Here is a 43,164-nt window from a genome sequence, read left to right on the forward strand (position 1 = left end):
TGTATCTCCGGTGGAGGTTGCGGCAACCGATGAACTTCCGTATCCGAATATGGCAGCTTTCTATAATAATGAAAAGCAGACCTTGTATGTGAAGCGTAATGTGGGCGACAGCGTAGCAGTTGCTCAGTGTGTCGCTCAGGAACTTGGACACGCACAGCTTTCCATCAACAGCGAAAGTTACAGCCGCAGGGATATGGGCTTTCAGGCAGTGTGTATCGGATATATGATTTGCAAGAAGTATGGCGTAGATACACAGAATTTTGCAATTAACCGTATTCCGGAGGGACTGGCTTCCAAAGAGCCGAAAGAAATCCGTGCGGAGCTTTCCAAGACACGAAATGCAATGGCAGAAATTCACAGTCATATCTCTGATGAAATGTTCCGCAAGAAGCAGGAGCGTTCAAAGGACTATGAGAGATAACGGAGGGCAGATATGGAAAAAGAAAAACTCTACCACATTGCTTTGGACGATTATGAACACGGTGTTGTCATTCGCTCCTTAAACGATGAGAAAACAAAGTTGATGGAGGAAGGCAAGTCCGCAGACGCAGTAGACGACCTGCTTGTAAAAGTCGGAAATGCCCCATTGAAAAAGTTCAAAGTGATTGAAAGGAAACGCTCAGATGAAGCGAGATAATGACAGGCAGACTGCCATTATTTTATCCATTGTCGGTATCGTTCCGGTCATATGGCTGGCACTTCTGATTGCACCTTCCATAAGCGGAGGATTGCCGGAGATAGCAGCCAATCTTGCGACACTCTTTGATAATCCATTTTCCATAAAATTATGTGGGGACAGCCTGAAAACTGTCCTCATTTTACTTTTATGCTATGGAATGGGTATCGGGATTTATTTCTCAACAAGAAAGAATTACCGCAGACGAGAGGAACACGGTTCTGCCAAATGGGGCAATGTCAGAGCCATTGATAAAAAGTACCGACAAAAGCCGCTGTCAGAAAATAAGCTGATGACTCAGAATGTGTGCATTGGACTTAATGCCAAGAAGCACAGACGAAATCTGAATACGCTTGTGTGCGGTGGCTCCGGTGCAGGTAAGACAAGATTTTATGCAAAGCCTAATATTATGAACGCTGCAAGAAACAGCTATGTGATATTAGACCCGAAAGGGGAAATCCTGCGAGATACGGGACATCTTCTTGAGAAGAAAGGTTACGAAGTGCGTGTGCTTGATTTGATTTCAATGGAGAAAAGCCATTGTTACAATCCTTTTGTTTATTTGCAGAATGACAATGATGTGCAGAAGCTCGTAACCAATCTTTTTAAGAGTACCACTCCGAAAGGTTCACAGAGCAATGACCCATTTTGGGATACGGCAGCGTCAATGCTTCTGCTTGCACTTGTATTTTATCTGCATTATGAAGCACCGCCGGAAGAACAGAATTTTGCGATGGTAATGGAAATGCTCAGAGCCGGGGCGATTGAGGACGAGGACGACCCAAGTCCTTCTCCGCTTGATAATCTGTTTTCGGATTTGATGATAGATAATCCTGACCACATTGCTTTGAAGTATTACCACTCTTATCATTCCGGTTCTTCCAAAACATTAAAATCCATACAGATAACCCTTGCAGCAAGGCTTGAAAAGTTTAACTTGGAAAGTCTTGCTGCTCTTACCTCTGCCGATGAACTGGATTTACAGTCACTCGGAGAGAAAAAGGTGGCACTGTTTGCACTGATACCGGATAACGACTCTAGTTTCAACTTCTTGGTATCCATTCTTTACACACAGCTTTTTCAGCAGTTGTTTTATGCAGCCGACCATATCCACGGCGGTTGTCTGCCGATGCCTGTTCATTTTATGATGGACGAATTTGCCAATGTTTCACTGCCGGACGACTTCGACAAGATACTGTCGGTTATGCGTTCCCGTGGGGTATCGGTAAGTATCATCTTACAGAACTTGGCACAGCTTAAAGCCTTGTTTGAAAAACAGTGGGAGAGCATTGTGGGTAACTGCGACGAATTTCTTTACCTTGGTGGAAATGAGCAGTCAACCCATAAATATGTGTCGGAGCTGTTGGGCAAGGAAACCATTGATACCAACACGTTCGGAAAGAGTACCGGAAGAAGCGGTAATTATTCCACCAACTATCAGATTAGCGGCAGAGAGTTACTTACCCCTGATGAGGTGCGTATGCTCGATAATCAGTACGCTATTTTATTTATCCGTGGGGAAAGACCCATTATGGATTTCAAATATGACATTATGAAACACCCAAATGTGGCACTTACCACAGACGGAAAGGCAAGTCCTTATAAGCACGGAGAAGTCACAAAAGATATTGCTTCGATTGCCATTTGGGACATTGACCCTGCAACACTTCCTGAAAAGGAAATGGAAGAAACGAACTGGGAACTTCTTTCCGATGAGGAGATGGAAGCTCTGTTCATAAACAATCAAACAAATTAAATTTTGGAGGTATTCAACTATGACTATTTTTAAGAAAAAAGCAACTGACATTCAGGAAACGAAGAAACTGCCTATGACCGGAAAGGTTAAGAAAGGCTTCCGTGCTTACTGCACAATGGTCATTGTCGGTGCGTTGGCACTTGGAATGACAACGACTGCATTTGCAGCGAATGACCCGCTTACCGTAGTAAATAATCTGTCCGATTTTATCTTCGGACTTATCCGTGCCATCGGTATGATTTTGCTTGGCTTTGGTATCGTGCAGGTCGGTCTTTCACTCAAATCTCACGACCCTTCTCAGAGAGCCAATGGCTTCCTGACTCTTGCGGGTGGTGTCATTATCACTTTTGCGAAAGAAATCCTTACTCTTATCACAGGCTAAGATAAGAGTTACACAGTTATCGAGGGGTGTGCCAAGTTAAGGTACACCTCTTAATTGTAAGGAGGTGCTTTGAATGAGTGATAACTGGGTAGTTCAAAATCTTGAAAATGCCCTTGAAACTTGGAATGAAAAACTGTCGGAAATATGGACGCTCATCACAACTACACCGCAGAACTTTAAGGGCGGGAATATCTGGAAGGTTATCGTTGACATCAATGGTGCGGTTCAGGCTATCGGGCTTGCCTTACTTGTATTGTTTTTTGTGATAGGTATGGTAAAGACCTGCGGAAGTTTTACAGATGTGAAGAAACCGGAACACGCTTTAAAACTCTTTGTTCGTTTTGCATTGGCGAAAGGAGTTATCACATACGGAATGGAGCTTATGCTTGCACTATTTAATATCGTGCAAGGGACAATTTCAACCATTATGAATGCTGCCGGATTTGGAACTCCGGAACAGACGACCTTGCCCGCAGAGATGGTAACGACCATAGAAGATTGCGGATTTTTCGAGAGTATTCCCTTGTGGGCGGTAACGCTTATCGGAGGATTATTTATCACAGTGCTTTCGTTCATTCTGATAATGACAGTGTATGGACGATTTTTCAAACTTTATATGTACACAGCACTTGCACCGATACCACTTTCCACATTTGCAGGAGAACCGACACAGAATGTAGGCAAGAGTTTTATCAAGAGCTATTGTGCCGTTCTGCTTGAAGGAGCAGTCATTGTACTTGCTTGTATTATTTTCTCCGTATTTGCTTCATCGCCACCAGTAGTGAATCCTGATGCAACAGCAGTTACGCAGGTGTGGGCATATATCGGGGAATTGGTATTTAATATGCTTGTTCTTGTCGGTGCAGTAAAAATGTCTGACCGTATTATCCGAGAGATGATGGGACTTTAAGGAGAGATTTTGAGATGAACCAAAGAGATTGTAAGAAATGCGTTTACTATGGCGGTAAACGAAAAGGCAAAGTCTTTTGCCTGAATGATAAATGCGTGAGGGAGAAAGACCGAAACCGCAGGAAAGGAAACAGATATGGAAGTAAAAATTAACCGAGAAATCAGAAATTATACAGAGTCAATGTTTTTTGGACTGTCGCTCAGACAGTTCATTTTTTCTGTTCTCGCTTGTGGCGTTGCAGTAGGACTGTATTTCTTGCTCAGACCGTATGTTGGCACGGAAACCGTATCGTGGGTGTGCATTTTGGGTGCTGCTCCGTTTGCGGCACTTGGTTTTGTGAAGTACAACGGTATGACCGCAGAAAAAGCAATCTATGCGTGGATAAAGGCGGAGTTTTTAATGCCGAAGAAGCTGGTGTTCCACTCCACCAATGTGTATTACGAACTGATGAAGCCAAGCATTGAACAGAAACAGAAGGAGGTATTGAAGTCAAATGATTAAGACTCTTACGAACCTGTTTAAGCAGGATAAAGAAAAATTTGTTGTACCGAAAGGGGTGCAGGACGTGATTCCCGTAGCAGCTATCTTTGATGATGGCATTTTCAAAGTGGGAAAGGATAAATATTCAAAGACCTACCGCTTTACAGATATTAACTATGCAGTGGCGAGCCGTGAGGATAAGGAAGCGATGTTCCTTGAATATTCCGAACTTCTGAACTCTCTTGACAGTGGTGCAACGACAAAAATCACAATCAATAATCGTCGGCTCAACAGACTGGATTTTGAGCAGACAATCCTTATTCCGACAACCGGAGATAATCTGGACGAGTATCGAGAAGAATACAACAAAATGCTTCTTGATAAGGCAACGGGTGCAAACTCCATTGTTCAGGATAAGTATATTACCATTTCCATCAACAAAAAGAGTGTGGAGGACGCAAGAACTTATTTTGCCCGTGTCGGTGCAGATTTGATTGCTCACTTCGGCAGGCTTGGAAGTAAGTGTGTGGAACTGGAAACAGACGAAAGACTTCGTATTTTCCACGACTTCTATCGTGTGGGAGAAGAAAGTTCTTTTCACTTTGATATTAAGGAAACAAGAAAAAAGGGACACGATTTTAAGGATTATATCTGCCCCGACACAATGGAATTTGAAAAGGACTATTTCAAGATGGGAAACCGTTATGGAAGAGTCCTTTTTCTTCGTGAATATGCGTCCTATATCAAGGACAGTATGGTAGCGGAACTTACGGATATGAACAGAAATCTGATGATGTCTATTGATATTGTTCCTGTTCCGACTGATGAAGCAGTAAAGGAAGCAGAAAACCGTCTGCTTGGTGTGGAAACCAATATCACAAACTGGCAGCGTAGGCAGAATGCCAATAACAACTTCTCTGCAACTGTTCCGTATGATATGGAGCAGCAGAAGAAAGAAATGAAAGAGTTCCTCGATGACCTTACGACCCGTGACCAGAGAATGATGTTCGCTGTTATCACAATGGTTATTACAGCAGACAGTAAGGAACAGCTTGAGAATGATACGGAAGCGTTGCTTACCACAGCAAGAAAACATCTTTGCCAGTTTGCAACACTGAGATTTCAGCAGGTAGATGGACTCAACACGGTAATGCCGTTTGGAACAAGAAAGATTGATGCCTTCAGAACACTTACAACAGAGAGCCTTTCGGTATTTATCCCATTCAGGGTGCAGGATATTTTCCACGAGAACGGTATCTATTACGGTCAGAATGTTATCAGCAAAAATATGATTATCGCAGACCGTAAGCAACTTTTGAATGGTAACTCCTTTATTCTCGGTGTATCTGGTGGCGGTAAGTCATTTGCGGCAAAGGGAGAAATCATCAATCAGGTGCTTTCTTCAGACGCAGATATTATCATCATCGACCCTGAGCGAGAGTATTCACAGCTTGTCAATGCAATGGGCGGAGAGGTAATCAATATTTCTGCTACTTCCGACAATCACATCAATGCAATGGATATGAATAAGGATTACGGCGACGGTGCAAACCCTGTCATTTTGAAATCCGAGTTTATTATGTCCCTTTGTGAACAGCTTATCGGAGGAACAAATCTCGGAGCGAAGCAGAAGTCTATCATTGACCGTTGCACGGCAAGCGTGTATCGCAGTTATCAGCAGAATGACTATCAGGGACATATACCGACCTTGCAGGATTTCAGGGCAGAACTTTTGCAGCAGGACGAACCGGAAGCAAAGGAACTGGCACTTGCCATTGAACTTTTCACACACGGTTCTCTGAATACCTTTGCAAAGCAGACGAATGTGGATACCAATAATCGCCTTATCTGCTATGACATTCTTGATTTGGGTAAACAGCTTATGCCGATTGGTATGCTTGTTGTCCTTGACTCTATCCTGAACCGTATCACACAGAACCGTGCAAAGGGTAAGAACACCTTTATCTTCATTGATGAGATTTATCTTCTGTTCCAGCACGAATACTCTGCAAACTTCCTCTTTACCTTGTGGAAGCGTGTGAGAAAATACGGTGCATACGCAAGTGGAATCACTCAGAATGTCGATGACCTTTTGCAGAGCCACACAGCGAGAACAATGCTTGCAAACTCAGAGTTCATCATTATGCTGAATCAGGCTTCCACAGACAGGCTTGAGCTTGCAAAACTTCTGAATATTTCTGACCTCCAGATGTCCTATATCACGAATGTGGAAGCAGGACACGGACTTATCAAGGTGGGAAGTTCGCTTGTACCGTTTGCAAACAAATTCCCTAAGAACACGAAACTTTATAAACTGATGACAACCAAACCAGGCGAAGCATAAGGAGGGATTTACAATGTCTAAGATTCAATTTCGCAATGCTGCACACAGAGATTTTGTATTGGAAAATTTGGATAAGTGCAAAGTCAACGACTGCTATCACAGAGCATTTTTCTATGTGATGGGTATTTCAGAAGAAACAAGAATGAACATCGGAAAGATGTTTGATTTTAAGAGGGATTGCATCATACCGGAAGGTATGCACGGCGGTTGGCAGACAAGTGGCACAGTCAAGGTCTGCCACCTTGCCTTTAATCTCTGGAATGGATTTACGGAAGAAGGCAGGGAAAATCTCTATACACCGGAGGAACTGTTCTGTTGCGGATATGCTCCGTATTTTATGGAGGGTATCAAGTTGAGGTATCCGGAGTATTGCAGAGATTTGACTCCACCTAAGAGAAACGATATGGAAAGGTAAGAGAAAATGAGCAGAAAAATCTATATTATTATTGCGATGGTGTTTACGGTAGTGTTGTCTGTAAGCAGCTTCTTTATTATCCGTAATCACATTGACTCTGCCAAGCAGAATGAAGTCTATGATAACCTTGCGGAGATTGTGCAGGACGAGCCGCCAAAGGAAAATGAGGGCGTGACGTTTTCGGAAGATAAGGACTATCTTGCAGAATATCTTGAACTCTATCGGCAGAATGAGGATATGGTGGGTTGGATAAAGGTTGAGGATACCAATATCAACTATCCGGTCGTGCAGTCTGTAAATGAGCCGAATTTCTACCTGAAGCACAAGTTTGATAAGACCTATTCCGCTTATGGCTGCCCGTATGTGCAGGAAAATTGCGATGTGCAGAAACCTTCAGACAACATCATTATTTACGGACACCACATGAATGACGGTTCGATGTTTACGGGACTGATGAAGTACAGAAACAAGAGCTTTTGGGAAGGTCATAAGACTATTACCTTTGATACACTGACGGACAGACACCAGTATGAAGTGATTGCAGTCTTTAAGACAGTCGTTTATACAGACAGCTCCGATAGCTTTAAGTATTATGAGTTTACGGACGCAGAAAATGCGGCAGAGTTTGATGCGTATGTTGCTAAGTGCAAGGAACTTTCTTTGTATGATACCGGAGTATCGGCAGAGTATGGCGACAAGCTGATTTCTCTTTCTACTTGTGAATATTCAAGAAACAATGGCAGGCTTGTTGTTGTCGCTAAGAGAGTGGATTAAACCCCACTCTCTATTATTTTTCGAGAAAGGAGGAAACCGATGGCTGATATAAAAACAAGAGATACAAGCAAAGGTACAATCAAGACCATAAATAAGGCGGCAGTTGCCACGGAGCGAATGAAGAAAGCCTATGTGATGACGAAAGATAAGGCAGAGCATTCCACGAATGCTTCGGAAAATTCCGCAGAGAAATATGCTTCTGATAAAATCGAAGTGGCAACGGATAGGACTGTTCATGAAACAGCATACCGTGCAGATAAGGTCGGCAGATGGGGTGTGCGTGAAACAAGACAGAATTATCAGAAAGCCAAAACGGGAATTGAGAATTTCAAGACCAAGCGTGCAGAGAAACAGCTTCAGAAACAATCGGTCAATCCTGTCGGAAAACAGAGCATCCGAACTCTGGAGCGTACGGAGAAAACAATTAAACAGTCTGCAAGGTCGGCAGGAAATACGACAGTCAAGACCGTATCGAAAGGTGCAACCAATACTGTTCAGAGGTCGGTAAAGACTGCGGAACAAACGGCAAAGACTTCTATTAAGACCACAAAGGAAGCTGCCGTTATAGCACAGAAAACAGCAAAAACAACAGCCAAAGCAACACAGAAAGCGGCTCAGGCGGCAAAGAAAGCAGCAAAAGCCACAGCAGATACCGTCAAAGCCACAGCGAAAGCTACTGTTGCGACAGTCAAAGCGATTATTGCAGGGACAAAAGCACTTGTAGCAGCAATCGCAGCAGGCGGTTGGATAGCGGTGCTGATTATTATGATTGTCGTGTTGTTTGGTGCTGCCGTAGCAATGTTTGGAGGAGGAAGTGACAGTAATTCCTATACTCCGGTAAGTGCAGAGGTAGAAGCCTATGAACCCATCATACAGAAATATGCCAAAGAGTACGGCATTCCTGAGTATGTAGAACTTATCAAGGCGGTTATGATGCAGGAAAGCGGCGGCAGAGGACTTGACCCTATGCAGGCAGCAGAAGGAAGTTTCAATACGAAGTATCCGCACGAACCCAATGGAATTAAAGACCCTGAATATTCTATCCAGTGTGGAGTTCAGGAATTGAAAGCGGCTCTTACTTCGGCAGAAGTGGAAAGTCCGATAGATATGGAGCATATCAAACTTGCCTTGCAAGGCTACAACTTCGGTAATGGGTATATTTCTTGGGCAAAAACAAAGTATGGCGGTTATTCTTATGCCAATGCAGTGGAGTTTTCCACTCAGCAGGCACAAAGGCTTGGTTGGGACAGTTATGGAGATACCCAATATCCGGCTCACGTTTTGAGATACTATCCGTATGGGCGAGCCTTTACTGCCGGAGGTAATCAGGCGATTGTTGAGGTTGCCTTGACACAGCTAGGCAATCAGGGCGGACAACCTTACTGGAGCTGGTACGGCTTTAATAGTCGAGTGGAATGGTGTGCCTGCTTCGTATCTTGGTGTGCTGACCAATGCGGGTATATTGAAAGCGGACTTGTTCCGAAATTTGCAGGTTGCGTGGATGGTGCAAACTGGTTTAAGTCAAATGGAAAATGGCAAGACCGCACTTATGAACCAAAGGTAGGAGATATTATCTTCTTTGATTGGGAAGGCGACGGTACAACAGACCACGTTGGTATCGTAGAGAAGTGTGAGAATGGCACAGTTTATACCGTAGAGGGCAACTCAGGCGACGCCTGCAAGCAAAGACAGTACGCAGTCGGAAGCAGCAATATCTATGGATACGGTATTCCGGCATATTAAAAATTCCAGACGGTGTCTGGAAAATTGAAAAGATGGCTGCTCAGTTGAGTAGCCATCGGGTACATTATGAGAAATCAGTTGTTTCTCTGTTATTCAGGAAAATATGGTGTGTGTGATAAGTGAAGCTAAAAAGCATATCGGCATTTTCTTTACTGCCGTCTAAAAAGGAAATATCATCGGCAAGGATAAAAAGAATTGCTAACAGCTTCTTGATATATCCAGTGTAGCAGGCATAATCTACATAGATGTTGGCGATATATCCCTCGGCAAATTCTATCAGGTCAGCGTCAATTTCAAAGCTATTGGATAGTTCGTAAACGGTTTTGATAAATTTATCCTTGTCAGCAATTCGCTCTTTACTTGGAACACTTCTGCGGTTCTTCTGTATAAATTTAAAAAAATCATCAGCTTCCGTAAAGTCAGGAGTGATTGTGTTGCCAGTTCCCAAATCTGTTTTGTAATCCTCAAATTTCTCTTTTTCAAACCGATTACTGAATATTATCTTTTGTTCGTCCATTCCTTTTACCCCTAAGTTTATTCTATGGAGATTGTTTAACTTGGCTCTTGGGTTGTGATTTGTCTTTCGCCATTAACAATCGTGAATTACTACTTTTATAGTATAACATAAAAATAGTTGGGAATCATCACTAATAGTTGGTTTGACTTCCTTTGGGTGCGTGTGATTTGAAATCGACTTAACCTATACTATTAGTTATGGAAACACACTAAGGGAGGTGATGTGATGAAGCTCGATACAATCGGCAAGAATATAAGAAAGTTCCGACTTGCGAGGAAATTACGCCAAGAAGATTTGGCTGAGAAAACAGATTTGACAACAAATTATATTGGTATGGTTGAGCGTGGAGAGAAAATTCCGTCACTCGAAACTTTCATAAAGATAGTAAATGCTTTAGGTGTATCATCGGATATGGTTCTTACAGATGTTCTGGAAACGGGATATACAGTCAAGAACTCAATGCTGAATGAGAAGCTTGAAAAACTTGTTCCTGAAGATAGAAACAGAATTTATGAAGTCATAGATACACTTGTGAAGCAGTCAAAGCAAATACTTCCATAAAACACAGAAGTTCGTCCTAATCGACGAGCTTTCTTTTTTTCAGTATAAAAAATTTCAGCTATCGACAAATTTTTCGGGACTTCGACAGAGCAAATATGCTATAACAACAACTGTCAGTGATAGACACATACTAATAGACATAGGAGGAAGTAGAAGTGAACGACATTTTCAGACAAATAGCAAAAGAAAATGGAACAACCGAAAAAGCAGTAAAAGAGGAAATGCAGTTTGCCATTCGGGAAGCAATGAAAAGTGCTGAACCGGAAGCAATCGCTTTTTGGAAAGCAGTTGCACCGGACGGAAAAGAGCCGCCGATAGAAAAGGTCATAGCAATGATTGCGTTGAATGTTAATAATAGAATGTATAATTGAGGTGCTTCGGCATCTCTTTTTTATTATTCTTTAGAAGAGTTGCATTAGGTGTTTGCAAAAAGTGACACCTTAGTGTCTGAAAGGTTACATTTCTGTCTGAAATCTTGAAATGCCTGAAAATTTAATATATAATGTTAAATGGTTAACTGTAACGAAGAAGAATTATAAGATGAAGAGGTGTTACTGATGAAGATATGCTATAACAAACTTCAAAAACTTATGATTGACAATCAAATGAAAAGACAGGATTTAATGCGTGCAGCCGAAATTACATCATACGCTGCAACGAAGATAAATAAGAATGAGCCAGTATCTCTTGAAGTACTGATGAGGATATGTCAGGTGTTTCATTGTGATATTGGAGATATATGCGAAGTTATTTTAGACGAAGATTAAAACACGGAGGTAATTATAGATGGCAAGGGCTGCTAAACCAAAGAAAGAAATATCAATGGAAGAAGCACTTTGGAAAAGTGCTGATAAACTGAGAGGTTCTGTTGAGCCTGCGGAGTATAAGCACGTTGTTCTGAGCTTATTCTTCCTTAAATTTGCCAGTAACAAGTTTGAGGAATGCCGTAATAAGATTATTTCTACACACGGCGAAAAGTATGCGGATATGAAGCCGTTTTATACTCAGGAAAATGTATTCTATCTTCCTGAAGAAAGCCGTTGGAAGTACATTATTGAAAATGCAAAGCAGGACGATATTGCCCTGAAGATAGATACAGCACTTTATACGATTGAAAAGAACAACCCGGCACTGAAAGGTGCTTTGCCGGATAACTATTACTCCCGCTTACATATTGATACGGCAAAGTTGGCTTCTTTGCTTGATGAAATCAATCGTATCAACACTGATGATAAAGAGAACGACATTATAGGTCGTGTATATGAGTATTTTCTTAGTAAGTTCGCTCTTGCAGAAGGAAAAGGTAAAGGAGAGTTCTACACACCAAAGTGTATTGTAAACCTGATTGCCGAAATGCTTGAGCCTTACGATGGAATACTTTATGACCCTTGTTGCGGTTCGGGCGGTATGTTTGTGCAGTCCATCAAGTTCGTAGAAGCACACAGCGGTAATAAAAAGAAAGTGTCTATTTACGGTCAGGAATACACAAATACCACTTTCAAACTGGCAAAAATGAACTTAGCTATCCGTGGTATTTCTGCAAATCTTGGAGAAATGGCAGCCAATACATTTACCAATGACCAGCACAAAGACCTTAAAGCAGATTTCATTATGGCAAACCCGCCTTTCAATCAGAAGCAGTGGAGAGCCGAAAATGAGCTTGTAGATGACCCTCGTTGGAACGGCTATGAAGTTCCGCCGACAAGTAATGCAAACTATGGTTGGATACTGAATATTGTTTCCAAACTCTCTCAAAACGGTGTAGCAGGTTTCTTGCTTGCCAATGGTGCATTATCTGATGATGGTACAGAGTTAAAAATCAGACAGCAGCTTATAGAAAATCATTTGGTAGAAGCAATCATTATTCTTCCGAGAAACCTTTTCTATACCACAGACATCAGCGTTACCCTTTGGGTACTCAATAAGAATAAAAAGGCTCGTGTCGTGGAACAGAATGGAAAGCTAAAACGCTATCGTAATCGAGAAGATGAAATACTCTTTATGGATTTACGACAGATGGGCAGTCCTTATGAGAAGAAGTACATTGAATTGACAGAGGAAGATAGAGCCAAAGTTACAAGTGTATATCATAACTGGCAGCAGGAAGGCTATGAGGAAACTTATGAGAATGTGCCGGAATTTTGCTATTCTGCTTCTTTTGATGAAGTAAAGGAAAAAGGATTTACTCTTGTACCGAGCAGATATATTGAGTTTGTCAACCGTGATGAGAACATCGACTTTGATACCAAAATGAAATCATTGCAGGGAGAACTCAAAGAACTTCTTGCTCAAGAGGAAAAATCTAAATCAGATTTGCTTGCTGTATTTAAGGAGTTGGGATATGAAATCGAATTATGATATTTTAGGAAACCATATCCGACTGATTGATACTCGGAACAGAGAAAGCATAACAGACAGAGTTTTGGGAATTAACATAGACAAGTTCTTTATGCCGTCGGTTGCAAATGTCATTGGTACGGATTTGAGTAAATATAAACTGATAACAAAAGGAAAGTTTGCGTGTAATCCAATGCACGTTGGTCGTGATGAACGACTTCCGGTTGCATTGTATGATGAAGAAGAACCTGCTATTGTTTCTCCGGCATATTTTATGTTTGAGGTAATAGATAACAGCATTTTGAATGAAGATTATCTGATGATGTGGTTTCGCAGACCGGAATTTGACCGAATTTGTTGGTTACATACTGACGGGAGCGTTCGTGGTGGGATTACTTGGGATGATATATGCAGACTAGAATTGCCTATTCCGCCTATTGAAAACCAGCTTGAAATAGTGAACAGTTATAAGGCAATTACGGAGAGAATTGCTTTAAAGCAGAAGATAAATGATAATTTAGCGGCTTGACATTGTTGTAAGAATTATTTTCTGCAATTCTTGCAGTTTTTCTATTTCAGAAAGATTTTCTTCTTTGCAATAAATAAGGCTCATAACCTTTTGGGAGAAAGATTTCTGTAATTCAAGTGGTGGAATTGCTATTCCATAAGCATGAACATCGTTTCGATTTAATGTAGGAACTGCACTACCACCAACAAAGCCATCATAATTTAGATTTTTGAGCAAATAAAATACCCACAACGGTTCTGCTTCATAAATTTGTTTTACATAGAGCGATGTGTTATGTGTCCAACAGTTGCAAAGGTACAATCTTGGGTTGCCAATATTGCCGCTTCGTCCCATTACAATAACAGGAGCTTCAGCAGTAAACTCATCATGATACCCAATTGTTCCGGTTGAACCTGCAACGGGATATTTACCACCAGTCATTTCAGTTCGAGGTAAATCATGCCCCCTTTGTAGTTGCAACACATCGCCAACAGTGCCTTGTTTCCAAGAAGATTTATCTGAGTTGGACTCAAAATATTTTTGATACAATGTTTGAGCAGTATCGTCTAAATTATCATTTACAATAGAACTCCCATCAGTGGCGGGAGTTAAAACAAGGGACTGCCACTGGTAGTCGTTCTCTTAAAAAAGAAAAGGAGAATTGACTATGAAACAGAACCTAATCACTGATGTTATTCAAGGAATGTTACCTTATCTGAATAACGCACAGACAGAAAGATTGCAAGAGGTGTTGCAGTATACACTTTTTGATTATGAGGTAACAAAGATAAAAAAAGATGAGGAACTTTCAGAACAGAATTTAGTAGAATCTTTCCTATCGGCAAAGCGTATTGAAGGCTGTTCTGAGAAAACTCTGAAATACTATAATGCAACGATACAGTCAATGCTTGATGGTATTGGAAAGAGTATCAAATATATCGTAACTGACGACATTCGTTGTTATTTGACAGAGTATCAAGCAAAGAAAAAATCAAGTAAAGTTACGATAGATAATATAAGACGAATACTTTCCAGTTTTTTCTCTTGGCTTGAGGACGAGGATTATATTTTGAAAAGTCCGGTCAGGCGAATACATAAGGTTAAGACCGGAACAAACATTAAGGAAACTTATTCAGATGAAGCACTTGAATTGATGAGAGATAATTGCACAGAACTCAGGGACTTGGCGATGATTGATATGCTTGCTTCAACGGGGATGCGTGTCGGAAAAATGGTGTTGCTAAATCGTGAGGATATAGACTTTAACGAAAGAGAATGTGTGGTTTTCGGCAAAGGCGATAAGGAGCGAATAGTATATTTTGATGCAAGAACAAAAATACATTTGCAGAATTACTTAAATAGCCGAAAGGACGACAATCCAGCACTTTTTGTTTCATTACAATCTCCGTATAATCGAATGAATATCGGAGGTATTGAAGTGAGATTACGACAGCTTGGAAAACGCTTGGGATTAAATAAGGTACACCCTCATAAATTCAGGCGAACACTTGCAACAATGGCAATAGACAAAGGAATGCCAATAGAGCAGCTTCAGCAGCTCTTGGGGCATAGAAGAATAGATACGACATTGCAATATGCAATGGTCAAGCAGAGCAATGTGAAAATTGCTCATAGAAAATACATTGGTTAAGGTGGTAGGAATGGAAAAAGGATATAAGATATTAGGCAATTACATTCGACTTGTGGACGAGCGTAATAAGAATTTAGCCGTAACAAAGTTGCTTGGCGTAAGTATAAGTAAAAAATTTATTCCTTCAATCGCAAATATTGTAGGAACTGATTTATCGAATTATAAGATAGTCAGAACGGGACAGTTTGCATACGGACCCGTTACTTCACGAAATGGAGAGAAAATTTCTATTGCTTATTTAGATGAAGAAGATTGTATCATTTCAAGCTCTTATACAGTTTTTGAAGTTGAAAATAAAGAGGAACTTGACCCTGAATATCTTATGATTTGGTTCAGCCGACCAGAATTTGACCGTTATGCAAGGTATAAGTCACACGGAAGCGTAAGAGAGATTTTCGATTGGAATGAGCTTTGTATGGTGGAACTTCCAGTACCAGATATTGAAAAGCAGAGAAAAATAGTGAAAGCCTACAAGACGATAACCGATAGAATAGATTTGAAACAGAAGATAAATGATAATTTAATAAACACCACTGATACAATTTTCTTCAAGGTGTTCTTAGAAAATAAGCCGACTGCCACAATATCTTTCACGGATATTGTACAACTTATGGGTGGTGGCACTCCTAAGACAGATGAAGATAGTTTTTGGAACGGTAACATTCTTTTCTTTACTCCTAAAGATATTTCACGTTCACCATTTTGTATTAGTACCGAAAAGCATTTGACCAATGAGGGGTTAAACAACTGTTCAAGTCGATTATATCCACCATATACAACATTCGTTACCTGTCGTGGAACTGTCGGTAATTTAGCTTTAGCAGGTGTACCTATGGCTATGAATCAATCGTGTTATGCTTTGAAGGGAAAGAATGACTTTCCAGCCTTATTCGTATTCTCTTTTACCCGATATGTAATAGCAACAATGAAGAAAAAAGCATCGGGAGCTGTTTTTAGTGCATTGGTAACACGAGATTTTGAAATGGAAAAAGTATTTGAACCTAATTTTGAAGACGCAATTCTATTTGAAAAGCGTGTCGAACCTCTTTTTGCTCAAATTCTTGCAAATACCAATGAAATACAACAGCTTCTTGACTTGCAAAATGCTTTACTAACTCAGTTATCAAGCCGCTAAATTATCATTTACAAGGAGGAACCTATGTCATTAGCAGATATAATTCAGATTATAATCGGAGTATTGTCACTGGTGGCAACAATAGCAGTTTCTTTTTTGATTTATTGGTTGCAATCACGACATGAAAAGGAAATACAGAAATTGCAATGCGAAAAGGAACGTATAGCATTGCAAGAAAAAGCTCGACTTTTTCTAATTGATAATCAAGAGGAAAGAGATTATTTGCCGTGGTGTATTATAGCAGCTAATCTATATCCGCTTGAAAAGCATACAAGGAAAATTTATTCGGAATACTGCCGGTGTTCTGAAGAATTACAAAATGAGATATTAAATCAAGCCGGATATAAGATTAAACAATTTACGGGAAAGTATTGGTTACAGGGATGTATAGATAAACTTCAGCAAGATATAGAGAAATATAATTTGGGAAGGGATTATTTGTATGATGGAGCAAAATATTTTCATCGAAGTTATGATAGATACCGAGAATTAGAATGGAACGGCACTCCTAATATCTTTGAACCTATAAATAAAGAAAATCGTCTGATGATGATTTTGAATGTGGCTCAAATATCTATTGGAGAGTATATTGATGAATATTTCTATTATTTCGTAGATAAAAAAATGGATTTTGATAAGGAAACACCTATACCTCCGATTGATTATGTATGGGAATATCAAAGTCTAGCACACACAAGAGAAGAAACCGTTTGTATGTGGATGATGGAACTTGTTGAGAATATAGCAACAATTATAAATAATAAGTTTGGCGAAGATGTTGATTGTCAGTTTTTCTTAGAGTATACCGACGCACAAGCAGAAACTTATGAAGATAAATATTATGAAACAGTACAAGCACTTTATAATGCTTATTATACAAGTGTAGTTGCATCATAATTTGATGCAGAATACCAAAGGAGTGAACGCAATGGCAAATTTTAATGAACACGCATTGGAAATGTCAATAATGGAGTTGTTCAAAGACGAGGGGTACACCTATGTCAGTGGCGACCAGATACACAGAGAAAGGACGGAGGTTCTGCTTACGGACGACCTGAAGCAATACCTCTATAATCGCTATGCGAAAGATGGTATCACACCGAGTGAGGTGGATAGTGTCATTCTAATGCTGCGTAATATTTCCGGTACGATTTATGAAGCAAACAAAGCTGTATTTAAGTTGCTCTGCGATGGATTTATTCTTAATCGTGAGGATAGAACGCAGAAAGACCTCTATATTGAACTTATTGATTTCGACACTCCCGAAAACAATATTTTCAAAGTGGTTAATCAGTTTGAAATTGAAGGCGTAAATAATCAGTTGCGTATTCCTGATGGCATTGTGTTCGTAAATGGTATTCCTGTTGTTGTTCTTGAATTTAAGAGTGCGGTACAAGAGAATACGACCATAATGGACGCATATAAGCAGCTTACAATCCGTTACCGTAGAGATATTCCGGAGATTTTCAAATATAATGCGTTTGTTGTTATCAGTGACGGAGCAAATAATAAATATGGTTCTTTCTTCAGCCCGTATGATTTCTTCTATGCGTGGAGAAAGATAAACTCAGACGATAAAGAACTGGACGGTATCAATTCTCTTGTAACGATGATAAAAGGACTTTTCCGAAAAGACCGTTTGCTTGAAGTTATCAAAGATTTTATTTATTTTCCGGATAACTCAGATAAGGATTTGAAGATAGTGTGTCGTTATCCACAGTTCTTTGCGGCAAATAAATTGTATGAGAATATCAAGGCTCATCTTCGCCCCGAAGGAGATGGTAAAGGTGGTACATACTTTGGAGCGACAGGCTGCGGCAAGAGTTATACAATGCTTTTTCTTACCCGTATGCTGATGAAAAGCAAATACTTTTCTTCTCCGACTATTCTTATTATTACGGACAGAACAGACCTTGACGACCAGCTTTCCAAACAGTTTGTAGGTTCAAAGAAATATATCGGGGATGAAACTGTTGTAAGTATTGAGTCCCGTGAGAAACTTCGTGAGGAGCTTCAAGGACGAGAGAGTGGCGGTGTTTATCTGACTACCATTCAGAAATTCACAGAGGATTTGCAGCTTCTTACAGACAGAACGAACGTTATTTGTATTTCTGATGAAGCACACAGAAGCCAAATCAATCTCGACCAAAAGGTTAAGATTACAGAGTCAGGTGTTCAGAAAACCTATGGCTTTGCCAAGTATTTGCACGACTCTTTACCAAATGCAACTTATGTTGGATTTACCGGAACTCCGGTTGATGGAACAATCGAAGTCTTTGGTGGTGTTGTAGACGCATATACAATGACGGAAGCTGTTAAGGACGGTATTACAGTTAATCTTGTTTACGATGGTCGTGCAGCTAAGGTTATGCTTAATCAGGACAAGGTAAGACAGATTGAAGAATATTATGCACAGTGTGAGCTTGAGGGAGCAAATGAACATCAAGTAGAAGAAAGTCAGAAAGCAGTTGCCAAAATGGAAGTTATTATTGGCGACCCTGATAGACTTCGTGCTGTTGCAGAGGACTTTATCAAGCATTATGAAACCCGTGTGGCAGAAGGTGCAACCGTAGCAGGCAAAGCAATGTTTGTATGTTCCAACCGAAATATAGCATACGATTTCTATAAGATAGTAAAGGAACTCAGACCGAAATGGACAGAAAAGAAGATTTGTGATGATGGTGTTGTTCTGAGTGAGAAAGATAAAAAAGAGTTGAAGCCAATGGAAAAAATCAAGTTGGTTATGACTCGTAATAAAGATGATGAAAAAGACCTATTTGATATGCTTGGCACAAAAGAGGATAGGAAAGAATTTGACCGTCAGTTCAAAAATCCGAAATCAAACTTTAAGATTGCCATTGTTGTAGATATGTGGCTGACTGGTTTTGATGTGCCGGAGCTTGATACGATTTACATTGATAAGCCTATTCAGCAGCATACCCTTATTCAGACGATTTCTCGTGTAAATCGTGTATGCGAGGGCAAAGATAAAGGTTTAATTGTTGACTACATAGGTATTAAGAAAAATATGAACACTGCCCTCAAGAAATATACGAATTTTGAGAGCGAAGAATTTGAAGGTGTGGAGCAGTCTATCACGATTGTAAAAGACCAGTTAGAAGTTCTTGGTCAGATGTTCCACAACTTTAACAGTAGTGATTTCTTCAACGGTTCTCCTACTGAACAGCTTGCCTGCCTGAATCGTGCAGTTGAGTATGTGCAGTTGTCTGAAGAACTGGAAAGAAGATTTATGGCAGCAGTCAAGAGAATGAAGCAGGCATTTAATCTTTGTAGTTCAAGTGAGAAATTCTCTGATGAAGATAAGGATTATATCCATTTTTATTGTGCTGTCCGTTCTATCCTTTTCAAGTTGACAAAAGGCGATGCACCGGATATTGAGCAGATGAACGCTCGTGTCCGCAAAATGCTTGAGGGTGCAATTCAGTCTGATGGCATTGAGGAATTATTTGAAACCGGAAAGCATATATCGGTGGACATTTTCAGCGATGAGTATATGGATAAGATAAATGCTATTCAGTTGCCGAATACGAAAATCAAGATACTTCAAAGACTTCTTTCTCAGGCGATTGACGAGTTTAAGAAAGTCAATAAGATTATGGGTGTGGAATTTGCAGACAGACTCAAGAAAGTTGTTGATGAGTATAATAACCGTCGTCGTGATGAAGCGTATGCCAACGAAGTCCTTGATGATGTTGCGGAGCAGCTTGCACAGTTGTTGTCTGAACTGAAAACAGAAAAGAACTCCTTCAAGAATATGGGTATAGATTATGAAGAAAAAGCTTTCTATGATATTTTGAAAGCAGTTTCCAAGAAGTTTGAGTTTGAATATCCGGACGATAAAATGATTGAACTATCCAAGAGGATAAAGTTGATTGTTGATGATAAGTCACGCTATACCGATTGGTCTGCCCGTGATGATATTAAGGCAAACTTGCAAGTGGATTTGATATTGCTGCTTGATGAGTTCGGCTATCCGCCAGTAACCATTGATGATGTTTACAAGGAAGTTCTTGAGCAGGCAGAGAATTTCAAGAAGTATGCACAGTAAATGAGAGGTGTAAATGTAAATATGTTTTATGACGATTTAAATACAGAAGAACAAGTATCATACCTTATTAAACCAATCCTTCAAGTCCTTCAGGAAGCAGGTGGACAGTTAGAGCGTTCTGAAATTAGAGACAGAATTAGTGAGTTAGATGAGCATATTGCTGAATTTGAACAGAAACTATATACATCTAATAAAACAGGAAATCAGTACAAAAAATTTGATTTTAAGTTTAATTTTGCTATTAAAGAGCTTAGTTATGTCGGACTCATATCTTATGTGAAATTCAATCCAAAGATTACACTTACTCAAGATGGAGCAAATGTAGATTTAACAGATTTTGATGTTAAGACAGAAGTAAGGGATAAGGCTCGAAGCTATTGGGAGGAACATTCGACTAAGAACAAATCGAAAAACAAGCCAGTAGAAACACTGGAGGTTGAAGACGAGGAGAATGAATCCACAGATGACGAATTGTTAGATGATTTCAAGGTAAAACTTCAGAGTGCAATCGCTAATATGTCTCCAGCAAAGTTTGAACAATTTTCACGAGCACTTCTTACAAAGATGGGAGTGGAGTTTACCAACAAAGGCGTTCAGGTGTCAAATGATGGTGGCATTGATGGTTATGGATATCACGTAGATGCCGATGATTTTAGAACAACCAGAGTGGTTATTCAGTGTAAAAGATTTAATTCAAATCCAGTGAGTGAGCCGGATATCAATCAATTTCTTGGGGCGATGAACAAATATCAAGCCGATTATGGAGTATTTATTACTAATAGCCGATTTACCAATAAGGCAAGAGAGGCTGCGAGAGAAGGTACGCCGATAACACTGATTGACGGAAATGATTTAATCAGACTGGTTATTAAATATGAATTGTATATAACACCAGTCACAACATATGTATTGGATGGTTTTTATACCGAGGATTGACACTAACGATAGCATAATTTACTCAAAGGATTTTTAAAAGGGGGCATAGAATGATGGCAAAGCAAAAGACCTATATCGCAATCGACCTTAAATCATTCTATGCTTCTGTGGAGTGTAAAGAACGAAATCGTGACCCATTGACAACAAATCTTGTGGTTGCAGATAAGAGCAGGACAGAGAAAACCATCTGCCTTGCGGTATCTCCGTCATTAAAAAGTTATGGGATACCCGGCAGACCACGCTTGTTTGAAGTCGTGCAAAAGGTAAAAGAAGCTAATAATACCCGAAGGTGGAAAGCACTAAATCGTACATTTACTGGTTCGTCTGATGACAGTACAGAATTAAATGCGAATCCGGCATTGGAGATTGATTATATCGTTGCACCACCTCGTATGGCATACTATCTGGAATATAGTACCAAGATTTACAGTGTTTACTTGAAATACATTGCTCCGGAAGATATTTTCCCGTACTCGATTGATGAAGTATTCATAGATGCAACCAATTATCTGAATACCTATCAGATGACTGCAAGGGAACTTGCCATGACGATGATACAGGATGTTTTGAAAACAACAGGAATTACGGCAACAGCCGGAATCGGCACGAATATGTACTTGTGTAAGATTGCAATGGATATCGTGGCAAAGCATATTGAGCCGGACAAGGACGGTGTGCGAATTGCCGAATTGGATGAAATGTCTTACCGCAGACAGCTATGGAATCATAGACCGCTTACAGATTTCTGGAGAGTTGGTAAAGGCTATGCAAAGAAACTGGAAGAACATGGACTTTTTACTATGGGAGATATTGCAAGGTGTTCCATCGGAAAGTCGAATGAACTGTATAACGAAGAACTGCTCTACAAGCTGTTTGGAATCAATGCGGAATTGCTAATTGACCATGCTTGGGGATATGAACCTTGTACGATGGAGCAGGTCAAAGCCTATAAGCCGGAAACCAATAGTGTATGTTCAGGACAGGTACTTCACTGCCCGTATGATTACGAAAAGGCAAAGTTGATTGTAAAAGAAATGACCGACCAAATGGTGCTTGATTTGGTGGATAAAGGACTTGTAACTGACCAGCTTGTGTTGACAATCGGCTATGATATTGAGAATTTAAGTAATCCGAACCTAAAATATCAATACAAAGGCGAGGTTACGATTGACCGATATGGACGCAAAGTTCCAAAGCACGCACACGGAACAGCGAATCTTGAGAAAAAGACTTCCTCTACTCGATTGATTACCAACGCCGTGATGGACTTGTATGACAGGATAGTTGACGAGCATTTGCTTGTACGCAGAATAACAATCACAGCGAATAAACTTGTTGATGAAAAATCCGTCAAGCAGGAAGATGAATACCAGCAACTCGACCTCTTTACCGATTACGAAGCACAGAGGAAGAAGCAGGCGGAGGAAGAAGAAAAATTAGAACGGGAAAGGCGTATGCAAGAAGCAATGCTGAGTATCAAAAAGAAGTTTGGCAAGAATGCTGTGTTGAAGGGAATGAACCTTGAAGAAGGTGCAACCGCCAAAGACCGAAACGAGCAAATCGGCGGTCATAAGGCTTAAATAAACTGAAATTTGAGGAATAAAATATGGGCATATTAGAAATAGTTTTTAATTCAAGAAAATTTGATTTGAATGATGATGTTCTGATGGGATTTGATAATTACTTTGATAAAAAAAGTAAGGATTATAATAGTTTTTGTTTAGACGAAGAAGATATTAATCCTTTACAAAACTTTGTAGCACAGATTAAGTCTGCTGACTCAGATAGTGTAATTTATGTATCTACTTATGGCTATGAAATCACAAATAGTAAAGGAGAAAAATCAACATACGCCGATGCTCTTTGGATTGACACAGTTTTACCTATTTCCCAAATAGAGAGATATATTGAAAAAAGTGGTGTTGCTGAACCAAGTAATATTTCTTTTGTTGGAGATAGTGATGAATGTGGAAACTATAAAGTATGGATTATAGCTCAGGAAGAGAATAATCCTCATATTATAGAGCTGACTGACCGCAAGAAGATAGACCATATGATAATATTATATTGGGATTGATAAGTTATAAAATTCAAGTTTGAAAGGAGTGTTAAATATGAAATTCCCATTTTATGATGCACCAAATACAGCTACAATAACCTGTTGCCACATATTAGAGAATGGAGAACCTATTTTGTATGTATCACATGATGAAGATGATGGAATGTGGCAATTTCTATGTGGAAAAGCACATGAAACAGACGAAGCAAAGTTAGTATCCTTAAAATCAGTATTCGACTTAGATAATTCTGTTGGTATTCTAAAGGATATGCCTTGCGGTTACTATGCTGAAAGAAAAGCTCAAGATGATGAATGGAGTGTTAGAAAACGGTAACTATCAGCTCGGTCAATTCAAGTTTGGAGAATTGAGAAAATCGGAAGTTATGGAGGTACTTTATGAACGAGAGAGAAAAAATTATCCGATTATGGTTTGATATGTGGATTAAGAAAGCAGATTTAGGAATTGACAATATTTTTACAGATGATGTTGTATATACTGAGAGTTGGAGTCCTAAATATGAAAACCGCAAAACGGTAAAGCACTGGTTTGACGAATGGAATACACGCGGAAGTGTTCTTGTCTGGGAGATTAAGCAATTTTTTCATCAAGGCAATCAAACAATCGTGGAGTGGTATTTTAAAAGCAAAATGAATAATGGAAATGTTGAAGAATTTGACGGAATATCTTTAATTGTATGGACACAGGATAACAAAATAAAATCATTAAAAGAGTTTGGTTGCAATCTTCATAATTACAATCCATATCGAGATAGTGATATTCCCGTATTTCGAGAAGAAAAAGCAAATTGGTTTTGAGAGGACTATAAATTCTAGTTTGTCGAGCAAAGGAGGTGCTGTAACAGATGGATGAACATTCCTATGACGATATAATCAATCTGCCGAATCCGACATCGAAGAACCATCCTCGTATGTCACTTCACGACAGAGCAGCACAGTTTGCACCTTTTGCGGCACTTACAGGACACGATGCAGCCATTAAAGAGACTGCAAGGCTAACAGATGAACGGTTAGAGTTAAGCGATGAAGTCATTATGAAATTAAATGACCAATTAAATATGATTAGAGATAATATCGGCACAGAACAGGAAATATCAATAACTTATTTCGTGCCTGATGATAAAAAATCCGGAGGAGCATATCTCACGCATTCCGGCATAGTGAAAAAGATTGATGAATTTGAACGCAAACTGATTATGCAGGATGAAACAGTAATTCCGACTGAACAAATCAGCGTGATACAGGGAGAAATGTTCAAAGGACTATATGAGTAATAGCTTGGAAAGGGCAAACAATGGAAACAAAGCCGAGAATATTATACTTAAAGAAAATATTAGAGGAACGAACGGACGAGGAACATCCGCTTTCGACGACGCAGCTAATCAATATATTGAATGATGAATACGGAATATCTGCACATAGAACGACGGTCACAAAAGATATTGCTGCACTTCAGGAGTTTGGAATGGATATTGTTACTATCCATTCTACTCAGAGCAAATATTTTGTAGCCAGCCGTAAGTTTGAATTGCCGGAACTGAAACTGCTGATAGATGCAGTGGAGTCATCGAAGTTCATTACAAAGAAGAAAAGCGAAACTCTGATTGAGAAGATACATACGATGACCAGTCCGGGGCAGGTGGCAAAGTTGAAGCGTAATAACTATGTGGTCAATCGCATTAAGCCGGATAATGAGCAGATATATTATATCATTGACGCTATAAACGATGCCATCAATGCAGGTAAGCAGATTTCTTTTCAGTATTATGATTATACCGGATTGAAGAAAAAGGTTCTGAAGAACAAGGGCGAAGTGTATAAGCTCAGCCCGTATAAACTTCTCTGGTGTGGGGACTATTATTATGTTCTCGGATATTCAGAGAAGAAAAGCAAGGTTATCAATTTCAGGGTAGACCGTATTGCTTCCAAGCCGGAGATATTGGATAAAGATATTATTCCTATGCCGGATGATTTTGATATTGAGAATTACACAAAGGAAGTATTCTTTATGTTCTCAGGCGAGAAAGTCCTTGTAGATTTACGGTGTGATAACAGTCTGATGAAAACAATGGTTGACCGTTTCGGAGAAGATGTGACAACCCTTGCGTATGATATGACTTCTTTCAGAGTACAGACCGAAGTATCAGCCAGTCCGACTTTTTTCGGTTGGGTGTTTGGCTTTAATGGCAAGGTACAGATACTTGCACCGGAAAGCTTGAAAGAGCAATACAGACAAATGCTTACAAAAGCTACTGAAGATATGAAAGAGAATGAATAGTGCAGATTTGCATTTATGTAGATGGTCTGCATAAAGCGTAAAGTCAATATTAAAGAATGGAGAGGTGTTAGCAAATTGCGACACCTCTTTTCTTTTGCGAAAAACCTACTTGAAAAAATTTTCGTATCAGGTATAATAAAACTATCGAAAGCAAAGTGCTTCCGATAGAAAAGAAAGCGAGGTGCAGGTATGAGAAGCAAGAGTCCTGAACTTATGAGTGAGATAAAAAAGTATATCGAGGATTATTACCTGCAAAACAGACAATCCCCATCGACTACAAAGATTGCTGAAGCGGTTGGTATTGCCAGAGGTACAGCATATAAATACTTGGTAGAGATGGCTGAGAAGAATATGATTGAGTATGACGGGCAGGAGATTCGTACCAATGTGACCCGTAAGTACAGTGGCGAACAGACACAGACACCGATTGTAGGTTCTATTCCTTGTGGCAGTCCTCAGTATGAGGAAGAAAATATTGAAGAATATGTATCACTTCCTACTGCTATTTTCGGCAAAGGAGATTTCTTCATATTAAGAGCGAGTGGTCAGTCTATGATTGAAGCAGGGATTGATGACGGCGACCTTGTGGTTGTCAAAAAGCAGGTAGAAGCCAACGAGGGCGATATAGTAGTTGCCCTTGTGGATAATCAGAATACATTGAAACGCTACTTCCGAGATGATGAGAATAAGAAAATCATTCTCCACCCGGAAAATAAGAAGATGAAAGACATCATCGTAGATGAGTGCTGCATTCAGGGTGTGGCTTGTCACATCATCAAAGAACTATAACAGAGGATAGACGAATGAGAACACTTGAAGGAATTCGCTATCTAATCAATTTGGATAGTGCGGAAATACAACAGAACTTTGCCGGAGGAGTTGCACCGCCGGACAAGGTGGAGTCGGAGGTGGACACAACTTGAGTATTTATATGTCAAGAGCCGAGTTGGAAGAAATCAGCGAAGGCTTGATAACAGCTTATGCTAATAAGTTTAGCAATCGAGTGATTCAATCCATCGACATAGAACATTTCATTACAGAATTTCTTATGTTACGAATTGAATACGCTTCTTTCGCAGAAGATGATGCAGGCAGGATTGGTTTTCTGGCAGATGGAGCAACACCACTGCTGATACATCAGGACGGAAAAATTATTCCCTTTGTTTTCCCGAAAGATACCATCGTACTTGATAAATTTCTTCTTGCTGAAAAGGAGCAGGGACGTCGCAGATTTACAATGGCACACGAAGCGTCACATCATATCTTGAGTAAGATGTATGCAATGCCGAGTGAAGGACGCTTTCATGCAGAGTATGACAGTGAGCGTAGTTATTCCAAAGAGGAACTGGCTCAGATGTTTGCGTCTGTCGAGTGGCAGGCAGATACAATGGGAGCTTCGCTTCTTATGCCGAGAAGAATTATTGAAAATGCCTTGGCGAAATATAATCAGTCAAATCCGATAAGAGTTTATGGCGATAATACCATTACTTCAAAGGATAAAGCAGTTATCCGCAGAATGGCAGCTTATATCGGAGTATCTTATACAGCCTTGGTTATCAGATTGAGAGATATGGGGCTATTTGAGTATCACAATATCCTTGAGTACATTTCCAATGAGTTAAATCTGGGAGGTGTTTCGCAATGAGGTTACAGACTCAGGTAGCACCTGAAATACAAAAGAGATTGCTTCTGTCAAGAGTAGAAGCAGAAAGTCTGAAAGAGCGTGATATTCTCTGCCCGACTTGTGGGTTCAGGATACAAAGAGTATTTTCAGACGCAACCGGACATTTGAGTGTGAAGTGTCAGAAATGCAAGAATGTCCATATCTTAAATCTCGCTTACTTCCGCAGAATCCGTAGGAACGGATATAGCAGGAATTGCAGGCGATGAAGATTACAAGTAAATATCGAAACGATTTCTAATCGAGTAAGCGGAGATAAGCAATTTATTTGTTAAACTACCAAGCACCGTACGAAGCCGGATAAGTGAAGAATAGAAGTATTCTTTGCTGTCCAGATTCGACGGTGCTTTTTTTGTTGCTGTTTTATTCGATTATGCTTCGTGCAGTATTAGGTCTTTTCCCTTACTTGGGAAAGGACTTTTATGTTTTATAACGCTTGGCAGTGCCAGATAGCTGAGTACCCGTAATCTCCGAATTTTCTATATAAAAAAGCAATTTTAGAAAATTCAAAGGAGATTACGAAAATGACAAACAAACTTACATTAACAGAACAAGAAGAATTATTTGCAAAGGATTGTAAACTGATAAATCTTAAATACGAATATAACGGTTATACCGGAGATGAAAAATGGGCGATTATTACGGAATTGTCTGTAAAAGAGCTTTGGGAGAAGTATCCCCTTGTTATAGAAAGATATTCTCCGTTTGTTCATCTTTCCATTGCACAGGGAGAGGTAATTGACGATGCAAACCGAAATGAGGACAAGTATGCAAAGAGAAGCAGTCGCACACTTGACTGCTATGGATATGACGATGAAATGTCCTCACAGTTCCATAAAGAACTTGCCATTATGTTTGATGACCCGTTTGAAAGAGCAGAGGAAGAAAGGCTTGAACTGGAAAGAGAAGAATTGCGTCAGTGTGAAATCAGGAAAGCAAGGATAGCACTTTCAATGTTGCAGCCACTTCAAAGGGAACGTCTTATGAAGAATGTGTGCTGCGGTCTGAGTTCCAGAGTGATTGCAAAGCAGGAGGGCGTATATTACAGCTCCGTAGATAAGTCTATTGCAGCGGCAAAGAAAAACTTTATCAAATTTTATGAAAATCTCTGATTTTGGGTGTGCATTTCAGCACCCTTTGTCCAAATGAGTGAAGGGGTTATTTCATTCCGGATACGAATGACACTTTAAAAATTTGATTCTTGTGAGGTTATGCATATGAAAGAAAAAATGATTTGTCGTGGGGATTTATTCTACTATGACTTTGGAGATAACAGTGGTTCAGTACAAAGCGGAGAACGTCCGGTACTTGTCGTTCAGGCAGACGATTATAACCAGAATGCTCCAACGATTATTGTTGCAGCGGTTACAAGTGTAATCAAGAAAAGATATTTGCCATCGCACATTATTCTTGGCGAGAAGTTTGGACTGAAGAAACCGTCAATGGTTCTTCTGGAGCAGATACGGACAGTCAATAGAGAGGATTTGCGTGAATACATAGGTACGGTAGATGACGATAAACTTTTCAGGCAGATAAACGCAACTTTGAAAAAGACTTTTGGACTATGGGTTTACAAGCCGGAGGGGAAAGAAAATATTCGCTGTCTATGCCCGAAGTGCCTGAATGATTACATCCACAATCCGGACTATATTGTAAGGCGACTTGACCCATTTGCAAAGCGAAAAGACAGATGTGATAAGTGCGATGGGGATGGTTGGGATTATGTTGTTACCGACAGATATTCATCAAAGAAAGAAAAGAGGGGAAGCAATGACAGAAAATAAAATCATTATTCCTATCTGGAAGAAGTCCAATCTTACAGTAGAAGAAGCCGCAGCTTATTGTGGTATTGGCTCAAGAAAATTAAGAGAAATGTCCGACTCGGAGTTTTGCCCTTTTGTTCTTTGGAATGGAAGTAAGCGACTGATTAAAAGAAGAAAACTGGACGAATATCTTGATAATGCGTATTCGATATAGCTGATTTGTAAAATGTGCGATGGGTCGGTTCGCATAATAGGCTCATCGCCATTTTTTAATTATCATAAGGGTAGAAAAAAACAAGGAGGTGCTTCCGTAATGGCAGATACAGAAAAGATTATCCGAAAAAAATATGATGTGCCGATATGGCATAAGTCTAATTTGACGATTGATGAAGCAGTTGAATATTCTGGCATAGGCAGAGAAAGACTGAGAAAACTAACAAGCCAAGAAGAATGCCCATTTGTTCTTCATATAGGAAATCGTCGAATGATTAAGAGGAGGATTTTTGATGAATACATTGAAAAACTTACTTTCCTTGAATGATGATGAACGCTTACTTGCCGAAGTAAGAACATATCAGGAAAAACTCATAAGCAATGCTGAAGAACCGATATGGGAAAGAAAGTGGCTGACAATCGAAGAAGCCGCAGCATATTCCGGTATAGGAAGAACGAAGTTGCGTGAGTTGTCTAATCAAGCAGGTTGTCCCTTTGCAATATGGATAGGCAATAAAATCCATATTGTGAGGGAACGATTGGACAAATATATAGATAAGCAGTTTAGAATTTAGGAGGACACAATGGCGACAAAAAGAAAAGATAAATCAAGGGTTGTTCTGAAAACCGGAGAGGTTCAGAGAAAAGACGGTACTTATCAATTTAGCTGGCAGGACAGCCAGATGAAAAGAAGATTTGTTTACGCAAGAACTTTAGATGACCTGAGAGAAAAAGAAAAGCGTATTCAGAAAGATAAATGTGATGGTATTAAGACCGAAGCACGATACACAACCATTGATGAATTATTTGACCTTTGGGCAAATATGAAAAGAGGGCTGAAGAATAATACCTTTGAAAATTACAAATATATGTACAATACCTTTGTGCGACCAGTGATTGGAAGTAAAAGAATATCAACGCTGAAGAAATCAGATATTAAGAAATACTACAATTATCTTGTTGATGAAAGAAATTTGAAGCCTTCAACGATTGATAATATACATACGGTTCTTCATCAGGTTTTACAGATTGCTGTCGATGATGACTTTATCAGAAATAACCCGTCAGATAATGTGTTGAGAGAATTGAAAAAAGCACATTGTTTTCAGTCGGAAAAGCGTAGAGCGTTGACGAAACCGGAGCAGGAGCTATTTCTGAATTTCCTGAAAACCCACCCTGTATATGAACACTGGTATCCGGTCTTTGCAGTAATGATAGGAACTGGACTTCGTGTGGGGGAAGTAACTGGATTGAGATGGTGTGATATTGATATGGAAAGTGGAATGATTGATGTTAATCATACTCTTGTATATTATGACCACAGAACCGAGGGAAGTAAAAGTGGCTGTTATTTCAATGTAAATACAACGAAGACTCCGGCGAGTATGAGGCAGGTTCCAATGCTCGGTTTTGTGAAAGAAGCATTTGAACATGAGAAACAGAAGCAGGAAGATTTAGGACTTCATTGCGAGGTCACGATTGACGGATATACAGATTTTATTTTCATCAATCGTTTTGGTCAGGCACAGCACCAAGCCACACTCAACAAAGCAATACGAAGAATTATCCGTGATTGCAATGATGAGCAGTTTTTGCACAGTGATGAACCTGATGTATTACTTCCTCATTTTAGCTGTCACTCGCTTAGACATACATTTACAACAAGAATGTGTGAAGCTGGAGTAAATATAAAGGTCATTCAAGATGCACTCGGACATTCAGATATTTCAACTACACTGAACATCTATGCTGATGTTACAAAAGAAATGAAAGCGGCAGAGTTCAAAGGATTGGATAGCTACTTCAAAGTATAATATTGGACTTCACATACAGAAAGAGAACATACAGAGTGTTGTGTGTTCTTTTTTCTTGTTCTGAAGCAGGAAAAAAGAAGGCAGCGTTACTTTGATGTGGATTGACATTGTAAATAAGAGAAGTTATAATTTCTTGTATATGAATATGCTCTTGCATATACTACTATCGCCCTACATCATTTACATCATATTTTACATCATTTGCCCGCAAAGTGACTCAAAGTAGAGCAAAAATATGAAGTATGGGGGATAATTGGAATATGGAGAATTTAATAGTATTAACACCAGCTTGGTCGAGTATGAAAGAACCACAAAAAGGGTCCCGACAATGAAGTCACAAGGAGCTGCTAAAAATGCAGCAAACAACGAAGCACAGTCTACAGCTATCTTCACTGCTTCCGCACAGGACGCAGAAGAAGTGCCGGCAAACGACAACAACGGATTCTTCACACCAAACGACCAGATCGATTTCTCAAAAGTAGCGATCGAGCCGCTGTTTGAAGAAGAAGTAGATTTCGATACATTCAGCAAATCCGATTTCCGTGCCGTAAAAGTAAAAGCCTGCGAAGCTGTAAAAAAATCCAAAAAACTGCTTCAGTTTACACTGGATGACGGAACAGGCACAGACCGTACCATCCTCTCAGGAATCCATGCTTACTATGAGCCAGAAGAACTGGTCGGCAAGACACTGATCGCAATCACAAACCTGCCGCCAAGAAAAATGATGGGCATCGAATCCTGCGGAATGCTGCTTTCAGCAGTAAGCAACCTGAAAGATTCCGAGGAAGAAGAACTTCATCTTCTGATGGTTGATAATCATATCCCGGCAGGTGCGAAACTGTACTAAAAGATAAAATAATTTAAATGATAGAAAAGAGTCATAGCATTTATGCGGTGGCTCTTTTTTGCAAATCGCACAACAAACGTCAATGATGACAGAGAAATGGTAATTCCGAGACCATTTCGGGATTACAGCCGGGAGGAAAAGATATGCTTAACATTTATCTGGGGGAGATGAAGGAAGCGATTTATCATCCTCCGACATATTTTGATAACATGTATGAGGATGAGTGGATTACGGATCTATTATCTGTAAAAATGATAAAAGATGTGGATAAATCAGAGGTGATAGGTCCCCATCTGATAGAAAGCCCTGTTCTTGGACCAATCTCGCCGAAAGAATTGTCCGGTGGAGTGAAGACACTGATGCTTATGGCTTACGATGAAAATGACAGAGTGTTCAATGCTTCAGTCTGTGGAGATAATTGTTCAAAATGGATTTTGAAACTTGGAAAAGAAAAAGATCTGACAATCAATCTAAGGCACATTATGGATTTTGGCAAAGAAGAGTTTGAGGCTCAAATTTTAAATACAGGACAGATGGTTCATACCATGAAAGAATTTGTGGAGATTGCCGGAGAGTATGTGTAAGGTGAAGAAATATGCGTGGAAAATACAGGGTAGTCGTAAAAAATAAAAGACTACATTATGAATTTGAGATAAAAAGAAATATCACGATCATAAAAGGGGACAGTGCTACGGGAAAGACTACTCTGATTAACATGATTCGGCAGTTTGCCAATCTCGGAAATTCAAGTGGAGTAGATCTCATGTGTGATGTCCCATGCAGGACATTGGAAGGTGCTGACTGGAAGATTATTCTTAGAAACATTTCGGGAAATATTTTATTTATAGATGAAGAAAATACCTTTATCCGTTCCGAAGAATTTGCATCCGAAATCAAAGAATCGGATAATTATTTTGTAATCATTACAAGAGAAAATCTGTACAATCTTCCATATAGTGTGGAAGAGATTTATGGTTTACATTCTTCTGGAAAATATCAGAACACAAAACAGATTTACCAGCAGATGTACCGAATATATACAGATACAGCACAGATTCCTGTAGAACCACAAACTATCGTTGTTGAGGATTCAAATTCAGGATATGAGTTTTTCAAATCTATAGCAGAAGAACAAAAGATAAGCTGCAGAAGTGCAGGCGGAAAAACAAAATTATACAGTGTGCTTAAGAAATCAAATATGGATGAAGAAATCTGTGTCGTAGCGGATGGTGCTGCAATCGGGGCAGAAATGGAGAAACTTTATAAACTGTCACAGCAATATGAAAACATAAAGTTATATCTGCCGGAATCATTTGAATGGATTATCCTGAGATCAGGAATCATTACAGAAAAAGAGATTTCTAAAATTCTGGAGAGTCCGGAAGACTATATTGACAGCAGAGAATTCTTTAGCTGGGAAAGATACTTTACAAGATTGCTGGTTCAGAAGACGGAAGGCACACCTTTCAAATATCAGAAAAGCAAGTTGAATCCGGTGTATCTGCATGAGAAAAATAAAAAACAGATAGTGGAAAGTATGGAAGGCATGAAGCTGTACTTACACGTGTAAAGCAAATGCTTTCATAAAACACGGAAGTTCGTCATAAGCGACGGACTTTCTTTTTTTACTTTTGGATTGTTATTAGATGTTTGTAAAAAGTGACACCTAATCAATGACGAGTTGCGAATGAACGTCCATATCTTGAAAAAATAGATTATTTATGGTATGATGTTAATTGAGTAACTGTAACCAGAAGAAACGGAGAATACAAAGGAGAGTTACAGATGAGAATAAGCTATAATAAACTTCAAAAACTTATGATTGATAATCAGATGAAAAGACAGGATTTAATGCGTGCAGCGGAGATTTCATCATCTGTTGCGACGAAGTTGAATAAGAACGAAATAGTATCTCTTGAAGTATTGATGAAAATATGTCAGGTGTTTCATTGTGACATCGGAGATATATGTGAAGTTATATTAGACGAATAGAAGGAACATAGCTTCCGGTCAAAAATAAAATTGGATATTAAAAGGCTTAATGTCCACCAAAAAGGGTGAATTAGATGGTAGAAGAAACATATAGTGCGGGATTGATTTCCCAATCATTCTGGTTTGTTGAAATGAAGAAGGTCATCAAGCTGATTGACGAGGGAAAGTCCGAAGAAGAAATTAAAAAAATGTGTATAGACGAAAATCTTTTTGGTGCGGCAAAAGAGTATCGAGCCAAAAGGATATATGGATACATTTGGAATAGAGCAAAAAGATTGGATAAGACACTGATTGACTTGTTCTGTACTTCTGATTTGGCAACTCAAAAGGTAATCAATTTGATTGCTATTCTCAGGTCAGACCGATTGTTCTTTGAATTTATGTTTGAAGTGTATCGTGAAAAAAATATACTTGGTATTCCGGTAATCGAAGACGCAGATATAAATATTTTTTTCAAGAATAAAGAAATTCAAAGTGAAGATATTGCAGCTTGGACAGATGGTACAAAACGCAGGCTTCGCTCAATATATTTTAACTATTTGACCGATGCAAACCTTTTAACGGCTGTTGAGAAGAAGAAAACAATAACGCCACCAATTCTTGATATTGCTTTAGAGCATTATCTTGAAGTGTGTGGAGATAGTGCAATGATAAAAGCAATTACGGGGGTGGACTAAATGATGTCGCTTGACGAACGATTAGATAAAGCAGAAGAAATGATACAAAAACCCTCGTTTAGAGAGAACAAAGGGTTAGGTAATGAAGTCGGATACTATATCTTTGATTATCCGGCTGAAAAAGAATTGTATATCCGAGAGAGGATAGAATACATCAAGAAAAAAAGTGAAAACTCAGATGATGATTTCAAGGTTGTAGTGTTTGACTTGTATGACATTATGATTGATATTCTTATCAAAAAAGGATATTTAGAAAAGTGTTATCAGTTTGAAAAGACAAAAGGCTTTGAGAGAGTATCAAAATCCATCAGCAATATGTTGAGGATAACATCATCAGACAGTCTGATAGTAAATCATATCAGGGATAATACGCCGGAGAAAGCGGTTGTGTTTATTACTGGTATTGGAAAGTGCTATCCGATATTGCGTTCACATACGGTACTGAATAATTTACATCAGGTCATAGATAATGTTCCGGTAGTGCTGTTTTATCCGGGTAATTATGACGGTCAGGAACTGGTGCTGTTTGGAGAGATAAAGGACGATAACTATTACAGAGCATTCAAGCTCGTAGATTAAGAGGAGAGGGAATATGATTATCAAGAATATGTTTTCAAAGCCTATCGACAGAGATATTAAAGGCGTAATCAAAGTTGGACAAGATGATGATGCAAATATCAAGCAAGAACTTGAAGAATATGTTGTGACAAGAGAACTTCAGAAACATTTTTCTGATTTCTTTGCAAGCTACAAAAGAGGAATTACCGGAAATACGGACAAGATGGGCGTGTGGATTTCCGGCTTCTTTGGAAGTGGTAAATCTCACTTCCTGAAGATTTTATCCTATCTCCTTGAAAATAAAGAAGTTGGCGGTAAGAAAGCGGTTGACTATTTTGTAGATGATAATAAGATTTCTGATCAGATGGTACTTGCAGATATGAAACTGGCAGGTACGATTCCGACTGATGTTGTCCTTTTTAATATTGACTCTAAAAGTGAAGTGAATGGTAAGCAGTCTAAAGTTGCCATTGTTTCCGTGTTACAAAATGTGTTTAATGAAATGCAGGGATTTAGTGGTTCCAATCCGTTTCTTGCAGATTTGGAACGCAAATTGACCGAAGAAGGAAAGTACGATTTATTCAAAGAAAAATTTGAAGATAGCTTCGGTTCTACTTGGGAAGAATCACGCAGCGACTTTGATTTCATTCAGGACGATGTGGTAGAAGTCCTTGATGAGATTGGTTTTATGAGCGTTGAAGCAGGCAGAAACTGGTGTGAGAAAGCTACCGGAGAATATGTATATAAGGTTGAGGATTTTGCCCGACTTGTCAAGAAATATCTTGACAAAAAAGAGAGCAATCATCATATCGTATTCCTGATTGATGAGATTGGACAGTACATAGGCGATGATTCCAAACTTATGCTGAATCTTCAGACTGTAACAGAAGATTTGGGTACTGCCTGCGGCGGTAAGGCTTGGATTATCGTGACAAGTCAGCAGGATATTGATTCAATTACAAAAACAAAGGGAAATGACTTCTCGAAGATTCAGGGACGTTTTGATACCAGACTTTCTCTTTCATCTGCCAATGTAGATGAGGTTATCAAAAAGAGAATCCTTGAAAAGAACGAAGCAGGAAAACAGACACTTACACTACTTTATGATGATAAGGCGACAGTCATTAAGAACCTGATTTTGTTCAATGATGGTGTTGAAAAGAAATTATATTCCGACAGAGAAAATTTTGCGGATATCTATCCGTTTATTCCATATCAGTTTAATTTACTTGGAAGTGTACTGACTTCCATTCGTACTCACGGTGCATCCGGTAAGCATCTGGCAGAAGGCGAGCGTTCTATGCTTGCGTTGTTCAAAGAATCTGCCGTAAAGGTTATGAACGATGAACCGGGAACGATTGTGCCATTTAATATGTTCTATGACGCCCTTGAGCAATTCCTTGACCATTCTCACAAGGGTGTTATTTCCCGTGCCTTAGATAATGACTATCTGAATCCGAACCACGAAAAAGAATGCTTTGATGTCAATGTACTGAAAACACTCTTTATGATTAAGTATGTTAAGGAAATCAAAGCAAATATTGAGAATATCACAAGTCTTATGGTATCCAATGTGAATGATGACCGTATGGCTCTTGCACAGCAGGTAGAGGACACATTGAAACGTCTTGTTCGTCAGACTTTAGTTCAGAAGAACGGAGATATATATGTATTCCTGACAGATGAGGAGCAGGAAATCAACAGAGCGATTGAATCACAGAATGTAGATTCCGGAGAAGTCATTGCAAAGGTATCCGAGATGATTTTTGACGGTCTTTATGATGAAAAGAAGTATCGCTATCCGGCATTTAACGGAAGATATGCGTTTGCTTTCAATCAGGTTGTTGATGATAAACCGTATAAGGCAAATCAGAATAATGACATTACATTGAAAATTCTTACTCCGAACAGTGATGAGCGAGCAGATGAAGCAACAATGCGAATTCTGTCCGGTCAGTCAAGCTGCGTACTTGTAGTATTGCCTGACGACAGAACATTTCTTGATGAAATCCGTTCTGCTTTGCAGATTGAAAAATTTATCCGCTTTGATGCTACAAATACAGTGACACAGTTTGAAAGCATTAAGGAAGCTAAGAAAGTGGAAATGCGTGAGAGAAATGGTGCTGCAAAGCTATTCCTTTCAGAAAGTCTGAAGAATGCAGAAATCTATGTGAATGGCGATAAAATTCAGAGCGGAGCAAAGGAAATTGCTTCTAAGATAAATGAAGCACTCGGTAAGTTGGTTTCCACAGTTTATCATAAGTTGTCTTATATTGATACGGCAATGAGTGAGTCGGACATTCACACACTGTTCAAGAATAATGGACAGCAGCTTACTCTTGTAGGTACAAATATAACAAAGAATGAATTGGCTTTATATGATGTCAATGATTATATTGCTTTGAACACACAACGTCACATGAAAACATCTATGAAGTCCATTCTGGAACGCTTCTTAAAAGCACCGTATGGATTTGTAGAAGCCGATGTGCAGTGGCTTGTTGCTAAGTTGTTCAAAAATGGCGAAATTGCAATGTTTGTTAATAACGATGCAGTTACATTGCTTTCAAAGACTTCGGAAGAAATTATCCGTTATCTGACACGCAAAGAGTTTAATGAAAAACTGATGACTGAAAAGCGTGTAAAAGCGAATGAAAAACAGAAGAAATCTGTCCGTACAGTAATGAAAGAATTGTTTAATGTTACTTCGGCAAGTGATGATGACGATGCAATTATGAGAAGCTTTCTTGGTTACGCATCAAATCTGAAAAATGACCTTGAAAAATTAGATATTCATTATGCGACACAGACTGCATATCCGGGCAAACAGTTGATTGCTTCCGGTAAAAAACTGATGGCTGATGTTCTGCAAATGAAATATTCCAATGAGTTCTTTGCAGGTATCGACCGTAAGAAAGATGATTTCCTCGATTTTGCTGAGGATTATGAGCCTGTTAAAAAGTTCTTTGCAGGAGAGCAGAAGGGCATATTTGATAAGGCTCTGAAGCTGATGAAGATTTACGATGACAGTAAGACATTCATTGTAAACAGTGAAATAGAATCCGTTGTAGCAGACATTAAGTCCATTTTGAAGAAATCTGTTCCTTATTCAGAAATCTTCAAATTGCCTGATTTACTGGACAAGTTTATCAATCTTTATAGCGGACTTCTTAACGAAATGCAGAAACCGTTAGATACTGCTATTCAGGAAGCAAGACAGCGTGTTTTTGAAGAATTGCAAGATAAGAAATGCCACGATAAATTGGCAGATAAGTATGTAAATCTGTTCAGAGAAATCAGTGATAAAGCAATGAGCTGTAACAATGTGGCTACACTGCAAAATATCAAAGTGGAAGCAGACGTGCTCAAAGTTCGCTGCCTGAATGAGATTGAAAAAGAAGAAGCAAAAATCATTGCAGCAGAACAGCCTGCTCACGTAGCAGAAACCGGAAATTATGGTGGAGAAACGATTGCTCCGGCTGTACCTGCTCCAAAGGTAAAGAGAAAGAAAACAGTCAGCATTAAATCTATCAACAATGCGGCTACATGGCAGCTTGAGAATGAAGCAGATGTTAAGAAGTATATTGCAGAACTTGAGAAGAAACTGATGAATACTTTGGAAGAAGATACGATTATCAACATTGAGTTTTAAGGGAGGATTACGATGAACGAAAACCCAAAAGTTTTTATATCATATAGTCATCAAGATGCAATTTATGAAAATAAAGTTTTAGAGTTTTCAAATAAGCTACGTTCAGAAGGCATTGATGCAAGTATTGATTTGTATGAAGAAGCACCTTCTGAGGGGTGGCCTCGTTGGATGGAAAATCAAATTAGAAAATCAGATTATGTTTTGGTGTTATGTAGTAAATCATATTATGAAAAGTTCTATTCGGATGAAAAAGGTAAAGGTGTTACTTGGGAAGTTAGTATAATATATCAGTATTTATATGATTCCAATGTAGAAACCAAGAAGTTTATTCCGATTTTTTTTGAAAAAGGAGAAGAAGAATTTATACCAACACCAATAAAATCATTTACTTATTATAATATTGGGGCAGATGAGGGGTACAATAACTTGTACTGGAGATTAAGAGGTGCTCAAAAGACTGTAAAGCCACCTCTTGGTAAATTAAGACCATTGCCAGAAAAGGAAAGAAAGACAATGTTTTTCTCAACGCCAATAGATTTGAAAAAGTGGAATGAGGCACAGTGGAGAGGAATGTTGTATCTGTTTTTCCCTGTAAACGACCATCCTCCTATTTTAGGTTTTTTGTTTCATAATTATAGTGTGGCAAAAGAAATTTTTCAAGAATGGAAAGAAAATATGAAAAATGGATATGCAGATAATTTCCTGAGAATAGATTTTATTGAACCACCATTTCCAAAAGGATGTTGGGTTAATAACACAAAAGAACGTAATTATGGTAAAGGCTATTTTGTTCATTTAGGTGCAAACATCGATGAAGCTACTCAGCGAGGTATAAAGGGCGGTATTAAGGTAGATGAAATGATTTTAGCTACTTTGAGCAGATATCAGTGGATGGATGATAGTAATAATCGTAAAATTTTCAAGCAAATAGTAGAAAATGGAAGTGATTATGAGATAATGCCTATTGGAATAAAAGACAGATCGAAACCAATAACACAAGAAAATTTGATTATAGATTCAAGAATGACAATAAAAATGAAAAGTGTATATTTTACATCAGCAATGGATTTGAATGAAAAGGATATTTGTGGGTGTGTATTAAATAAACCAACATCTTTCTAGGGAGAAATCGAGATGAACAAAACAGCAATAAGAAAATTTGCAGAATGGGCGAGAGAAAAGCTCATTGAAGATATTAAATATAAAGCCGGACTAGTTGGTATTACAGAGAACGGAATTGCTGAGAGATTATCTCAGTCAACAAGTGATTTGCATTTTTATGATGTTGGTACAAAGGATTATACGAAAATCTCCGGTATTGAAATTAAACAAAGAGATGCTCTTGTAAAAGCAATTCAGACAAAAGAACGCAGCTATAAGAGTTATCAGGAAACATTTGAGAATGTAATCGAAGAAGTTGCATATACTTGGTTCAACCGTTTGATTGCGATTCGTTTTATGGAAGTCAATGATTATTTGCCTTCCAGTGTTCGTGTGCTTTCTTCCGATAATAAGGCAAAGAAAGAGCCGGATTTAGTAACGACACCGTTTGATACGGATTTAGAATTTACATCTTATGAGCAGGACAGAATTATCCAGTTAAAAGATGATAATAAACTGGACGAATTATTCCGTATGCTCTTTATTAAGCAGTGCAATAAACTTCACGATATTTTACCGGAACTGTTTGAAAAGACCGATGATTATTCGGAATTACTTCTTACAATTTCGTTTACAGACTCAGAGGGGATTATTCATCATCTTATCAATGATATTGAAGATGTCGATTTCCGTATTAACGATGAAATGTACACTGATGATGGAAAAATAAAGGCTGATGGTCAGGTTGAAATCATTGGTTGGCTGTATCAGTATTATATTTCAAAGAAACACGACGAGATTGTAAATATCTATAAAGGAACAGTAAAGAAAGCAGATATTCCGGCAGCAACACAGTTGTTTACAACAGATTGGGTTGTGCGTTATATGGTGGACAACTCTTTGGGAAGATATTGGATTGAAAGGAATCCACAGAGTAAGTTGGCTGAAAAACTGGAATTTTTTGTCACGCCTAAAAATGGAAAAATCCAGTATGTCGATGAAAAAATTAGTCCGACTGATTTAACCTTTTTCGACCCATGTATGGGTAGCGGACATATTCTTGTATATGCATTTGATGTGCTTATGGAAATTTATCGTGAAGTAGGATATTCAGACAGAGATGCGGCATTAAGCATTGTTGAAAATAACCTTTTCGGTATGGATATTGATAAGCGTGCATATCAGTTGGCATATTTTGCAGTAATGATGAAAGCTCGCAGTTATAATCGCCGTGCATTGACAAAAGGTATATCCAATAACCTTGCAGTTGTTGAGGAAAGTAACTCTATTGATAAATTTGCTTGTAATGGTTTAACAACGGATAGTGAACAGAATAAAATTGGCGAATATTTAGTAGAAGCATATAAAGACGCACAGGAAATCGGAACGTTACAGACAATTGAAAAGAAAGATTACAAGGAATTTGTAGAATATTTAAATAATATTGAGAGTGGAACTGGACAGATTGACCTTTTCTCAACAGAGTGGTTAAACGATACACTTCCAAAGATGTTGCAGCTTGCAAAACAGGCTGAAATTATGAGTAATAAGTATGCAGTTGTGTGTACCAATCCTCCATATATGAATAAATTGGAAGGACAGTTAAAGAAATTCGTTGTTGATAATTATAAGGCATATTGCGGAGATTTGTTCAGTGTATTTATTTACCGCAACTTTGATTACTGCAAAATAAATGGATATTCTGCATTTATGACGCCGTTTGTTTGGATGTTCATAAAGACGTATGAGGCTCTTAGAAAATATATTATTGATACAAAGTCAATTACTACACTTGTACAGATGGAATATTCAGCTTTTGAAGAAGCAACAGTGCCAATATGTTCATTTGTTTTAAAAAATGGAAAAGCAACTGGAAAATCATTGTGCTTTAGGTTGTCGGAATTTAAAGGTGGAATGGAAGTTCAAAAGCAGAAAGTACTGGAGGCTCTTGCAAGAAAGAACTGCGGATATTTTTACGAATCTGTCCAGTCGAATTTTTCTAAAATTCCAGGATCTCCGATTGCTTATTGGGTGAGTAAAGGAATAATGGATTCATTTGTGTACGGGGAATTATTAGGAAATATAGCGGAAATAGTAACTGGAATGTCTACAGGAGATAACAATTCTTACTTGAGATTTTGGCACGAAATTTCAGAAAAAAATATTTCCATATATTCAGATAAAATGGAAGAAATAGACTTGGTTAAAACACCGTGGATTCCGTATAACAAAGGCGGTGAAGCAAGAAAATGGTACGGAAATAATGATTATGTGGTTAAATGGAAAGAATCCGAGAAATTTCATCGGCCAAGACCGACGTTTAGCCATCTCTATTTAAAAAAAGGCATTACTTGGTCATTTGTTACATCAGGGATGTATTCGGCTCGATATTATCCGAATGGGTTTTTATGGGATGTAGCAGGATCCCCCTGTGTAATTACCAATGAGAAGCTGATGTATTATGTTTTAGGATTTTTATCTACAAAAATAGCAAATCAAATTCTCAAGATTATTAATCCTACAATAAATTGTCAAGTTGTTGATATGCAAAATACTCCAATTCTTATCAATGAGGAGAAAATGGATGATGTACAGCTTATCTCTCAACATAGTGTTGATGTATCAAAAGAAGATTGGGACGCCTTCGAAACTTCATGGGATTTTAAAAAACATCCGTTGCTTTGCTACTCCTCTGATAAGGTGTCAATAGCTTTTGAAATATGGTCAAAAGAATGTGATGAGCGTTTCAATCAGCTTAAAGCAAATGAAGAGGAACTTAATCGCATTTTTATTGAAATTTACGGATTGCAGGACGAATTAACACCGGAAGTAGAAGATAAAGACGTCACTGTTCGTCAGGCTGATTTACAGAGAGATATTAAGAGTTTAATTTCTTATGCAGTTGGCTGCATGTTTGGTCGCTATTCTCTTGATGAAGATGGACTTGTTTACGCAGGTGGAGAATGGGGTAACAGCAAATATGATACTTTTATTCCTGATGAGGATAACTGTATTCCAATTACAGACGAGGAATATTTTGAAGATGATATTGTCGGTCTGTTTTGTGCTTGGCTGAAAAAGGTTTATGGAGAAGGTACTCTTGAAGAAAATCTTGATTTTATTGCCAACGCTCTTGGTAATAAAGGAAAGACAAGCCGTGAAGTAATCAGAAATTATTTCCTGACAGATTTCATCAAAGACCATATTAAGACATATCAGAAACGCCCGATTTACTGGATGAATATTACGGTGCGGCAGAGCCGCCAGTCCGGTGTGGCGAGAGCCACCTGTCCGGACTAACGGAGCCACCCCATTTT

The 43,164-nt window shown here is 38.8% G+C and carries 45 protein-coding genes and 1 pseudogene; 44 read left to right on the top strand and 2 right to left on the bottom strand.

The annotated features are described in order from the left end of the window. The 11 genes and pseudogenes from GPK60_RS01705 to GPK60_RS01755 all read left to right on the top strand — a co-directional run. Positions 1-421 (top strand): annotated as a pseudogene (locus GPK60_RS01705) (LtrC-like protein); the annotation flags it as partial. Positions 422-433: 12 nt separating this feature from the next. After that, positions 434-637, top strand: coding sequence for a hypothetical protein (locus GPK60_RS01710; RefSeq protein ID WP_008789327.1), 204 nt, complete (start codon positions 434-436; stop codon positions 635-637). Continuing rightward, the gene (locus GPK60_RS01715) at positions 624-2,432 is read left to right on the top strand and encodes a type IV secretory system conjugative DNA transfer family protein (RefSeq protein ID WP_008789328.1); all 1,809 of its coding nucleotides are present in this window, start codon (positions 624-626) and stop codon (positions 2,430-2,432) included. The genes GPK60_RS01710 and GPK60_RS01715 overlap by 14 nt, the downstream gene beginning before the upstream one ends. A 19-nt stretch (positions 2,433-2,451) precedes the next feature. Further along, on the top strand, positions 2,452-2,814 hold the full coding sequence (locus tag GPK60_RS01720; protein ID WP_015512775.1) for a hypothetical protein: 363 nt from the start codon (positions 2,452-2,454) through the stop codon (positions 2,812-2,814). Between the two features lie 73 nt (positions 2,815-2,887). Further along, positions 2,888-3,724, top strand: a complete 837-nt coding sequence (locus GPK60_RS01725; RefSeq protein WP_066556926.1) for a hypothetical protein — start codon at positions 2,888-2,890, stop codon at positions 3,722-3,724. Positions 3,725-3,738: 14 nt separating this feature from the next. Further along, on the top strand, positions 3,739-3,876 hold the full coding sequence (locus GPK60_RS01730; RefSeq protein WP_017144064.1) for a hypothetical protein: 138 nt from the start codon (positions 3,739-3,741) through the stop codon (positions 3,874-3,876). Further along, positions 3,860-4,225: a PrgI family protein gene (locus GPK60_RS01735; protein ID WP_178632950.1), complete on the top strand. Its 366-nt coding sequence runs from the start codon at positions 3,860-3,862 to the stop codon at positions 4,223-4,225. The genes GPK60_RS01730 and GPK60_RS01735 overlap by 17 nt, the downstream gene beginning before the upstream one ends. Beyond that, positions 4,218-6,548: an ATP-binding protein gene (locus GPK60_RS01740; RefSeq protein ID WP_055062744.1), complete on the top strand. Its 2,331-nt coding sequence runs from the start codon at positions 4,218-4,220 to the stop codon at positions 6,546-6,548. The genes GPK60_RS01735 and GPK60_RS01740 overlap by 8 nt, the downstream gene beginning before the upstream one ends. Before the next feature lie 13 nt (positions 6,549-6,561). Next, the gene (locus tag GPK60_RS01745; protein ID WP_002594682.1) at positions 6,562-6,963 is read left to right on the top strand and encodes a DUF6075 family protein; all 402 of its coding nucleotides are present in this window, start codon (positions 6,562-6,564) and stop codon (positions 6,961-6,963) included. A gap of 6 nt (positions 6,964-6,969) precedes the next feature. Next, a complete protein-coding gene (gene srtB, locus GPK60_RS01750) occupies positions 6,970-7,737 on the top strand; it encodes a class B sortase (RefSeq protein ID WP_129258917.1) in 768 nt (255 codons plus the stop codon). A gap of 39 nt (positions 7,738-7,776) precedes the next feature. Then, the gene (locus GPK60_RS01755) at positions 7,777-9,480 is read left to right on the top strand and encodes a lysozyme family protein (RefSeq protein WP_215630497.1); all 1,704 of its coding nucleotides are present in this window, start codon (positions 7,777-7,779) and stop codon (positions 9,478-9,480) included. A 64-nt stretch (positions 9,481-9,544) separates the two neighbouring features. Here the strand turns inward: GPK60_RS01755 and GPK60_RS01760 are convergent, their stop codons facing one another. Continuing rightward, positions 9,545-9,997 carry a hypothetical protein gene (locus GPK60_RS01760; RefSeq protein ID WP_129258913.1) on the bottom strand — a complete coding sequence of 151 codons (453 nt, stop codon included), beginning with the start codon at positions 9,995-9,997 and terminating at the stop codon, positions 9,545-9,547. Between the two features lie 225 nt (positions 9,998-10,222). On the opposite strand from GPK60_RS01760, the gene GPK60_RS01765 reads away from it, so the two are divergent. The 5 genes from GPK60_RS01765 (at position 10,223) to GPK60_RS01785 (ending at position 13,424) form a co-directional block, all read left to right on the top strand. Then, the gene (locus GPK60_RS01765) at positions 10,223-10,558 is read left to right on the top strand and encodes a helix-turn-helix transcriptional regulator (RefSeq protein ID WP_055215124.1); all 336 of its coding nucleotides are present in this window, start codon (positions 10,223-10,225) and stop codon (positions 10,556-10,558) included. Positions 10,559-10,713: 155 nt separating this feature from the next. Next, positions 10,714-10,929: a hypothetical protein gene (locus GPK60_RS01770; protein WP_002594687.1), complete on the top strand. Its 216-nt coding sequence runs from the start codon at positions 10,714-10,716 to the stop codon at positions 10,927-10,929. Positions 10,930-11,115: 186 nt separating this feature from the next. Continuing rightward, a complete protein-coding gene (locus GPK60_RS01775) occupies positions 11,116-11,325 on the top strand; it encodes a helix-turn-helix transcriptional regulator (protein WP_002587820.1) in 210 nt (69 codons plus the stop codon). A gap of 19 nt (positions 11,326-11,344) precedes the next feature. Further along, positions 11,345-12,916, top strand: a complete 1,572-nt coding sequence (locus tag GPK60_RS01780) for a class I SAM-dependent DNA methyltransferase (protein WP_215630496.1) — start codon at positions 11,345-11,347, stop codon at positions 12,914-12,916. Beyond that, positions 12,900-13,424, top strand: a complete 525-nt coding sequence (locus tag GPK60_RS01785) for a restriction endonuclease subunit S (protein ID WP_215630495.1) — start codon at positions 12,900-12,902, stop codon at positions 13,422-13,424. Before GPK60_RS01780 ends, GPK60_RS01785 begins: the two co-directional genes overlap by 17 nt. Here the strand turns inward: GPK60_RS01785 and GPK60_RS01790 are convergent. After that, the gene (locus tag GPK60_RS01790) at positions 13,413-13,952 is read right to left on the bottom strand and encodes a restriction endonuclease subunit S (RefSeq protein WP_211237381.1); all 540 of its coding nucleotides are present in this window, start codon (positions 13,950-13,952) and stop codon (positions 13,413-13,415) included. The two genes, GPK60_RS01785 and GPK60_RS01790, sit on opposite strands and share 12 nt — an antisense overlap. 118 nt (positions 13,953-14,070) lie before the next feature. On the opposite strand from GPK60_RS01790, the gene xerA reads away from it, so the two are divergent. The 28 genes from xerA (at position 14,071) to pglX (ending at position 43,147) form a co-directional block, all read left to right on the top strand. Further along, on the top strand, positions 14,071-15,054 hold the full coding sequence (xerA, locus tag GPK60_RS01795; protein WP_215658739.1) for a site-specific tyrosine recombinase/integron integrase: 984 nt from the start codon (positions 14,071-14,073) through the stop codon (positions 15,052-15,054). Positions 15,055-15,064: 10 nt separating this feature from the next. Further along, positions 15,065-16,189 carry a restriction endonuclease subunit S gene (locus tag GPK60_RS01800; protein ID WP_215658740.1) on the top strand — a complete coding sequence of 375 codons (1,125 nt, stop codon included), beginning with the start codon at positions 15,065-15,067 and terminating at the stop codon, positions 16,187-16,189. Positions 16,190-16,213: 24 nt separating this feature from the next. Continuing rightward, complete coding sequence (locus tag GPK60_RS01805; RefSeq protein WP_008118517.1) at positions 16,214-17,086, top strand: hypothetical protein; 873 nt, start codon at positions 16,214-16,216, stop codon at positions 17,084-17,086. Positions 17,087-17,117: 31 nt separating this feature from the next. After that, on the top strand, positions 17,118-20,258 hold the full coding sequence (locus GPK60_RS01810; RefSeq protein ID WP_066559572.1) for a type I restriction endonuclease subunit R: 3,141 nt from the start codon (positions 17,118-17,120) through the stop codon (positions 20,256-20,258). A gap of 21 nt (positions 20,259-20,279) precedes the next feature. After that, complete coding sequence (locus GPK60_RS01815) at positions 20,280-21,194, top strand: Mrr restriction system protein (RefSeq protein WP_227064771.1); 915 nt, start codon at positions 20,280-20,282, stop codon at positions 21,192-21,194. Positions 21,195-21,247: 53 nt separating this feature from the next. After that, on the top strand, positions 21,248-22,774 hold the full coding sequence (locus GPK60_RS01820; protein WP_015530036.1) for a Nucleotidyltransferase/DNA polymerase involved in DNA repair: 1,527 nt from the start codon (positions 21,248-21,250) through the stop codon (positions 22,772-22,774). A gap of 26 nt (positions 22,775-22,800) precedes the next feature. After that, positions 22,801-23,271: a hypothetical protein gene (locus GPK60_RS01825; protein WP_015530037.1), complete on the top strand. Its 471-nt coding sequence runs from the start codon at positions 22,801-22,803 to the stop codon at positions 23,269-23,271. A gap of 37 nt (positions 23,272-23,308) precedes the next feature. Further along, a complete protein-coding gene (locus tag GPK60_RS01830) occupies positions 23,309-23,587 on the top strand; it encodes a hypothetical protein (RefSeq protein ID WP_005342358.1) in 279 nt (92 codons plus the stop codon). Positions 23,588-23,649: 62 nt separating this feature from the next. Then, complete coding sequence (locus tag GPK60_RS01835; protein ID WP_003864537.1) at positions 23,650-24,069, top strand: nuclear transport factor 2 family protein; 420 nt, start codon at positions 23,650-23,652, stop codon at positions 24,067-24,069. Between the two features lie 47 nt (positions 24,070-24,116). Continuing rightward, positions 24,117-24,545, top strand: coding sequence for a hypothetical protein (locus tag GPK60_RS01840; RefSeq protein WP_008118560.1), 429 nt, complete (start codon positions 24,117-24,119; stop codon positions 24,543-24,545). A 20-nt stretch (positions 24,546-24,565) separates the two neighbouring features. Next, complete coding sequence (locus GPK60_RS01845) at positions 24,566-25,549, top strand: WYL domain-containing protein (protein WP_023920542.1); 984 nt, start codon at positions 24,566-24,568, stop codon at positions 25,547-25,549. 189 nt (positions 25,550-25,738) lie between these two features. After that, positions 25,739-26,338: a transcriptional repressor LexA gene (gene lexA / locus GPK60_RS01850; protein ID WP_002587849.1), complete on the top strand. Its 600-nt coding sequence runs from the start codon at positions 25,739-25,741 to the stop codon at positions 26,336-26,338. Positions 26,339-26,468: 130 nt separating this feature from the next. Continuing rightward, positions 26,469-27,194, top strand: coding sequence for an ImmA/IrrE family metallo-endopeptidase (locus GPK60_RS01855; protein WP_055196061.1), 726 nt, complete (start codon positions 26,469-26,471; stop codon positions 27,192-27,194). A 560-nt stretch (positions 27,195-27,754) separates the two neighbouring features. Beyond that, on the top strand, positions 27,755-28,342 hold the full coding sequence (locus tag GPK60_RS01860) for a hypothetical protein (protein WP_055303972.1): 588 nt from the start codon (positions 27,755-27,757) through the stop codon (positions 28,340-28,342). Positions 28,343-28,447: 105 nt separating this feature from the next. Beyond that, positions 28,448-29,014 carry a type II toxin-antitoxin system PemK/MazF family toxin gene (locus tag GPK60_RS01865; protein ID WP_215630493.1) on the top strand — a complete coding sequence of 189 codons (567 nt, stop codon included), beginning with the start codon at positions 28,448-28,450 and terminating at the stop codon, positions 29,012-29,014. After that, complete coding sequence (locus GPK60_RS01870; protein ID WP_002594704.1) at positions 29,001-29,207, top strand: excisionase; 207 nt, start codon at positions 29,001-29,003, stop codon at positions 29,205-29,207. Before GPK60_RS01865 ends, GPK60_RS01870 begins: the two co-directional genes overlap by 14 nt. A 99-nt stretch (positions 29,208-29,306) precedes the next feature. Continuing rightward, a complete protein-coding gene (locus tag GPK60_RS01875; protein ID WP_002594705.1) occupies positions 29,307-29,534 on the top strand; it encodes an excisionase in 228 nt (75 codons plus the stop codon). Next, positions 29,500-29,781: an excisionase gene (locus tag GPK60_RS15495; protein WP_023920548.1), complete on the top strand. Its 282-nt coding sequence runs from the start codon at positions 29,500-29,502 to the stop codon at positions 29,779-29,781. The genes GPK60_RS01875 and GPK60_RS15495 overlap by 35 nt, the downstream gene beginning before the upstream one ends. Positions 29,782-29,790: 9 nt before the next feature. Then, positions 29,791-31,020 carry a tyrosine-type recombinase/integrase gene (locus GPK60_RS01885; protein WP_173757796.1) on the top strand — a complete coding sequence of 410 codons (1,230 nt, stop codon included), beginning with the start codon at positions 29,791-29,793 and terminating at the stop codon, positions 31,018-31,020. A 328-nt stretch (positions 31,021-31,348) separates the two neighbouring features. Beyond that, positions 31,349-31,867 carry a hypothetical protein gene (locus GPK60_RS01890; protein WP_252191259.1) on the top strand — a complete coding sequence of 173 codons (519 nt, stop codon included), beginning with the start codon at positions 31,349-31,351 and terminating at the stop codon, positions 31,865-31,867. 143 nt (positions 31,868-32,010) lie between these two features. Continuing rightward, entirely contained in the window at positions 32,011-32,451 is a 441-nt protein-coding gene (locus GPK60_RS01895) for a DUF4869 domain-containing protein (protein ID WP_147632482.1), read from the top strand. Between the two features lie 11 nt (positions 32,452-32,462). Next, positions 32,463-33,437 (top strand): translation initiation factor 2, encoded by a 975-nt coding sequence (locus GPK60_RS01900; protein ID WP_147632483.1) that lies wholly within the window; start codon positions 32,463-32,465, stop codon positions 33,435-33,437. A gap of 215 nt (positions 33,438-33,652) precedes the next feature. Continuing rightward, the gene (locus tag GPK60_RS01905; protein WP_147632484.1) at positions 33,653-33,859 is read left to right on the top strand and encodes a helix-turn-helix transcriptional regulator; all 207 of its coding nucleotides are present in this window, start codon (positions 33,653-33,655) and stop codon (positions 33,857-33,859) included. Positions 33,860-33,933: 74 nt separating this feature from the next. Continuing rightward, on the top strand, positions 33,934-34,536 hold the full coding sequence (locus GPK60_RS01910) for a DUF1819 family protein (protein WP_173866294.1): 603 nt from the start codon (positions 33,934-33,936) through the stop codon (positions 34,534-34,536). A gap of 3 nt (positions 34,537-34,539) precedes the next feature. Next, on the top strand, positions 34,540-35,115 hold the full coding sequence (locus GPK60_RS01915) for a DUF1788 domain-containing protein (RefSeq protein ID WP_117886577.1): 576 nt from the start codon (positions 34,540-34,542) through the stop codon (positions 35,113-35,115). 13 nt (positions 35,116-35,128) lie between these two features. Beyond that, positions 35,129-38,746, top strand: a complete 3,618-nt coding sequence (gene brxC / locus GPK60_RS01920; protein WP_173887209.1) for a BREX system P-loop protein BrxC — start codon at positions 35,129-35,131, stop codon at positions 38,744-38,746. A gap of 12 nt (positions 38,747-38,758) precedes the next feature. Continuing rightward, complete coding sequence (locus tag GPK60_RS01925; protein WP_173887207.1) at positions 38,759-39,868, top strand: toll/interleukin-1 receptor domain-containing protein; 1,110 nt, start codon at positions 38,759-38,761, stop codon at positions 39,866-39,868. Positions 39,869-39,880: 12 nt separating this feature from the next. Then, positions 39,881-43,147 carry a BREX-1 system adenine-specific DNA-methyltransferase PglX gene (gene pglX, locus GPK60_RS01930; protein ID WP_215658741.1) on the top strand — a complete coding sequence of 1,089 codons (3,267 nt, stop codon included), beginning with the start codon at positions 39,881-39,883 and terminating at the stop codon, positions 43,145-43,147. Positions 43,148-43,164 lie beyond the last annotated feature (17 nt).

Origin of the sequence: Ruminococcus sp. MCC718, from assembly GCF_018783905.1 — a bacterium.
GTDB classification, from domain to species: domain Bacteria; phylum Bacillota; class Clostridia; order Lachnospirales; family Lachnospiraceae; genus Hominisplanchenecus; species Hominisplanchenecus faecis.

Excerpts from the sequence above, each read along its gene's own strand:
- GPK60_RS01725 (WP_066556926.1), top strand. The coding sequence starts at position 2,888 with ATGAGTGATAACTGGGTAGTTCAAAATCTTGAAAATGCCCTTGAAACT.
- GPK60_RS01740 (WP_055062744.1), top strand. The coding sequence starts at position 4,218 with ATGATTAAGACTCTTACGAACCTGTTTAAGCAGGATAAAGAAAAATTT.
- GPK60_RS01815 (WP_227064771.1), top strand. The coding sequence starts at position 20,280 with ATGTTTTATGACGATTTAAATACAGAAGAACAAGTATCATACCTTATT.
- GPK60_RS01745 (WP_002594682.1), top strand. The coding sequence starts at position 6,562 with ATGTCTAAGATTCAATTTCGCAATGCTGCACACAGAGATTTTGTATTG.
- GPK60_RS01885 (WP_173757796.1), top strand. The coding sequence starts at position 29,791 with ATGGCGACAAAAAGAAAAGATAAATCAAGGGTTGTTCTGAAAACCGGA.
- GPK60_RS01840 (WP_008118560.1), top strand. The coding sequence starts at position 24,117 with ATGGATGAACATTCCTATGACGATATAATCAATCTGCCGAATCCGACA.
- GPK60_RS01835 (WP_003864537.1), top strand. The coding sequence starts at position 23,650 with ATGAACGAGAGAGAAAAAATTATCCGATTATGGTTTGATATGTGGATT.
- GPK60_RS01715 (WP_008789328.1), top strand. The coding sequence starts at position 624 with ATGAAGCGAGATAATGACAGGCAGACTGCCATTATTTTATCCATTGTC.
- brxC (WP_173887209.1), top strand. The coding sequence starts at position 35,129 with ATGATTATCAAGAATATGTTTTCAAAGCCTATCGACAGAGATATTAAA.
- GPK60_RS01865 (WP_215630493.1), top strand. The coding sequence starts at position 28,448 with ATGAAAGAAAAAATGATTTGTCGTGGGGATTTATTCTACTATGACTTT.
- GPK60_RS01810 (WP_066559572.1), top strand. The coding sequence starts at position 17,118 with ATGGCAAATTTTAATGAACACGCATTGGAAATGTCAATAATGGAGTTG.
- GPK60_RS01760 (WP_129258913.1), bottom strand. The coding sequence starts at position 9,997 with ATGGACGAACAAAAGATAATATTCAGTAATCGGTTTGAAAAAGAGAAA.
- GPK60_RS01805 (WP_008118517.1), top strand. The coding sequence starts at position 16,214 with ATGTCATTAGCAGATATAATTCAGATTATAATCGGAGTATTGTCACTG.
- srtB (WP_129258917.1), top strand. The coding sequence starts at position 6,970 with ATGAGCAGAAAAATCTATATTATTATTGCGATGGTGTTTACGGTAGTG.
- GPK60_RS01860 (WP_055303972.1), top strand. The coding sequence starts at position 27,755 with ATGACAAACAAACTTACATTAACAGAACAAGAAGAATTATTTGCAAAG.
- GPK60_RS01895 (WP_147632482.1), top strand. The coding sequence starts at position 32,011 with ATGCTTAACATTTATCTGGGGGAGATGAAGGAAGCGATTTATCATCCT.
- GPK60_RS01905 (WP_147632484.1), top strand. The coding sequence starts at position 33,653 with ATGAGAATAAGCTATAATAAACTTCAAAAACTTATGATTGATAATCAG.
- GPK60_RS01785 (WP_215630495.1), top strand. The coding sequence starts at position 12,900 with ATGAAATCGAATTATGATATTTTAGGAAACCATATCCGACTGATTGAT.
- GPK60_RS01780 (WP_215630496.1), top strand. The coding sequence starts at position 11,345 with ATGGCAAGGGCTGCTAAACCAAAGAAAGAAATATCAATGGAAGAAGCA.
- GPK60_RS01870 (WP_002594704.1), top strand. The coding sequence starts at position 29,001 with ATGACAGAAAATAAAATCATTATTCCTATCTGGAAGAAGTCCAATCTT.
- GPK60_RS01755 (WP_215630497.1), top strand. The coding sequence starts at position 7,777 with ATGGCTGATATAAAAACAAGAGATACAAGCAAAGGTACAATCAAGACC.
- GPK60_RS15495 (WP_023920548.1), top strand. The coding sequence starts at position 29,500 with ATGAATACATTGAAAAACTTACTTTCCTTGAATGATGATGAACGCTTA.
- GPK60_RS01845 (WP_023920542.1), top strand. The coding sequence starts at position 24,566 with ATGGAAACAAAGCCGAGAATATTATACTTAAAGAAAATATTAGAGGAA.
- pglX (WP_215658741.1), top strand. The coding sequence starts at position 39,881 with ATGAACAAAACAGCAATAAGAAAATTTGCAGAATGGGCGAGAGAAAAG.
- GPK60_RS01730 (WP_017144064.1), top strand. The coding sequence starts at position 3,739 with ATGAACCAAAGAGATTGTAAGAAATGCGTTTACTATGGCGGTAAACGA.
- GPK60_RS01910 (WP_173866294.1), top strand. The coding sequence starts at position 33,934 with ATGGTAGAAGAAACATATAGTGCGGGATTGATTTCCCAATCATTCTGG.
- GPK60_RS01875 (WP_002594705.1), top strand. The coding sequence starts at position 29,307 with ATGGCAGATACAGAAAAGATTATCCGAAAAAAATATGATGTGCCGATA.
- GPK60_RS01925 (WP_173887207.1), top strand. The coding sequence starts at position 38,759 with ATGAACGAAAACCCAAAAGTTTTTATATCATATAGTCATCAAGATGCA.
- GPK60_RS01720 (WP_015512775.1), top strand. The coding sequence starts at position 2,452 with ATGACTATTTTTAAGAAAAAAGCAACTGACATTCAGGAAACGAAGAAA.
- GPK60_RS01915 (WP_117886577.1), top strand. The coding sequence starts at position 34,540 with ATGTCGCTTGACGAACGATTAGATAAAGCAGAAGAAATGATACAAAAA.
- GPK60_RS01800 (WP_215658740.1), top strand. The coding sequence starts at position 15,065 with ATGGAAAAAGGATATAAGATATTAGGCAATTACATTCGACTTGTGGAC.
- GPK60_RS01735 (WP_178632950.1), top strand. The coding sequence starts at position 3,860 with ATGGAAGTAAAAATTAACCGAGAAATCAGAAATTATACAGAGTCAATG.
- GPK60_RS01710 (WP_008789327.1), top strand. The coding sequence starts at position 434 with ATGGAAAAAGAAAAACTCTACCACATTGCTTTGGACGATTATGAACAC.
- xerA (WP_215658739.1), top strand. The coding sequence starts at position 14,071 with ATGAAACAGAACCTAATCACTGATGTTATTCAAGGAATGTTACCTTAT.
- GPK60_RS01765 (WP_055215124.1), top strand. The coding sequence starts at position 10,223 with ATGAAGCTCGATACAATCGGCAAGAATATAAGAAAGTTCCGACTTGCG.
- GPK60_RS01820 (WP_015530036.1), top strand. The coding sequence starts at position 21,248 with ATGGCAAAGCAAAAGACCTATATCGCAATCGACCTTAAATCATTCTAT.
- GPK60_RS01775 (WP_002587820.1), top strand. The coding sequence starts at position 11,116 with ATGAAGATATGCTATAACAAACTTCAAAAACTTATGATTGACAATCAA.
- lexA (WP_002587849.1), top strand. The coding sequence starts at position 25,739 with ATGAGAAGCAAGAGTCCTGAACTTATGAGTGAGATAAAAAAGTATATC.
- GPK60_RS01890 (WP_252191259.1), top strand. The coding sequence starts at position 31,349 with ATGAAGTCACAAGGAGCTGCTAAAAATGCAGCAAACAACGAAGCACAG.
- GPK60_RS01825 (WP_015530037.1), top strand. The coding sequence starts at position 22,801 with ATGGGCATATTAGAAATAGTTTTTAATTCAAGAAAATTTGATTTGAAT.
- GPK60_RS01830 (WP_005342358.1), top strand. The coding sequence starts at position 23,309 with ATGAAATTCCCATTTTATGATGCACCAAATACAGCTACAATAACCTGT.
- GPK60_RS01900 (WP_147632483.1), top strand. The coding sequence starts at position 32,463 with ATGCGTGGAAAATACAGGGTAGTCGTAAAAAATAAAAGACTACATTAT.